This window comes from Verrucomicrobiia bacterium (genome assembly GCA_035946615.1).
Lineage (GTDB): Bacteria > Verrucomicrobiota > Verrucomicrobiia > Limisphaerales > UBA8199 > DASYZB01.
The window spans coordinates 1-57671 of record DASYZB010000034.1 but is presented as its reverse complement, the minus strand read 5'-3'; the positions used below and the strand labels follow the sequence as shown (position 1 = coordinate 57671).

General features: G+C 58.6%; 48 protein-coding genes and 2 pseudogenes (1 of these 50 running past the window's edge). 27 read left to right on the top strand and 23 right to left on the bottom strand.

Features of this window, described 5'->3' with window-relative positions:
• From VG146_05455 to VG146_05440, 4 genes are all read left to right on the top strand, one after another.
• Nucleotides 1-90 carry the 3' portion of a Rieske 2Fe-2S domain-containing protein gene (locus VG146_05455; GenBank protein ID HEV2391794.1) on the top strand. It extends 384 nt beyond the left edge of the window, so 90 of the gene's 474 nt are visible here — the last part of the coding sequence; its start codon lies off the left edge, out of view; its stop codon occupies nt 88-90.
• Nucleotides 87-1121, top strand: coding sequence for a cytochrome bc complex cytochrome b subunit (locus VG146_05450; GenBank protein ID HEV2391793.1), 1035 nt, complete (start codon nt 87-89; stop codon nt 1119-1121). The genes VG146_05455 and VG146_05450 overlap by 4 nt, the downstream gene beginning before the upstream one ends.
• Nucleotides 1122-1127: 6 nt before the next feature.
• Complete coding sequence (locus VG146_05445) at nt 1128-1613, top strand: cytochrome c (protein ID HEV2391792.1); 486 nt, start codon at nt 1128-1130, stop codon at nt 1611-1613.
• A gap of 478 nt (nt 1614-2091) precedes the next feature.
• On the top strand, nt 2092-2394 hold the full coding sequence (locus VG146_05440; GenBank protein HEV2391791.1) for a response regulator: 303 nt from the start codon (nt 2092-2094) through the stop codon (nt 2392-2394).
• Nucleotides 2395-2645: 251 nt separating this feature from the next.
• Here the strand turns inward: VG146_05440 and VG146_05435 are convergent, their stop codons facing one another.
• Complete coding sequence (locus tag VG146_05435) at nt 2646-3197, bottom strand: response regulator (protein HEV2391790.1); 552 nt, start codon at nt 3195-3197, stop codon at nt 2646-2648.
• A 288-nt stretch (nt 3198-3485) separates the two neighbouring features.
• On the opposite strand from VG146_05435, the gene VG146_05430 reads away from it, so the two are divergent.
• The gene (locus tag VG146_05430; protein ID HEV2391789.1) at nt 3486-4346 is read left to right on the top strand and encodes a PAS domain S-box protein; all 861 of its coding nucleotides are present in this window, start codon (nt 3486-3488) and stop codon (nt 4344-4346) included.
• A 106-nt stretch (nt 4347-4452) separates the two neighbouring features.
• Nucleotides 4453-4854 (top strand): response regulator, encoded by a 402-nt coding sequence (locus VG146_05425; GenBank protein HEV2391788.1) that lies wholly within the window; start codon nt 4453-4455, stop codon nt 4852-4854.
• 502 nt (nt 4855-5356) lie between these two features.
• Here VG146_05425 and VG146_05420 read toward each other — a convergent pair.
• Genes VG146_05420 through VG146_05410 form a run of 3 tightly spaced genes read right to left on the bottom strand, consistent with a single transcriptional unit; the run spans nt 5357 to nt 8298 of the window.
• A complete protein-coding gene (locus VG146_05420) occupies nt 5357-7657 on the bottom strand; it encodes a DNA methyltransferase (protein HEV2391787.1) in 2301 nt (766 codons plus the stop codon).
• Nucleotides 7650-7835, bottom strand: a complete 186-nt coding sequence (locus VG146_05415) for a hypothetical protein (GenBank protein ID HEV2391786.1) — start codon at nt 7833-7835, stop codon at nt 7650-7652. The genes VG146_05420 and VG146_05415 overlap by 8 nt, the downstream gene beginning before the upstream one ends.
• A gap of 10 nt (nt 7836-7845) precedes the next feature.
• On the bottom strand, nt 7846-8298 hold the full coding sequence (locus VG146_05410) for a hypothetical protein (protein HEV2391785.1): 453 nt from the start codon (nt 8296-8298) through the stop codon (nt 7846-7848).
• Between the two features lie 46 nt (nt 8299-8344).
• Here VG146_05410 and VG146_05405 point away from each other — a divergent pair, with 46 nt between their 5' ends.
• The 3 genes from VG146_05405 to VG146_05395 all read left to right on the top strand — a co-directional run bounded on the left by VG146_05405 (nt 8345) and on the right by VG146_05395 (nt 10855).
• On the top strand, nt 8345-8467 hold the full coding sequence (locus VG146_05405) for a hypothetical protein (protein HEV2391784.1): 123 nt from the start codon (nt 8345-8347) through the stop codon (nt 8465-8467).
• A gap of 300 nt (nt 8468-8767) precedes the next feature.
• The gene (locus tag VG146_05400) at nt 8768-10318 is read left to right on the top strand and encodes a hypothetical protein (GenBank protein HEV2391783.1); all 1551 of its coding nucleotides are present in this window, start codon (nt 8768-8770) and stop codon (nt 10316-10318) included.
• A gap of 228 nt (nt 10319-10546) precedes the next feature.
• Entirely contained in the window at nt 10547-10855 is a 309-nt protein-coding gene (locus VG146_05395; protein ID HEV2391782.1) for a hypothetical protein, read from the top strand.
• A 14-nt stretch (nt 10856-10869) separates the two neighbouring features.
• Here VG146_05395 and VG146_05390 read toward each other — a convergent pair whose 3' ends face one another.
• The 3 genes from VG146_05390 to VG146_05380 are packed head-to-tail and all read right to left on the bottom strand — an operon-like array spanning nt 10870 to nt 13653.
• Nucleotides 10870-11346, bottom strand: coding sequence for a hypothetical protein (locus VG146_05390; protein HEV2391781.1), 477 nt, complete (start codon nt 11344-11346; stop codon nt 10870-10872).
• 3 nt (nt 11347-11349) lie between these two features.
• Nucleotides 11350-12555, bottom strand: a complete 1206-nt coding sequence (locus VG146_05385) for a PilT/PilU family type 4a pilus ATPase (protein ID HEV2391780.1) — start codon at nt 12553-12555, stop codon at nt 11350-11352.
• Between the two features lie 3 nt (nt 12556-12558).
• Nucleotides 12559-13653, bottom strand: a complete 1095-nt coding sequence (locus tag VG146_05380) for a type IV pilus twitching motility protein PilT (GenBank protein ID HEV2391779.1) — start codon at nt 13651-13653, stop codon at nt 12559-12561.
• A gap of 52 nt (nt 13654-13705) precedes the next feature.
• Here VG146_05380 and VG146_05375 point away from each other — a divergent pair, with 52 nt between their 5' ends.
• Nucleotides 13706-15004 carry an SAM-dependent methyltransferase gene (locus VG146_05375; protein ID HEV2391778.1) on the top strand — a complete coding sequence of 433 codons (1299 nt, stop codon included), beginning with the start codon at nt 13706-13708 and terminating at the stop codon, nt 15002-15004.
• Nucleotides 15005-15352: 348 nt separating this feature from the next.
• Nucleotides 15353-15628: a hypothetical protein gene (locus VG146_05370; GenBank protein HEV2391777.1), complete on the top strand. Its 276-nt coding sequence runs from the start codon at nt 15353-15355 to the stop codon at nt 15626-15628.
• A gap of 270 nt (nt 15629-15898) precedes the next feature.
• Here the strand turns inward: VG146_05370 and VG146_05365 are convergent.
• The 5 genes and pseudogenes from VG146_05365 to prfB all read right to left on the bottom strand — a co-directional run bounded on the left by VG146_05365 (nt 15899) and on the right by prfB (nt 22365).
• Nucleotides 15899-16311, bottom strand: a pseudogene (locus VG146_05365) (Clp protease N-terminal domain-containing protein).
• A gap of 132 nt (nt 16312-16443) precedes the next feature.
• Nucleotides 16444-17184, bottom strand: coding sequence for a sigma-70 family RNA polymerase sigma factor (locus VG146_05360; GenBank protein ID HEV2391776.1), 741 nt, complete (start codon nt 17182-17184; stop codon nt 16444-16446).
• Nucleotides 17185-17188: 4 nt separating this feature from the next.
• On the bottom strand, nt 17189-20284 hold the full coding sequence (locus VG146_05355; GenBank protein HEV2391775.1) for a protein kinase: 3096 nt from the start codon (nt 20282-20284) through the stop codon (nt 17189-17191).
• A 105-nt stretch (nt 20285-20389) separates the two neighbouring features.
• Nucleotides 20390-21196, bottom strand: a complete 807-nt coding sequence (gene trpC, locus VG146_05350; protein HEV2391774.1) for an indole-3-glycerol phosphate synthase TrpC — start codon at nt 21194-21196, stop codon at nt 20390-20392.
• A 22-nt stretch (nt 21197-21218) separates the two neighbouring features.
• Nucleotides 21219-22365, bottom strand: a protein-coding gene (prfB, locus tag VG146_05345; protein ID HEV2391773.1) for a peptide chain release factor 2 whose coding sequence is annotated in 2 segments (ribosomal slippage) — nt 21219-22295 and nt 22297-22365 — 1146 coding nt in all. Because the reading frame shifts where the segments join, the coding sequence is not laid out codon by codon here.
• 239 nt (nt 22366-22604) lie between these two features.
• Between prfB and VG146_05340 the strand changes: the two genes are divergently transcribed.
• The gene (locus VG146_05340) at nt 22605-23438 is read left to right on the top strand and encodes a sugar phosphate isomerase/epimerase family protein (protein HEV2391772.1); all 834 of its coding nucleotides are present in this window, start codon (nt 22605-22607) and stop codon (nt 23436-23438) included.
• An 8-nt stretch (nt 23439-23446) separates the two neighbouring features.
• Entirely contained in the window at nt 23447-24190 is a 744-nt protein-coding gene (gene ubiE / locus VG146_05335; GenBank protein HEV2391771.1) for a bifunctional demethylmenaquinone methyltransferase/2-methoxy-6-polyprenyl-1,4-benzoquinol methylase UbiE, read from the top strand.
• On the opposite strand, the gene VG146_05330 is transcribed toward ubiE, so the two are convergent.
• A complete protein-coding gene (locus VG146_05330; GenBank protein ID HEV2391770.1) occupies nt 24184-25137 on the bottom strand; it encodes a hypothetical protein in 954 nt (317 codons plus the stop codon). The genes ubiE and VG146_05330 overlap by 7 nt on opposite strands.
• 249 nt (nt 25138-25386) lie before the next feature.
• On the opposite strand from VG146_05330, the gene VG146_05325 reads away from it, so the two are divergent.
• Nucleotides 25387-26031, top strand: coding sequence for a phosphoesterase (locus VG146_05325; GenBank protein HEV2391769.1), 645 nt, complete (start codon nt 25387-25389; stop codon nt 26029-26031).
• A gap of 42 nt (nt 26032-26073) precedes the next feature.
• Here VG146_05325 and VG146_05320 read toward each other — a convergent pair whose 3' ends face one another.
• The gene (locus VG146_05320) at nt 26074-27228 is read right to left on the bottom strand and encodes a formylglycine-generating enzyme family protein (protein HEV2391768.1); all 1155 of its coding nucleotides are present in this window, start codon (nt 27226-27228) and stop codon (nt 26074-26076) included.
• 241 nt (nt 27229-27469) lie between these two features.
• On the opposite strand from VG146_05320, the gene purN reads away from it, so the two are divergent.
• The 4 genes from purN (at nt 27470) to VG146_05300 (ending at nt 34535) form a co-directional block, all read left to right on the top strand.
• Nucleotides 27470-28096: a phosphoribosylglycinamide formyltransferase gene (purN, locus tag VG146_05315; GenBank protein HEV2391767.1), complete on the top strand. Its 627-nt coding sequence runs from the start codon at nt 27470-27472 to the stop codon at nt 28094-28096.
• Between the two features lie 517 nt (nt 28097-28613).
• On the top strand, nt 28614-30788 hold the full coding sequence (locus tag VG146_05310; protein ID HEV2391766.1) for a tetratricopeptide repeat protein: 2175 nt from the start codon (nt 28614-28616) through the stop codon (nt 30786-30788).
• Nucleotides 30789-32606, top strand: coding sequence for a tetratricopeptide repeat protein (locus VG146_05305; GenBank protein ID HEV2391765.1), 1818 nt, complete (start codon nt 30789-30791; stop codon nt 32604-32606).
• 15 nt (nt 32607-32621) lie between these two features.
• Nucleotides 32622-34535 (top strand): tetratricopeptide repeat protein, encoded by a 1914-nt coding sequence (locus tag VG146_05300; GenBank protein ID HEV2391764.1) that lies wholly within the window; start codon nt 32622-32624, stop codon nt 34533-34535.
• A 129-nt stretch (nt 34536-34664) separates the two neighbouring features.
• Here the strand turns inward: VG146_05300 and VG146_05295 are convergent, their stop codons facing one another.
• The 3 genes from VG146_05295 to VG146_05285 all read right to left on the bottom strand — a co-directional run bounded on the left by VG146_05295 (nt 34665) and on the right by VG146_05285 (nt 38465).
• Nucleotides 34665-35822 (bottom strand): sulfite oxidase, encoded by a 1158-nt coding sequence (locus VG146_05295; GenBank protein ID HEV2391763.1) that lies wholly within the window; start codon nt 35820-35822, stop codon nt 34665-34667.
• A gap of 143 nt (nt 35823-35965) precedes the next feature.
• Nucleotides 35966-36616, bottom strand: coding sequence for a gluconate 2-dehydrogenase subunit 3 family protein (locus VG146_05290; protein ID HEV2391762.1), 651 nt, complete (start codon nt 36614-36616; stop codon nt 35966-35968).
• A 1-nt stretch (nt 36617) separates the two neighbouring features.
• Nucleotides 36618-38465: a GMC family oxidoreductase gene (locus VG146_05285; protein ID HEV2391761.1), complete on the bottom strand. Its 1848-nt coding sequence runs from the start codon at nt 38463-38465 to the stop codon at nt 36618-36620.
• A 271-nt stretch (nt 38466-38736) separates the two neighbouring features.
• On the opposite strand from VG146_05285, the gene VG146_05280 reads away from it, so the two are divergent.
• The 4 genes and pseudogenes from VG146_05280 to carB all read left to right on the top strand — a co-directional run bounded on the left by VG146_05280 (nt 38737) and on the right by carB (nt 43749).
• Nucleotides 38737-39534 carry a DUF2092 domain-containing protein gene (locus VG146_05280; GenBank protein ID HEV2391760.1) on the top strand — a complete coding sequence of 266 codons (798 nt, stop codon included), beginning with the start codon at nt 38737-38739 and terminating at the stop codon, nt 39532-39534.
• A gap of 9 nt (nt 39535-39543) precedes the next feature.
• Nucleotides 39544-40416, top strand: coding sequence for a DUF6515 family protein (locus tag VG146_05275; protein ID HEV2391759.1), 873 nt, complete (start codon nt 39544-39546; stop codon nt 40414-40416).
• Nucleotides 40417-40657: 241 nt separating this feature from the next.
• On the top strand, nt 40658-42196 hold the full coding sequence (gene cobA / locus VG146_05270; protein ID HEV2391758.1) for a uroporphyrinogen-III C-methyltransferase: 1539 nt from the start codon (nt 40658-40660) through the stop codon (nt 42194-42196).
• A 65-nt stretch (nt 42197-42261) separates the two neighbouring features.
• Nucleotides 42262-43749 (top strand): annotated as a pseudogene (gene carB, locus VG146_05265) (carbamoyl-phosphate synthase large subunit).
• A gap of 573 nt (nt 43750-44322) precedes the next feature.
• On the opposite strand, the gene dxs reads toward carB, so the two are convergent.
• Complete coding sequence (dxs, locus tag VG146_05260) at nt 44323-46305, bottom strand: 1-deoxy-D-xylulose-5-phosphate synthase (GenBank protein ID HEV2391757.1); 1983 nt, start codon at nt 46303-46305, stop codon at nt 44323-44325.
• Between the two features lie 3 nt (nt 46306-46308).
• On the bottom strand, nt 46309-46587 hold the full coding sequence (xseB, locus tag VG146_05255; protein ID HEV2391756.1) for an exodeoxyribonuclease VII small subunit: 279 nt from the start codon (nt 46585-46587) through the stop codon (nt 46309-46311).
• Between the two features lie 171 nt (nt 46588-46758).
• Between xseB and VG146_05250 the strand changes: the two genes are divergently transcribed.
• Complete coding sequence (locus VG146_05250; GenBank protein ID HEV2391755.1) at nt 46759-47391, top strand: hypothetical protein; 633 nt, start codon at nt 46759-46761, stop codon at nt 47389-47391.
• Between the two features lie 30 nt (nt 47392-47421).
• On the opposite strand, the gene VG146_05245 is transcribed toward VG146_05250, so the two are convergent.
• The gene (locus VG146_05245) at nt 47422-47790 is read right to left on the bottom strand and encodes a hypothetical protein (GenBank protein ID HEV2391754.1); all 369 of its coding nucleotides are present in this window, start codon (nt 47788-47790) and stop codon (nt 47422-47424) included.
• A 162-nt stretch (nt 47791-47952) separates the two neighbouring features.
• On the bottom strand, nt 47953-49641 hold the full coding sequence (locus VG146_05240) for a hypothetical protein (protein ID HEV2391753.1): 1689 nt from the start codon (nt 49639-49641) through the stop codon (nt 47953-47955).
• Nucleotides 49642-49779: 138 nt separating this feature from the next.
• Here VG146_05240 and VG146_05235 point away from each other — a divergent pair, with 138 nt between their 5' ends.
• A complete protein-coding gene (locus VG146_05235) occupies nt 49780-50472 on the top strand; it encodes a hypothetical protein (protein ID HEV2391752.1) in 693 nt (230 codons plus the stop codon).
• On the opposite strand, the gene VG146_05230 is transcribed toward VG146_05235, so the two are convergent.
• The gene (locus tag VG146_05230; GenBank protein ID HEV2391751.1) at nt 50451-53123 is read right to left on the bottom strand and encodes a NosD domain-containing protein; all 2673 of its coding nucleotides are present in this window, start codon (nt 53121-53123) and stop codon (nt 50451-50453) included. The genes VG146_05235 and VG146_05230 overlap by 22 nt on opposite strands.
• A gap of 101 nt (nt 53124-53224) precedes the next feature.
• The gene (locus VG146_05225) at nt 53225-54001 is read right to left on the bottom strand and encodes a hypothetical protein (GenBank protein HEV2391750.1); all 777 of its coding nucleotides are present in this window, start codon (nt 53999-54001) and stop codon (nt 53225-53227) included.
• 154 nt (nt 54002-54155) lie between these two features.
• Between VG146_05225 and VG146_05220 the strand changes: the two genes are divergently transcribed.
• The 3 genes from VG146_05220 to VG146_05210 form a co-directional block, all read left to right on the top strand.
• Entirely contained in the window at nt 54156-54434 is a 279-nt protein-coding gene (locus tag VG146_05220; protein ID HEV2391749.1) for a hypothetical protein, read from the top strand.
• A 185-nt stretch (nt 54435-54619) separates the two neighbouring features.
• Complete coding sequence (gene glpK / locus VG146_05215; GenBank protein HEV2391748.1) at nt 54620-56125, top strand: glycerol kinase GlpK; 1506 nt, start codon at nt 54620-54622, stop codon at nt 56123-56125.
• The coding region (locus tag VG146_05210) for an FAD-dependent oxidoreductase (protein HEV2391747.1) at nt 56122-57671 on the top strand (1550 nt) is incomplete at its 3' end. The genes glpK and VG146_05210, both read left to right, overlap by 4 nt.

Below are 57671 nucleotides of genomic sequence, written 5' to 3'. Positions count from 1 at the left end.
CCGCCGCGCCCGCTGGAAAAGCTCGAAGTAAAGCTCAAGGATGACGAGGTCTTTGTAGTAATGAAATCGCTGAAGGAGGAACAAGTATGAGCCAGGCGGGGCATTGGCTTCACGAGCGGGTGCCTGTGGACCCGGAAGTCCTGCGCAAACCCCTGCGCGAGCCGCTCCCTGTTCACATGAAAGCATGGCTCTTTTGCCTCGGCGGGACCCCCTTGATGCTCTTTTGCATCCTGGCGGTTACTCGAATCCTGTTGACCTTCTATTATGTGCCATACCCTGCGCAAGCCTTCGCCAGTGTGAGCAACATCACCTTCAAAGTCCGCATGGGCTGGTTCATTCGAGGCATACACCAAGGGGCGGCCCAATTGATGATTGTCACCGTCCTGCTGCACATGATCCGGGTCTTCTTTACCCGCGCCTACCGCAAACCGAGGGAGCTCAACTGGGTCCTGGGCGTGGCCCTGTTTATGTTGACCCTAACATTTGCGTTCACGGGTTATTCGCTCGTTTACGATCAGCTCTCTTACTGGGCAACCACCATCGGCACCAACATGATTGCCGCACTGCCTCTGCTCGGTAAACCTTTGCTCTACTTGTTGCGTGGCGGACCGAATGTCAATCCCAATACATTGAGCCGCTTTTACGATTTTCACATCGGCGTGCTGCCCACCTTGATGACGTTGACCGTGGGCGCCCATCTCGTTCTCGTGCGCTTGCACAGTGTTGCGCCACTCGAAGGCGAGCCGCACCCCAAAACGTATCCGTTCTTTCCAGACCACATGTTGCGTGAGGCTATCGTTGGCCTTCTCATCCTCATTGGGCTTGTCAATTATGTGATTTTCTTTCCACCTACTGTCGGAGCCCTGGCGACTCCTGGCAATACACCGGGACATATCCGGCCCGAATGGTACTTCTTTCCCACTTATCGCTGGCTCAAGCTCACGACCCTCACGGTCGGCATTTGGGGCAGCATTGTTTATGTGCTTGGTTTATTTTTCTGGCCCTTTATTGATGCCGCCCTTGAAAAAATTGCGCCCCGCAAACATCTCTGGCTGATTGTCGGGACCGCATTTTTTTTAATGACCATTGTTTTCATGCTTTGGGAGGCGATTGTAGGCTGAACCCTCATGAGCGTTACCGCGCAAAAATATCTCGTCGGCTTTCTGGGCCTGATTCTGACCGGCTCGGTCATCGCCACCGGCTACCTCGACACCCAACGCCGAAAAAAGGAAAACGCGCAGCAGACGAGCGCTTCCGCCGCCGCTCCCGCCAAGCCGCTCAGTCCTGAATTGGAACGCGGCCTCAAGGTTTACAACGAGTTCAGTTGCCAGGCTTGTCACGGACCGCAGGGCAAAGGGGGTGTGCACAACTACAATGCGCAGACTGCCCAGGAGGTCCCGGCGCTCATTCACGTGGCGGACGGTTACAAAAAGGATGAGCTGATCGCCAAAATTCAGAATGGGGTCCCCATCGAGCCAAAATTAGACCCCAATGGCCCGACTCCACCTCTCCACATGCCTGGATTCAAAGACCTCATCAACCAGCAACAAATGGAGGACTTGGTCGCCTACCTCATTAGCCTTAAGCCAAAGGGCGAAGACCTTGGCTTTTAGCAGGCGCGATTCGGGCGGCCTCGCTTCATTGCGCTTCTTGCGCGAATTGTTTTGTACGCTGCGCGGGTGAGCTTCGGATTGGATGAACAGGTTCATCAAGGCTGGCCAGTTGCTTAGTTGTTGCGACAAGATTGAATGGGGGCGCCAGACAGAGTGCAGGCAATTGTATTCTCATTTAAGGCTGCTGAGCAGCTCCTCAAGCTTCTGTCGGCGTGGAGCCAGTTGCTTCCTGACGGCCCGCTGGTTTAGCCAGCAAAGCAGCAGCGATGCCACGCCCCTTGTTTTGCGCCGCCCAAGGCAAGGAACAAGCGTTTCCAGGGCGAAAACAGCCATTGCCATGCCCGGCGTGTCCATCCTGCAAACAACGAGCTGCCTCCGCCCTCTGTCGTCAATTGCCCATGCTGCTAAAAAGTGCTCGGGGTGATCTACATTTCACGAGCACACCGGAGGGGCGAACAAACCCTCAAAATATGACGACATCAAGCTGCCCGGCTTGAGCGGATTTGATGTGCTCAAGTGGATACGCATTCAGCCGGAATTGGCCACGCTCCGCGTCGTGATACTGACCTCATCGGATGAAACGCGCGATGTAAGCGCGGCCTACCAACTCGGGGCGAATTCCTTTCTGATCAAGCCTCTCGATTTTGAGCGCTTTGTAGAATTCAGCCAGGCAATGGGCGGTTATTGGCTCTGGTCGAACGAAGTGCCTGAATCGTCCCAGGCGCCAGAGAAAAATTTGCTTTCAGAGGTCGAAATTCGGCGGAGGCCATCGCGGTTTTAACCCGGACTTCTGGTTGAGGTTTGCAAAGCCCGTTGGAAGTTAAAGCCCGCCGGTCCCCATGCTCCTCGTGCCCATAAACAGTTTCTACCGCCTTCGAAGGTCTGGGAGATGTTCAATTCGCTGGCAAAACCCACCCCGCCTCCGGGGGTCCGCATCGTGGGGCCGACTTGATCGTTTCCTCCGTGTCGATGAGGTGAAGTTGGCAGCGAAATAACCGTTGGCGCCGCCGAAGGGATTATTTCCGGCCTTGCTCACAACAAATTTCCTGCCGAGTTGCTTTTGGACGACGGGTCGCCCAAGGGTTCCAGTCCAATCCTTCGGAGAATCTCAGTGTCACTGACGGCCTTGGTTTCGGGTTGGCGCGACGCTTCGGGCGCTTGGTCCAGCCACAACCAGTAACCGCTGAGGGCTTGGGTGATTTCCGCGAACCGCTCAAAATCCAGGGGTTTCACCAGGAACGAGTTTGCTCCCAGTTGGTAGGCCCTGTTCACATCTCGGATTTCACCAGAGGATGCCAGCATCACAACGCGCAAACCGGGGAAAGGGGACTCGCGCCGAATCCATCGCAACAGTTCAAAGCCATCCATGCCTGGCATGTTTATATCCAGCAGCACCAGCGATGGCAGCGGAAATTCAGCACGGTTAGCGAAGGGGCCTGTTCCGTTTAAATAAGCGATGGCTTGTTCACCATTTCCGACCACCTGAATCGGGTTGAGAACCCCGGACTTGGTAAATGCCCGACGTATTAAAAGGGCATCATTCTCCTGGTCTTCAACCATCAAGATAAGTGCTTTGTGAGCCATGAACCTCTCTTCAGCGATAAGGCCGCACTGCCGTCCCCGCTACAAGGAATTTCCTAGGATTACGGAAACCCAAAAACGCTGGGATAAGGTCCGCAAGTCCCAGCAGCGGTAGTTTGCTGCGAGCAATTGAAGAAAGGGATTATTGAAGGCTCTATCCAGGGCCGCGGACTCCGGTTCGGCCCGCGCCTGGCTTGACGAACGGTGAGCTAATTTGACCATTTTGCAGAACTGAATAATATTGCCATACTCAGGATTGACGTTGCGGAGGGCCGACTAGAAGAACCATGTATGAACGTCCAGTATCAAGCCTTGGTCGTCGAGGATTCCATCGACGATGCGTTTTTCATTGTCCGCGAACTGCAACGGGGCGGACTTAACGTGGAGTTCGAGCGAGTCGATACGGCGGCTGGGGTTCAGGCAGCGTTAAAGAGGAAGACCTGGGACTTTATTATCTGTGACTTTGGTCTGCGGGGGATTGACGGATTAGCGGTGCTGACTCTGTATCGCCGGACGGGCTTGGACATCCCGTTCATAATGGTCTCGGGGAGACTGGGCGAGGAGCACGCCGTCGAGATGCTTAAAGCCGGGGCTCACGAATATGTGATAAAAGAGAATTTGGCTCGCCTGGTGCCAGCGGTGAACCGCGAACTGGGCGCAGCTCAGGAACGTCGAATCCGCAGCCAGACAGACGCCACGACGGCCTATCTGGCTTCGGTGGTGGAATCCTGCGATGACGCCGTCATTGGCACAATGCTGGATGGAAGGGTCTTGACTTGGAATGCCAGCGCGGAACGGCTTTTTGGTTATTCGGCTTCGGAAATGATTGGCCGCTCAGTTTCGGTTCTGATTCCTTCCTATCGCCCGGACAACCCGCATGAGACGTTGAAAAAGCTGAGCCAAGGCGAACGGTGTCAGGCTTTTGAAACGCTGCGCATTCGCAAGGATGGCTCAGTGGTGGAAGTATCGCTAACCATTTCTCCAATTAAAGATGCGAGCGGGCGCTTCATCGGGACTTCAACAGTGGCGCGTGACATCACCCGCCGCAAGCAGGAGGAGAAGGAACGGTTGAGCCTCATTCAGGATTTGACGGCGGCTCTGGCGGCCAAGCAGGACCAATTGGAGCCAACGAAGACACATCCGGAGTCGTAGACGGCGTGCGTGACTCCCCCTCGGACGAATCGATCCCCCCGATCCCATCCCCGGTTCAACTTGCCAACCTTCGCGGGTTTTGTTTTGTTGGGGGCCACCCTGGAACGTGAACAACCCGGCCACCACGACGCGTCGGAAGATTCTGGTCGTTGATGACGACCCTTTGGTCTGCGATTCCATCAAGCGGCTTCTTGAGGTTGATGGGCACATCGCGGAGACGGCGACCAGCGGCCAGGAGGCTCTGGCCTTGTTCAATAGCGGCACCTTCGATTTGGTCATCATCGATTATGCAATGCCAGACATGAAAGGCGACGAGCTGGCGCTGAGGATCAAAGCCCTGGCCCCGAACCAGCCCATTCTGATGATCACGGCCCACGTTGAGGAGTTGTTGTCCTCGGGCAATCCGCTTGCCGGTGTGGATTTGGTCGTGGGCAAGCCATTCGATTCCAAGGGCCTCCGCAAGGCGCTCTCTAATCTCATTAAATCACACAACAAATCCGCTATTTGATGAAGCTGCCAGGCAAAGATGGGTTTGAGGTCTTGTGCTCACTTCCTCCAGCGAGATTCGGGATGTGAATCGAGCCTACCAATTGGGAGCCAATTCGTTCCTAATGAAGCCATTGGACTTTGAGAATATCGAAGCGTTCACCTCTACCCTGAAATATCGGCGGCTCTGGACGACTGACTTGGCCGAAGCGGCACCGCTCGAATCAATTTGATCCGGGAGGGTTTAAGCAACTAAGGCGGGCAAGCCCGCTCGCCCACCGACCGCTTTTGTGGTCTTCGGTAAGATCACCGATGCCGCCGGGAAGCCGATGGAGGGAGCGCAAGTGCTTGCCCACTGCGGCATCGGCTCACTGTTCTGCACGGGAACGGCCGAAACCGGGGCCAATGGCGAATATCGCCTTTCCTTCGGTCCCGGCGTGCTGATAGATAGGAGCTGCCTTCGGCGTTGTGGGCCCATTTGGGGTGGGCTTCCAGGCCGCCACCATCTCCGCCCGCAAGCCTGGTTATTTCCGGCCCCGGGCGGGTTCAGGAATTGATTTCGCCAAACTTGGGCGTTCGGCGCGTTGCCGGCGCGGCCGTCTAGCCGGCGCATCGCCTGCTATGGGTTTTTCAAAAAGCGCGAGTTGTATCTCCGGCCGTTTTGTCCCTTTTTCTTTGGCACCTGCGTCCTCCTCCAGCGGCGCACACGCCGCCACGTCCAGCTCGCTCAGATTGGCAGAGAGGAGATCAGATAGTTCCCCTACGGAACGTCCGGCGCACGCCGCCACCAGAAACTCGCTGATGAGTATGATCCGTCGGTCGTTAACGGATAGCTTTAGCCCGCATCCGTTCAAACGCCGCGCCTTGGCTGCAGCGCGGTCGGTCGCCCGGCGGAGCGCTGCCCGGTCCTCCGCCTTGCCCCGGGCGTCAGTGGCCCGTTTGCGGCAGACGAGCACCACGTCTAATTGAATCGGCTCCTTGGCCTGCGATTTGGGCGTAGCCACTGACATTTCGGCCTTAAGTGGATGAGCATTCACCACCGCAAACCCAGCTCCGAGTACTGCTTCCGCCAATGACATCCAGCCCTCCGCACGCGAATGATGGTACGTGAACACCAGCAAACCGTCATTCCGCAGCACTCGATGACATTCGCGAAAAACAGCTCTCAGCTTGGTCGCAAAATCATCCGCTCTGGCATCCTGCACCTCCTCAGCATGCCGCGTCGAGGGGCGCTGCGCGCCAAATTGGGAGGGCCCCAGGCACTGCCAGGCAAAGAAGAAATCCGCCAACTCCGAATAATGCACATTGTCGAAAAACGGTGGGTCCGTCACGACCAGGTCCACGCTGCCATCCAGAAGCCCGGTTGCTGCTGAACTGCCGCAAGACAGGTAAATGGCGCGCGGGTATAGCGCATACGGTGGCCACTCAGTTTCGATGCGCCCGCTAAAGGCATTGCTGGCTCGGAACACCCGTCTGCCTTCGCTCGTGCCATTACTCGCACCGGCTATCTCAAAGGGCGCCATGCGATATTCAATCGCTCGCAGCAATCGCGACTTGAACAACGTCGAGAAGGACCCTGAACTCTTCGAGGTACCCCAGACATTCCCCTCGATCGGGACCCGTTCCGGCTTTAGAATGTGATGAGCGAACATATGCCGGACCGCGCCGGTTCCCTCACCCTTGTAAGATGCGAACATATTGTTGAACTCCAGCACGCCAGAAAACACATTCAGGAGCGCTGCGCGAACCGCTTCGTCCGCCAAACCCGCGACGGCTTCGTGCAACCAGCCCAGAGCCAGCAGTTGCCGCTCGTTGAAGAATTCCCGCCATGCGCTGTAGCCGTAATTGATAGCTTGCTTCGTGTTGTACCCCTTCTCGAGTTTAAGATTGGGGAGCAAAACCCCGGCGCGCGCCAATTCCTGCGAGGCCCGATCATACGCAGCCCTATCCTCCTCACCAATTGGCAAATATAGCTTGTCCTGCGAACTCGTCAGTACCAATTTAGCAAACAGACGGTGCGAGGGAGGATGCCCCGCGGCCCTAATCGTTTTAGCGATCGGGAAAGATTGGCGACAGGTTGGACACGTCGCGGCTGCCCCATGAGCTGGGCCGGTGTGAGGATCGAAGCGTTGGCCGCAATGAGGACATGACGCCTGGGCGTCATTCACGTTTCCCCGGAACACGCCCGCGCAGGCTGGGCAATACACCTGCACTCCCGGCTTCCGGTCCTGGTAAGCGTTCCTGGCAAAGATGTACGATGAAAACAAATCTACCGCGCAGGAACACGCGGGACAAGGCAGCGTCTTTACCCAAAAAAAATACAGTGCGTCACATTCATGTCCAGCCGCGTCGGTCGTCCGATACAGCCGCCGGATGCGTTCCCCGACCCCGCCGGAAAGCTGCCCAAATGCTGCAACTAGCGCGTCTCGGTCCATCCTGCCCAAAGCCACTCGCACCGATTCACACGCGACCGGGTTGATGTCTCGACCCAGCGCTGTGAGCCCAAGCTTGTGCGCCTCGCCAATCGTCGTCCCGCTCCCCATGAACGGGTCAAAGACAGACACCCCTGAAAAATTGTGTAACCTGTAGAAGGCATCCGACAGGCGTTCCCGCTCTGGGAGCACGCACCCGAGCAACACAGCCCGAAACACCGAGCCGAGCCGCTTCGCCCACCATTTATGGATATGATAAATCGGCCGATAGACCTCCTTCCGCCAACTCTCCATCTCTGCTAACTCCGAAACGAACTCGAATGGGAAAGCGTCCGACTCGATCAGTCTTCGCGCTGGGGGCGCCTGCTTTTCATCAACTTCACTTTTAATCATCTGCCGGTTCATTTTCACCCTCGACCGCGACCGTTGCAACGGTCAGCCGCATCGAAACGGTTTCGTCCTTTGCCCCTTTAAATCTGTACGCTCGGAAAACGTGGTCTTTACCGGCCGATAGGTTATCCACCAGTTCGGGTGTGAGGAAGTTCGTCTTTAAATTAAAAGTGTAGGCCACGATCACCTTGTTAGCCGTGCCGCACCAACCGGCCGACCTCGAAAAACCGGTCATCAACCGAAGTTCCTGAGGGCACGATTAGCGTCTGGTTGTGTGCCGCCCCACTCGTCAGCCCGAACGGCGTCGGCGCAACGTACATTTTTCTGTCGCGGATCATGATATCCCCGTAACTGCCGAACCCTTTCACACTTTTGTTCTTGTGCACGTAGGTGCGGTCTGCGTTCAGGAAGTCCCCGTGGCAGACCACCAGGTCCAGAAGCGGGTAAGTGTCGCCGTCGGGCTCCGCCGGATAGCGTCCGAATACATAATAAATCGTGCGGCCGTTGTGGTTTCCCGAAGGCACTTGGCTGTTGCAATCGTAATTGGCCTCGCGCCCTGGATATGCCAAGCCCTTGACCTCGAACCCAACCGGCGGCTCCACCAGGCGGAAATCGGGATAAGCGTTGCGACCCCCCCACCTCAAAGTTCATCGCGGTCTCGGCAATGCGAGCCTTGAACCAATTCTGAAAATGAAATTCCTTGTCCTGACGGCTCTCCCGGTGGATGAGTTTGCCGGCCCTGACTGCGTTCGCACACCGCACAAACACGTCCAGAACTGGTTGCACGCGCCTGCTTCGGTCCATCAATTCTAATTCCATTGCCGCCGGAGTTGTGCGCTATTTTTAGTCGCCGAGCGAGCATTTTCAGCGGTGCTCGTTCGGAACGGGAATGCATTCGGCATCCATGCCACCACCCAATTGGTCCCCGATATGGCTTGGCTGCAAAGCACCTACACCATCCGACTCACTCAATCACCGCCACCCGCTCATCGGTCTCGCGTCCTTGACGGGCTGCTTCCCGAGGTATAAACCGCTTGTAACAGTTCAATAGAACGCAGTGCCGCCAGGTGTCCCATCACGCCTCAACATGCCCGCCGCCGCCTCTCTCGGTTTATGAGTGAGGGCAGCTCCAACCCGGCCAAAACCGGCGTCCGGCCCAAGCGCCCGCACAGGCTTAGGCGTTACTGTGCCTGGGGTTGCGGCCTATTGGTCCTGATGCTTGTTGGAGTCATCGCCCTTGCCCTCCTGCTCTTGAACAGGGTACCCAAAACCTATCCTCCCGTTACCGACCCAATCCGCGCGCCAAATGTGAACAGCAAGCTGGGCGGCGGCCTCGATGGCTTCGCCTCGCCTTACCTGGGTCACACCGGAAGCTGGGATGGAAAAGGAGGCGGGATATTTGGAACTTCCAAGATTCCCGACCTCGAAGTCGAGCGCGCCATGGGACTGCGCTGGACCTTTATGCCGGTCCATTGGAGGGCCATGGAACCCGATGGCCCGGTAAACCTGGCCCGGGACACTCCTGCGGCCTGGCGGGCCCTGGACGCCTTTGTCATCGCCGCTCACGAACGCGGCCTCAACATCCTGATGCAAGCCCCCGTTGTCGGCGGCAATGCGGGTGGCCCGCCCAAATGGGCCTCGCGACGCGAGCCGGGCAAATCGGCCTCGGCGAACATGGAAGCTGCAGCGGACTTTGCTGCCAAACTGGCCTCCCGCTACAGCCCCCGAGGCACGCTCGCCAGGAACCAAGGCTGGACCGGCTATGGGGTGCGAGCCTGGGAATTGGACAACGAACCGGAAAGCTACCGCACAAGCTGGAAGGGCCAGGCCGGTGATTACGCGGAGTTCGTTACCAAGGCTGCCGCGCGCATCAAGCAGGTCGATCCGCAGGTCCTCATCCTGACGCCCGCCATCGCCGGTGGCGGGCACGCCTTAAAATGGGTCGCAAAGGCGCTCGACGCGCAGGGCCTGGCCGGTTCCCCCGCTTTCCGGCACAATGGAGTCCCCTACTCGATTGGGAGACCCACCGATGTGGTGAGTTTCCATTGTTACGAGGGCCTCGAAACAGCCTTCTCAAAGGATGGCTGGACGATCGAGAGGGATTTTGACGATCTCCGCTCGGTTTTCCAGAAATGGGAGAAGCAATCACCCCAATTCAGCTACGACCGCAAAGAGGAGTACTGGCAGACTGAAGGTAACTATGATTTTCTCGGCGTGCTCTCCAAAGAGCGCCGTGCCGCCTGGCGCTTCCAATTCTTCACGCGCGCCTTTGCGGCGGGCATTCGCAAGGTCATGGTCATGGACGCCTCTAAACCCGAGCAATCGGCCGTTCGCGCCTATGTTCGGGTTTTGCCCAACCCCTTTCCGATGCTCCTTGCCACCAAAGAAATCTCTATTGCACACGGTCAGGCTGTGGCTTTCATCCATGCGGATAGCACAGAGTCGAATGCGAGGCGGGTGTGGATTGTCTGGGCGCTGGCGGGCACAGGCGATGCAATCGTGGATATACCCGCACGGGCAGAGAGCGCGCAAATCGTTTTTCTGGACGGGCACAGCGAGAAGGTGGATGCAACCTCCCAAAGAATACGCCTCAAGCTCAAAGGCGACCTCAAGATGCCTCCGCCGGTTTTGGTCGTTGAGACCCCAGCCAGCCGGGGAAGATAGTTTCTCAGGGGCTAAGCCTTTGTAGGAGACGACGTAAGGAGCCTCTGGCCGCGTTTGGTTCATCCGGAAGTTGCTGATCAGAGACTCCTTGCGTCGTCTCCTACACTCAGGAATGGCGGCTCGTTGCTTCGACTCTGTCATTAGCCCCGGGATGTTCTGCAACCCGGGTCAACACCCCACTGTGCATGTCGCCCCGCGTTTGGTATCAATGACGGACCATGGAGTTTTATGAAGACACTTTTAAGGAACCGAATTACAGGGTTTTATTTTCAAGGCGTCAACGACTGGACGGCCCAGGCTCAGAGGGCGTTCGATTTCAAATGCCCGGAGCGTGTGGTCAGGTTTGTCCGCGCGGCAGGCTTGGACACGCGCGAAGTGGAACTGGTGTTTGCGTTCGAGGATGCCCGATATGACATTCGACTGCCAATGGACGAACGCTTCGGCTTAACGCCCAAGACAGAACGCCGGGTGACCTCCCCTGCCCTTTCGACGCCGCAATCGCTGCAAGCATGGCGCGCGATCGAGGCTCGGGCATGAGCGCCTGTTGACTATTAATCTTCTTTGTCGGCTTTGGCGTAAGCGCGGGTTTGAGCTTCGCGGAAATTTTGGAGGAAGAGCGTATTGTCGGCGACGGCTTTTTCGATGAGTTGCTTGAGCAGGAACAGTTCGGAGCTGTTGATGACGGCATGAACGCTGTGCTCGAAGGCCTGCATGGGAGTAAATGTTTGGAATGATTCTCCGAAGAGAATGACGGTCGCGTGGCGCCGCTGGTTCATCGGCATCGCGTGGAGCGACTGCAAAGTGAGGTTTTCCTTCACGCTGTTCGCCGCAAAGAGTTCCTCGATGATCACCACCTGGTAATGGACCTGGCTGAAGCGGATCAGAAAATCGCTGTGCGTCGCCGCGGTATGAACCTTATAACCCAGCTCGGTGAGGGCGCTTTTAGCCGCATCCAGCCATTCGGGGCTGGAGAAGGCCAGAAGTGCCGGTTTGTCTGTGGCGCTGACGAAATCGAATTTGCTAGGCATGGTTTATTTAAGTTTGAGGGTGGCAGGGATGGGTGGCGGGGCGCCGGCTCGAGTCTCCTGACCGCTCCTCATCCGGAGCGAGTTCATGTTATGGGTCGATTCGCCGCGGGATTTCTTTAGGTTATCGATGCCGCGCATGACTGGCCCGCGCTTGGTGCAGTAGAGCAAGGCGGTTTCCTCAGTAATTTTGCCCTGCTCGTATGCCTCGAGGGCTGAGAAATCGAACGTTCGCCATCCGAACGGCTGGCTGGCTTCGATAATCTCGTAAAAGCTTTTGCCTTCGCTCTCACCGAGGCGGATGGTTTCCTGCGTGCGCAGGTTCGACCCCATAATTTCGAGCATGGCGTAGCGCCCGCCGTCGGCCTTGGGCACCAATCGCTGGCTCAGCACCCAGCGCAGCGTATCCGCCAGGCGCGCCCGAATCTGTTCCTGCTCCTCGGGCTCGAACAGACCCAGGATACGATTAATCGTCTGGCCTGCGTCGATGGTGTGGAGGGTGCTCAACACCAGGTGGCCCGTTTCTGCCGCGCTCAGCGCAATTTTGACCGTCTCCCGGTCGCGCATTTCGCCCACCAGAATCACCTTGGGCGCCTGGCGCAATGCGGCCCGCAGCCCGTTCGAGAAGGTGTCAAAATCAGTCCCCAATTCACGTTGATTAAACGTGGCGCGGTCGTGGACATGGACGAACTCGACCGGGTCTTCGAGGGTAACAATATGGACGGCCTTGGTGTGGTTGATTTCGTTGAGAACCGCAGCCAGCGTGGTCGATTTGCCCGAGCCGGTCGCGCCCGTTACCAGCACCAGGCCGGTCTTCTCGCGCGGAATTTCCCGGATTATCTCGGGAAATTTGAGCCATTCCAGCGTCGGAATGACTGTGTTGAGTTTGCGCAGAACGATCGAGTAATTGTTGCGTTGCGAAAAGATGTTGATACGGAAGCGGGCCTTATCCGCGAGGGTATAAGCCGTATCGCAGGACCCGCGGCGGATGAGGTCAATCAGGTGCCATTGATTGTCGCCCACCAGATTGAGGGCCACCATTTCCGTTTGGAACGGGCTGAGCTTTTCGATCGGCGAATCCATTGTGACCGGCTTGAGTTCGCCGAAGGATTCCACTTGCAGCGGTTTATCGACGGTGAACAGCAGGTCGGAGACCTCGGGCTGCGAGTCGAGCATCGAGCCGAGGATGTAGTCCAGTTCAGGGCGGCGCATATATCAGGTTTCCTCTTCGTCCGGCGGATGAGGCAGGAACGTCCGGAATTTCTTTTTATCGATGGCTTTGTCGTAGGCCTCTTCGGGCGAAATCCGTTTCATTCGCAGGTGTTCCATGATGGCGTCGTCCAGCGGTTGATTGCCCAGCTTCTTGCCGACCTGGATCATACCCGGGATTTGGTGGGTCTTGCCCTCGCGCACCAGGTTGGCGATTGCCGTGGTGAACACCAGGATTTCCAAAGCGGCCACGCGGCCCTTTTTGTCAATCCGTTTGAAGAGGTTTTGCGCCACAACCCCCTTGAGGGCTTCCGAGAGGGTCGCGCGAATCTTGTTTTGCTGGTCTGCAGGAAACACGTCGATGATGCGGTCCACCGTTTTGGCGGCGCTGGGGGTGTGAAGTGTGCCCAGGACCAAGTGCCCTGTGCTGGCCGCCACCAGCGCCAACTCGATGGTCTCCAGGTCGCGCAGCTCGCCTACCAGGATGATGTCCGGGTCCTCACGCAGCGCCCCGCGCAATGCGGCGGCAAATGATTTGGTGTGAACGCCCGTCTCGCGGTGGTTGACCAGGCAATTCTTGCTCTCATGGACGAACTCGATGGGGTCTTCGACGGTGATGATATGGTCGCGGCGGTTCTTGTTCGCGTAATCCACCATGGCCGCCAGCGTCGTGGATTTGCCTGAGCCCGTCGGTCCGGTCACCACCACCAGCCCGCGATGCAGCATGGTGAATTTCTTTAAGACTGCAGGCAGCGGGGCGTCGAACTTCTCAAAATCCTCGAATGACAAGACTTTGCTGGGGATCTGGCGGAATACGGCAGCAATCCCGTACTTTTGGTTGAAGAAATTGGCGCGAAACCTGGATATATTGGGAATCTCGTAGCCGAAATCGACATCGCCGGTTTCTTCGAATATCTTGATTTTGTATTCGGGGGCGATTTCGTAGAGCATCTTTTTGAGCTCGTCATTCTCCAGCGCCGGGTGATCGACCCGCTGGAGTTCGCCGTTGATGCGCAGCATGGGGTTATTGCCCGAGGAAAGGTGGAGGTCGGATGCCTTTTGCTCGAACATCAAATTGAAGAATGCGTCGATCTTCGCCATATATTTTGTATAACCGGGGCTCTTATAGCTAAATCCGCACCACTCTGAGCGCTTGAACCAAGTCACTGAAAAAATTGCCGCTGAAATACGAAACCAAGGGGCAATCTCCTTTGCACGGTTTATGGAACTGGCCCTTTATTGTCCCGTTTATGGATATTATGAAAAGGAAAGAGACACCATTGGGCGCCACGGCGATTTTTTCACCAGCGTCAGCGCCGGCCCATTGTTTGGGCAATTGTTAGCCTGCCAATTCGCCGGCTGGTTCCAGGCTGGAGAGTGTCAAGGTTCCTCAACCGAGTGTCATGGGGAAAGACAACAACCCGGACCATCGCGCCAGCAAGTTCTGCAAATCATCGAGGCTGGCGCCCATTGGGGCGAGTTGGCGCGGGACATCCTGCTTTGGATGCGCCGGGAGCGTCCGGGGCTTTTCGAGCATCTCGAGTATTGGATTATCGAGCCGTCATTGGGGCGTCGGCGGCGGCAGCAGAACACCCTTTCCGAATTCAGCCCCAAAGTGATTTGGGCGGAGCATTTACTGGGAGCACCGTGCTTTTCCCTCTCCCCTTCCGAAGGGGAGAGGGGTAGCTTTATGTGTAGTCCGTCCCATCGGCAGATTAAAAATGTGGTCCATGTTAGGGGCTCCGCAATAACCGCTGCGCCGGGTTTGGCCGCCCCCTCTGGTGCGCAGCGAATCATTTTTGCCAACGAACTGCTCGATGCCCTGCCGGTGCATCGGCTGGGCTGGGATGCAGGCGCGCGAATATGGTTTGAATGGGGGGTGGCACTGGAAAAAGAGCGGTTTGTCTGGAGCCGCTTGAACGGGCCAAGTCTATCGCAGAAGGGTCCAATGCCTGAGGCGCCTGGATGCCCACGCGAACTGCTCGATGTGCTGCCAGATGGATTCGTTCTTGAGATTTGCCCCGCCGCCACTCAGTGGTGGCGCGAGGCCAGTCGCGTGGTGGCGTCCGGCAAGCTCCTCGTATTCGATTATGGACTTACCGAAGAGGGATTCTGGTTGCCTGAACGGGGCCGGGGCACCCTGCGCGCGTACCGCTGCCATCGGGCCTTTGAGGATGTTTTAGCCGAGCCTGGCGAGCAGGACATCACAGCCCATGTCAATTTCACTGGCCTCCAGGCGGCTGGCCACCTGGCCGGCTTACAAACCGAGTTCTTCGGCACACAAACTCAGTTTCTTACGCGCATTGCCGAGCGTATTTGGATTGGGGAAATGCAGTTTGGCAACTGGAAAGGCGCGCTCAATCGCCAGTTCCAAACCCTCACACACCCCGAGCATCTCGGACGCGCCTTCCGCGTGCTGGTTCAGAGCAGAGGGGAAAGCTTCAGAAAATGACGATCGAATCCTGGCCTCAGTTCTTCCACACTTGCGTTTGCAGGCTATGCGCTTAAAATGGGCTTATGCTGACACTTACACCAACCAAAGCGAGGGGGAAACTGGGCAGTTTAATTAAACGGGCGGTCCACGGCGAAGACATTGGAATCCTGGATTCTTCCTCTGGCCGGATCGTCGCGTTGCGGCCCCAGTGGAAGTGTATAGCGAAGATTACGCTTTCACCGAATACGGCATCGCAGAACCGGAAATGGAACGGATAGCGAGAAAGCTGTTGGCTAAACATGAGGCATCGATGCGCAGGATCAGAGCCGGGAAACTCAAACCCTGGAAGCCGGCGTCGGCCAAGACGTGACGATCTACCCTGAAAATGCATTCCTTCGCGCGTTCAAAAAGCTTGCGGACCTGGATCAGAAGGAGGTGGACGCGGCAATTGCCCGGCTGCCAGCAGTTGTCGGCAAGCCGCACGAACATCGCGGCGCCAGTGTGCGCCGGCTCAAACCGGGTATCTTCGAGGTGCGCGCGGGGTTGCGCTTGCGAGTGGTGTTCACACTCTCCAAGGACGTGGCGGTGTTAATAGACTGTCGAAGACCACGACCATGTCCATCCCTGGTTGAGAAACCTTAAATAACGCAGAGTCTAATTGAGCCTTATACAGGAGACGAGCATCAGCGCCACCAGGATGCCAAGGACCATCAGCATTCCGATTAGCGTGAAGGCCCTCCATTTCATAACTCTTGAGGCCCCTGTTTTCGTCCATTGCGGGCTGCGGTGGGTGCAAGGCACTTCGGTTCCGTTGTTAGCTGGATTCAATTCCATGGCATAAATCTTATGGCGCTCTGCTGGTTTTGCGAGGAAATATGCGAAGGCGCGAGTCTTCAAGGCTTCGGAGTCCCAGAGCTCATGCCGCGTTCGCTCAAGGTCCACCCCGAGATTTTTCAATACGCGGCCCGCAACACCATCCCCCTCTCGAAGCAAACCGAGGAGGATGTGTTCGGTTCCTACGTAAGCATGATTGAGGGCTTTGGCTTCTCTCACCGCCAAAGCCAGGACCTTTTTCACACGCGGGTGTAGGGAATTGCCCCTGACCACTTTTGGTCCGGTCCCTGTCCCACCTGCTTTTCCACTTCCAGCCTCGCGGTTTCGAGGTCAACGCCCAGCTTTCCAAGAACGGTCACTGCGGTGCCTTGCCCAAGCCGTATCAAGCCAAGTATCAGGTGCTCGGGGCCCACGAAGTTATGGTGGAATCGGTCGGCTTCGCGACGTGCCAGTGACAACACTTGCTGAGCTCGGGGGGTGAAGCTGCACAAATCCTCGACAACAGCGGGCTCTCTGCGTGTTTGCGGCGTCGTGAACCTTTTCCAAAATGATCTGAACCAGTTCATGGAAATGCTTGTTAAAGCTGCGGAACCTGAGGACGGCAACTCAAACCCAAAGGCTTGTCACAGCAGCGCCTCCATGAGGCAATGCAACTCTGCATCGACCTGGGCGGGATCACTCACCGTCCGGCCAATTTCGTTTTTGATGAATTCACGAAAGCGGCGGCGGAGGCGGTGAATGGCGACCTTGACGGCCCCCTCGTTTATCCGCAGGGCATCGGCTGCATCAGCTTGCGAGAGGTTCTCGGTATCGCCAGTCAGCCAGGGCTTGAGCGCCTCGAACTGGGCGGCCTTTCCAGAGGTTTGCTGTTCCTGGGCGAGGGCGGCAAGGGCGCGATCCAGCAGCGTCAGTGCCCATTTGCGATCGAATTCGCGGTCCGGGCTGGGCGCGTTACGGTCGGCCACTTGCAGGCCGAGCGACGTATCGGCCTCGGATTCGATTGGCACAAGAACCTGGCCTGCGCCGCGTTTGAGTCGGCGATCCCGGTCACGCGTGTCGGCCAGGAAATGTTTGACGGCCCCTAAGAGAAAGGAACGGAACCGGCCTCGTTGCGGATCGACCTGGTCGATGCCATGACGAGCCAGCAGGCGGGCGAAAAACTCCTGGGTGAGGTCGCGTGCGGTGTCTTCGCCCAGGGCGTTGCGGCGTACAAAGGCAAAGACTGGCGCGTAATAGGCAGCGCACAAATCGCTCAACGCCGCTTTGGCTTCCGGAGAGTCGCCTCGCGCCTCGAGGACTCGCGTCCATTGCGTCGTCACGAAGGCGGCGGGCGAGCCGGTTGGCGGGGATGGCAGTTCGGACATTGGATCATTTGTGGAGCTTTTGCTCCGCATCAGATTCACTGCGCTGAATGAGCTGGGGTTCTATCAGGCTATAGCATTGCTGGGCGAGGGCTTTGTCGTGCGCGACGAGGCCCTTGAAAACGGCGACGGTGGCTTCCTCCTGGCCGAGGTACCGATTGATGGCAGCCAGTTCCATGAATAAGTCGAAATAACCGCGGCCCTGGGAGAATTCGCCGGCATCGGCGTCACGAATCTCGATGAGCGCCTGCCTGGCTTTGGGATAGCGGCGGCCTAGTTCGACCCAATCGGACAGAGCGAATGAATTGCGCACGCCAACCTGGCTTGGATCGGATTTCGAGTGATTGTGATACCAGATGTAGCGTTGCATCGCTTCCTCGTATTGACCTTGGGACATCTTTTGCTTGGCCTCATTCAGAATTTTCTGTAAATCCGGCGCGCTTCCGGGCACCACCGCTGGCGACCAGGTTTCTGCTGATGCTTGGTTCGTTGCGCTTTGCGAGGGCACCTGCTGCTCGAGTGGCAGCGATTTTATAGACTTCAGCGCCTGCTCCATTGATTCTGGTAACCCGGTGCCGGCAATGTAATTCGTTCGCTCAATCTTGTGTGGAGCTGTCTTGATTGGAGGCGACGTGAGGGGTTCCAGCAGAATGCGCAGCTCAATCCCGGAGAGGCCATGATTTCCGTTACCTCCCGGTGGCTGCTCAAAATCTACCAGGCGAATCGCTCGCTGATAACCGGCGCGCACGCTCTGTGGGAGAACCATTTCGACCCAGCGATAAGGCGGCGTGGATAACCATTTGCTCGAGGTAAACCCAAGGCCCCAGTTGACATTCCACTGAACGACTTTGCTTAATTCATTTGACCGCGCCTTGGTAATACCCCAAGTGGATAAAGTCTGGCGATCGACTACGTTGGTCATGCTGGCAAGCTGCGCTTGGGAAATCGGATCGCACGATATAGCGCAAAATGGAACATCGACGACGCCGGCTGGGCCAACCTTGAAATACGCGCTGAGCCCCGGATCGATGGTGGGCACACCATTGTCCCAGCGCACAAATAAAATGCTCGCGAGGTGGTTTGCCGGCACAAAACAATCGAATCCCCAACCGGGCGCAGATTGAGCAAAGCGCAGCGTGGGCGAAAAACTGATGACGAGGTCACCTTCGGCTTTGGAAGCCGCTGCATTGCCAGGGGCCTCCAGCCCCGGCCCATGCCCTCCTCTCTGGCGCGCGAGCATGAACTTCGGCACGGCGATCCCAAGCACAATTCCCACAATCGCAACGCCGATCGGAATGATGATGAGGGCCATGACAACAACGGCAACCCATCTCCAGAACCGGTCAGGTCTTGGCGCAGGCGAACTGGCAGCCCGCGAACCAGGCGGGCGGGCTCGCAACACGGAAAGCAGCCCCACTGACAGGCCCACGAAAAACCCCGCTGCAACCCCCACCAACATGCCTAGGGCAATATTCAACGGCTTGTTGGGGCGGGCGGGGAGCAGGGGCGGCACAGCGCGATCAAGAATTTCGACGCGCACCAGGCGAGCCAGGATCGCGGACGCGCCGCGGCTTTGTGCTGCATGGATCCTTTCTGAACAATAGGCCGAGTAATTCTCCGCGATATCATTCGCCATTTCGGCCGCTTCCTGGGGTTGTTCGCTGAAGGCTTGAACTTCGATTAGCATGGTGTTGCGAACAGGGCGAAGTTCCAACCGACTAATTAGCAACTGGAGGGCTTCGGTGGGGGAGAGCCCTGGCAGGCCGTAGCTTTGCGCCCAACGCGACTGGAGCTTGAGGTGCTGGATGACCGGATCAAGGACAGGCCTGGACCTGATCGTCTCAAGTTCGCTCTGGAGCAGGTACGGGTTGAATCCCCACTCTGCCGATTGCAGTGGCACCGCGGCCTCCAATCTGATGCGCGCGGTGGCCCGGTAGGACTCGGGCATCAGAAAGGTGATCAGTGTAGCGCCAAATGTAATCAGAAAAAACACTACCAACGCCGCTATGGCGCCGCGGACCAGGTGCCGGGCCGCTCCGGGCCGCTCTGGGAGGGGAGCCGGGCCGCCGCGAAATTCGGCGCCACCACTTCCTTTCGCAGCGATGGTTTCAACCTGCGTCTTGACTTCCTCGGCGCTCTTTTGCCGCAGCTCACGTTCCTTCTGCAAGGCGCGCAGGACGATATCATCCACGCGCTCATCCACCGCCGATTTTTCCGATGGCGGCGCAAAGCGGCCAATTGGCAATTCTCCCGTTAGCATTTCGTAGAACACAACACCCAGCGAGTAGATGTCTGCTCGTTGGTCCACATCCTCTGGATGTTCGATTTGCTCTGGCGCCATGTAGTGTGGGGTGCCGAGAGTTTTGCTCGTTTCGGTAAGCGTGATCGGAGGCGGCGCTCCTTGTGCCGGTAGGTAAACGCCGGCCTGGGCTTTGAGCGGACCTGATGCCGCGAGGACTTGGGTTTCGATGGCGACGAGCTTGGCGATGCCGAAATCGGCAATCTTCACACGACCTTTGGCGTCGAGCAGGATATTCTCCGGCTTGATGTCGCGGTGAAGTATTCCTTCGTTGTGGGCGAATTGGAGCGCCTCACAGATTTTGGGAACCACCGCCAGGGCTTGTTGCGGCGTGAACCGCCCAACCCTCATTGCCTCACGCAAATTCACACCATCCACGAATTCCATCAGCAGGTAAAATAAGCCGTTGGCCTGGCCGAAGTCGTGGATGGTGACGATGTTGGGGTGGTTAAGTTTTGCCAACATCCGTCCTTCCCGGGCAAAGCGTTCGGCGAATGCAGGGTCGGCCGCGAGGGATTGAGGCAGAATCTTCAATGCCACAAACCGGTCGAGTTTGGGCTGGCGCGCCTTGAAGACGTAACCCATGCCGCCTTGCCCGATGAGTTGCAGGATTTCGAGTTGCGGAAAAGCCGCCGCCAACTCCTCAGGCGTTGGCGGGACAGATTTGACCGATCCCCCCTGCCCTGCCTCGGTGGAGACGCTGGCTTGTTGCAGAAGGCACTTGGGACAAAGCCCCTGCGGCGCCTCGGGAGGAATCGGCCCGCCGCATTTTGGACAGCATTTCGATTGAGATGTTACGCTCATGCCTGTTCCTGAGGCCACTGCAGACAAAGGTTACAGGGGATTCGTTAAAGCTGAAATCGCAAAGAAAGCGCAAGGGACAGAATGCTAAAGGACAGAATCAGTCAGTCAGGCCACACCTGCTTCTCCGATCAACTCGCGTACCTTGGCGCCAATATCCTTGCCGCGCATGAGCGATTCGCCAACTAGAATGGCGCGCGCGCCGCAGGCGGCCGCACGCATCATGTCCGCCCGGGAATGGATGCCGCTCTCGGAAACCAGCACGGGCGCTTCACCAGCGGCCCTCGAAGAGCCGAGCGCGCGCGAGGCCAGCCGCTCGGTGGTGCTCAAATCCACCTTGAAGCTTTTCAAATCGCGGTTGTTCACCCCGACCAGTTCAGGCCGGATGGACAAAGCACGCTCCAACTCAGCCTCGTCATGAACCTCAACCAGGACCGCCAAACCCGCTTCTCGCGCGAGTTGGTGCAAATCCCTCAGTTGTGAGTCAATCAGGATAGCCACAATCAGGAGGATGGCGTCCGCGCCCCACTGAATGCTTTCGAGAATCTGCCGCTCATTAATGATGAAATCCTTCCGCAACAGCGGCAGGCGAACCGCTGCCCGGATGTCCTTCAAATACTGGAGCGAACCTTGGAAGAATTTCTCGTCCGTCAGCACCGAGAGGCAGCTTGCGCCGGCGGCCTCGTATTGGCGCGCAATCATCACCGGATCGAAATCCGGGCAAATCACGCCTGCAGAAGGCGAGGCCTTTTTCACCTCGGCGATGAGCGCGACAGCCCCCTTGGCAGTCCGGCGCAGGGCGGCCAGAAAATCTCGCGAATCGCCGCGGGCGCGCAGGGCCTCTTTCAAAGCGGCTCCCGAAAGCGCCTTTGGCGGCAACCGTGCCACCTCGCCCTTTTTCGCCTCAACAATCATGTCGAGAATTGAGGCCCGAGGATTATTCCTCTTCATCCTTAATGCCCTGCATTCGTTTGGCCGGACAACCCGCGCGCAACCAACCGTTCACGAAAGGGTCCAACTCGCCGTCCATGACCGCCTGCACGTTGCTCGTTTCAACGCCGGTGCGCAGGTCTTTGACCATGCGATAGGGCTGGAAGACGTAGCTCCGGATTTGGTTGCCCCAAGAGATGCTCCCCTTCTCTCCGTAAAAGCGTTCCATCTCGGCTTTTTGCTCGTCTTGCCGTTGGGCAAATAATTTGGACAGCAACAGCTTCATGGCTGTGGCGCGATTCTGATGTTGCGAGCGCTGGCTTTGCGAAGCCGCCACCGTGCCGGTAGGCAGATGGGTGATTCGGACGGCGGTCTCGACTTTGTTCACGTTCTGTCCGCCTTTTCCCCCTGAGCGGTAGGTGTCCACCTTCAGTTCGACGGGTGGGATAACGATGTCGCTGTTGGTCTCCTCGATTTCGGCAATGACATCCACGCTGGCAAAGCTGGTATGGCGCCGTTTATTGGAGTCAAAAGGCGAGATACGCACCAGGCGGTGCACGCCTCGCTCGGCTTTGGCAAAGCCATAGGCATTCTCGCCCTCGAATACCAAGGTGGCGCTCTTGATGCCGGCGGCCTCACCGGCCAGAGCATCTTCGAGTTCGACTTTCCAGCCGCGCGCTTCGCCCCAGCGCTGATACATCCGCATCAGCATGTTCGCCCAATCGCACGATTCCGTTCCGCCCGCTCCGGCGTTGATGCTCAGAATGCAGTTGCTCCGATCATGAGGGCCGCTGAGGAAAACCTTCAATTCGAGCGCGTCCAATTCCTTGAAAAACCGGGAAAGGTCTCCTTCGAGTTCCTGTTGGATTTTTCCTTGCGCTGCTTCGGGCTCCGCCTCGCCCAATTCGACCATCACGCGGAAATCTTCCACTTCCTTCTCCGCTTTGAGCAATGGCTCGGTTTTTGCCCGGAGTAAATTGGCCTCTTCTATCAGCTTCTGGGCGCTCTCACGATTGTTCCAGAAGTTTTCCGCCGCCATCAAGGCGTTGAGTTCGCCCAGGCGTTTCTGCGCGCCGGGCACGTCAAAGAAACCTCCGCAGATGAGCAAGTTTATCGGCGGCGGTCGTCAATTCAGCTCGAATGGTATCAAACATCCGGCGGAATGTAGGTTGCGGGCACAACGGTTGCAAGTGCCCTTTGGAGGCGAAATCCCCGCATGTAAGAGACGACGTAAGGAGTCTCTGATCAGCCACTTCCCAGTCAAGCAAAAGCAGGCAATTGACAATTTCGATTAAGACTCCTTACGTCGTCTCCTACAAAGGCTTGGAACTGGCCTCGGCGAACTGAAATGCCGGCTTGAAGTTCCTCCTCGAACTCCCGACTCTCACCCGCGATGAAATTCGCCATTTGCAACGAGATTTTTCAGGGCTGGAAAATCGAGGAGGTTTTTGCCCACGCCGCCCAGTTGGGCTATGAAGGCCTCGAAATCGCCCCATTTACTCTGGCGAACTCGGTGACTGAAATAACATCCGGCCAAAGGAAATCGATTCGGGAGGCCTCAGCGCGCAACGGCATAGCCGTCGTTGGAATCCATTGGATTTTGGTCAAACCCGAAGGACTTTACCTCAACCATTCAGACCCTGGCGTCCGCAGGCGGACCTCCGAATATTTGCGAGCGCTGGTGGATTTTTGCGCCGACATCGGTGGTGACTGCATGGTGGCCGGCTCGCCCCGGCAGCGCAATGTTTTGCCGGGTGTCTCGCGCGAGCAGGCGCGCGATTGGGCTCTTGAGACCTTTCGCAGCGCAGCCGATGCCGCAGCGCAACGGCAAGTGACCATCTGTTTTGAGCCTTTGGCTCCGGCAGAAACTAATTTCATCAACACAGCCGCCGAGGCCATCGAGTTCGTCCAAGCCCTGGCCTCGCCCAGCGTCCAAATCATTCTCGATGTAAAGGCGATGTGCTCGGAGTCCAAACCCATCCCGCGCATCATCCGCGAATCCTGGCCCCACTTTGCGCATTTCCACGCCAATGATAAGAACCTGAAAGGACCGGGATTTGGCAAAGTGGATTTCAGACCTATTGCCTCAGCTCTAAGGGAGGTGGGCTACAGCCGCTACGTTTCTGTTGAGGTGTTCGATTTCAGCGACGGGGCGGAGGTCATCGCCCGGAAAAGCATCGATTACTTGAAGGAAACCTTCGCTCAAGCGGCGGGTCCAGTGCCTTGAGTTGAGTTATGCCGAATCCCTTTTTCGACCCTGGCCGGGGACGCGCAGCGCAGGTAAGGGCTCTTTTTGGCCGAATCGCGTTGCGTTACGATCTGATTAACGATCTCCAGAGCCTGGGCCTGCACAGGCGTTGGAAAAAACGCGTCATCGAGCTGGCCCAGCCCCAACCTGGGCAGTCTGCCCTGGACCTCTGCTGCGGGACCGGCGACCTGGCTTTGGGATTGTGCCGGCGCGGCTTGAGGGTAATTGGATTGGATTTTAGCGAACAGATGCTCGCCGTGGCTGAGAGCAGGAAAAGCCGGATGCGCAGCGCAGCCACAATCCCAGCAGACGGCCTGTATCTGGTGCGCGGGGATGCGCAGAATCTGCCATTCCGTGAGAATAGTTTCGATATTGTGACGGTCGGCTACGGGTTGCGCAACCTCTCGAATTGGGAGACCGGCCTGTGTGAAATGCGGCGGGTGGCGAAACCAGGTGGTCGCCTGCTGGTATTGGATTTTGGCAAACCTCGAAATCCAGTCTGGAGCGCCTTCTACATGGGGTATTTGCGCGCGTTTGTGCCTTGCCTGGGCCGGCTCTTTTGCGGCAATGCCGCTGCTTACGCCTATATCCTTGAATCGCTGAGGCACTACCCGGCTCAAGAAGGCGTGGCAGCCAAAATGCGCCAACTGCGTCTGGAACAGGTCGGCGTAGTCAACCTGCTCGGCGGAGCCATGAGCATCAACTACGGCCAGAAATGCACCGATTACTGAGCCGGCGCGCTGGCCGGCGATGCCGGAATCCCAAGGTCCATGTTCCCCTGCTGCTGCAGGTCCAAAAAAATCATCTTTTCTTCGGGCGTAAGGTCATTTGGCAAACCGGTAAGGGAAAGCGCATCTGTAGTGGGCGCCGGTTCGGTTGCTGCCGCAACACCGGAATCGGAAGGCGTGCTCAGGGAGGGCGGAGAAATCGCAGCAGCTTGCGGCAGTGGAGCCGGGTTGGCAGCCGGGGATTGAGCCAGGTCGGCGGGAGGGCTCGGTTGAGGGGCCGAGCCAGACGCAGCGGAGGATTCGGTTGGCGCAGCTTGAGGAGGTGTCACTGGGGCTGAGGGCGCGGGAAAAGCCATCCGACCGGTCGGAGTCAAGCCGCCCGCCGGACCAGGAGGAACACGCCCGGGAACTCGATACTGCGGCAGGCCAAGCACGCCCCGATTCGGACTTTGAGTGCCGGGAGGCAGATAGGTTGGGGTGGGAACCATCCCTGGAGCGCCGGGGCGCATCGGCATCGGCATTGGCGTATTCGGCAGCTTGAGCCCATCCTTCTCGAATGTAAGGGTCATTATCTGTCCCGAATGATTCACCATCACGCTGCCGGCTTTCTCATCAATTTGTAGCACCTCAACGTCTCCCTGGCGCTGGCCTTCTGTTAAAATCAAAGACTCCTCTTTGGGCCGGTCGGCGGGCTTGTTGGCCGGGGGCGCCTCAAGCATTAAGGCGCGTTTATTGCCCAGAATTGTTGTAATGCCCGTGAGTATGAGCTTTGGCAGTTGGGGTGGTGCTGAGGTGACATTTATTTGCGGTGGCGACTTGAGCCCGAAGGCGTTGCGTTCCGGAATGCTCGCATACCGATCCGGTGAGGGATTCCGGGCCACCGCCCCCGCATTCCCAACCAATATCAGCCCAAGGGCCAAACCTATACAGATTGTGAGACTTTGCCTCATTTAACCCTATTATACACTTTTCCTTAATGAACACCACCCGGTAGTTTTGGTTGCGCCCCGAAAAAGCGGAGGTGTGCGAATCAGCCGCAAAAGAACGCAGAGAACGCAGAAACTGAGGAAGCTTCAAGGGAAAGTCGGTTGTTAATAACCTTTCAATAAGCGGTTAATAACGGCCAACAGGTTTTGCTCGTCGCGCAGCCTGGGCGCAACCAGTATTGAAAGCCGGAAAACCGAAACGAAATTCAACCCATGGCTGCGGAAGAAAGAGTGCTATGTTTTAAGCGGAAGGTTCTGGAAGAGCTAGGAGTGTTCCAGGGGCTGAGCCTTGATGTGGAGAAATATCTGCCGGTTGTGACCGATGCGTCGCAGCTCGCGTACCGGAACCGGAGCGAGGCCGAGCAGGACCGAAACTACAAGCAGCTTATCCCTTATGTGCTGCTGGTCTGTAATGGCAGCATCTTGCGCTATCGCCGAGGCAAAGGCGGCCAGGAAACCCGCTTGCATGGACTCTTTTCAGTGGGGGTCGGGGGCCACATCGCGGAAGAAGACCATGGGCTTTTTTCATCCGGCATCGGCTATCACGATGCCATGCTGCGCGAGATACGCGAGGAGGTGGCCCTTAATGAATCAAAAGAGGCCCCTGTAGCGCTCATCAATGACGACAGTACTGATGTCGGATACGTGCACTTTGGGGTTGTGCATGTCATGCCAGTGGCCAGCCGTACGATTACTGGCCGGTGCAAGGGGATTGTGGCGCCGGAATTCATCCCGATTCCCGAAGCTGCAAAAGAAGCGACGGCTTACGAATCCTGGTCCCGGTTTTGTCTGGAAAATATCGGCCAGCTTCTGTCCAAAGCGGCCCAGTTGGGCGTCAAAACCGCTAATCTTCGCTAATCGATTATCAGCGTAGATTAGCGTTTCAATCTGCCGCGAGGCCTATTGCGCCGGCAGGGCAGACCGGAATCCGATATTGGTCGCGCTATAATCCGGCGAGTTTCCATAACGATAGGAGTTGCGGCAGTGCTCCGCGTAATAATTCCAATTGCCGCCCCGGCCGACGCGAGTTGAGCCGGTGTCCGGGCCGCGCGGATCGGTTTGCGGGGCGCTTGGGTAGGCGCCCGCCCAATCCCAGCACCATTCCCAAACGTTGCCGGCCATGTCGTATAGGCCGTAACCGTTGGGGGCAAACGAACCCACCGGGCTGGTATAAGGCATGACCCCATCGACGAATGGCGGGTCATACTGCCGGGTCGGGCTGATATCGTAAGGAAAGCTGCTGTCGCTGTAATAGTTGGCCTGGCTGTGAGTGATGGTATCTACGTCTGCCCACGGAAATCGATGACCGCTGGCCCCGCCCCGCGCCGCTTTTTCCCATTCCGACTCGGTTGGCAAGCGGTATCCAGCATACCAGTTCACATAAGGGGCGACCTGTCCCATTTTATAAACTTGGGTGAGTCGGGCATCGGTGTAATATGCAGGCGTCCGCCCCTCCATCTCCGAGCGCGCGTTGCACCACTTCACCATGTCGTACCAATCAATGCTCTGGACCGGATGATTGGTCCCCTTCCCCGAACCGGGATTGTCATAGGTGTAGCCGTTGCCGCCATTCCATCCTTTTACCTGGTCCCACAGCGCTTTAGTGACTTCATATTTATCCATATAAAAGCCGCTCACATAAACAGTGTGGACGGGCAGTTCGTAGGATTCTCCTTCGTTGAAGGTGTCTCCCATCTGAAAGCTGCCGGCAGGAATCAGGACCATGCCAGGAGGGATGGGATTATTGGTTTGGCTCAGGCCCACAACCCGATAAAAGCGCTGGGAACCGGTGACCGTCATCGAGTCCACAAATGAATACGGGCTTTGGGACACAAGCAGGTTCGTCAGCGTCACCCAGTTTCCCTGGCCTATATCGCTCGTTGTTTGGATTTGATTGGTGATGCCGAGATCGCTCGAGATATTCAGTTCCAGCCCCCCCTCGGTGAGGATGATACTGGCAATGGCCGGCGGAGCCGCCCTGCTTGTGAGGGTGAGCGAAAAGAGAATCCCTAAGGCCATTAGGCGATTACCATACAAACAGAATTTCTGCGTCATTTGCACCTCTAGATTTGGCGCAACCTAGCCCCTTTTTGCCCCCGAATGGATGGAGACTTTACCCCAACGTCGTGGGGTGCGGCGGCAAGCGAAGCGCGACGCCGCTTTGGAGGGTTCACCGGCGCCGCAGCGTCCAAAAGCGCCGTTGTTGCTGCGCTTTGCCGGCGCACTCCAAAAGCCATCAAACGCCGCCTCCCATTTTTGCTTGTGAGGTGCGCCCTTGTGCAGGTAAGAGACTGCGGTGAGCCACGAGCAAAAGTTCCGGATTGGGGTGTTGGGCTCGGGCAGAGGCTCGAATTTCGCCGCCATTGCCGATGCCTGCACGGCAGGCACAGTGCCGGCGCAAGTGGCCCTCGTGCTCAGCGATGTCGCTGAGGCTGGTATTCTGCAATTGGCACAACAACGGAACATCCCGGCACGTTTCATTGCGCCTGGGAAATTTCGCACCAAACTAGATGAGGACGCGGAGCGGGCTTATGTGGAGGCGCTGCTCGAGGCGAAAGTCGATTTGATCGCCCTGGCAGGCTTCATGCGAGTCTTAAAAGGAGAGTTTCTGGCCCGATTCGACGGGCGCATCGTCAACATTCACCCGTCTCTGCTGCCGTCGTTTCCCGGGCTTGAGGCCTGGAAACAGGCGCTCGAATATGGCGTAAAGGTTACTGGCTGCAGCGTGCATTTTGTCGAAGCCGGCGTCGATTCGGGGCCGATTATTGGCCAGCAGACTGTGCCCGTGCTGGATGACGACACCCCCGAGAGTCTGCATCAACGAATCCATGCCGCCGAACACGAGTTATACCCCCGCTGCATCGCTGCTATCGCGCTTGGCAAAGTCCAGGTGCGCGGAAGACAGGTGATCTGGAAAAGGTAAGAGCCGCAGAATTAATCGTCGCAAAAGAACACAGGGAACGCAAAGAGCGAAGAATCCCTCTGTGTTTTGTACCGCATTTCTTTGCGTTCCTTCGCGGCTATATGTCGTCGTGTGATACTTTTCGGGGCCAAAAATGGGACAGGCGCAGTTTGCGTAAGGCAATGGTAGCGGCGGTAAAATGGGAACTGTTTCGGATTGTGGCGCCCACCACCTAACCGGGTGCCCGGCGGGAGCCTTTAATGGGCGATCAAAACCCTCGCAACAGCCACAACCAGAGCCACTAATGACATGAACATGAGGACATCCACCACACCGAAGTTCCTATCATTCTTGTGATTGATTGGGGCGATGGATGTTCGAATCCAACCACCTTTTGCAGATTGTACTTTGAACGCAGCACGCTTCATAGTTTCGGTGACAGCAAGTAATGGGCCAGAGTAAAAGAGAGAAAGTTCTCGGTTCATTCTCTTGCTCATGTATTGAACTGATAAGCCACCCTCGATAACATGGTCGCTCGATGAAAAGGCGACGAGGTGGCCGGGCCAGGTCTGGCGGAGCGACCGATGCTGGCCAGGACAGCTCGGGTTCGCGGAGGAAGGCGGCACAAGAGTCCATATCCCGCACTACGATCAACTCTCCATCCGCAGCCTCCACCAGGTCCTCGATGCCGGCTATGCTGGCGGCTGCCCGGCCAACCGAGCACCTTATCAGCCAGCCTCTGGTGCGGCCTTCCCAGCAGCCGCCCTTTTGGCGCCATCCTCGGTTTTTGGGGTTGCTGTTGGTTTGGGCCACGATTCTGGCCTACCAACCGGTCTGGCATGGCGGGTTTATCTGGGATGACGATGTTTATGTCATAAAAAACAAACTGCTTACCGCCCCTGATGGGCTGCGGCGTATTTGGTTTTCCGAGGATTCCCCTTCGCAGTACTTTCCGTTGGTTTATTCGATGTTCCGGGTTGAATACGCCCTGTGGGGCCTCAATCCGGCTGGCTATCATTGGGTCAACATCCTCTTTCAAGCGGCCAACGCCTTGCTGGTCTGGAGGCTCTTAAAGCGCTTGGAACTCCCGGGCGCCTGGCTCGCAGCGGCCCTGTTCGCCCTGCACCCGGTGCAGGTCGAATCCGTTGCCTGGATTACTGAACGCAAGAATCTCCTCTCACTGTTCTTCGTCCTGTGGTCTTTATTGGCTTGGCTCGCGTTTATCGAGGAACGACCGAAGCGATGGGGATTTTATACGGGCGCTCTTGTCTTGTACCTACTGGCATTGTTCAGCAAAACCACGGCCTGCACCGTGCCTGCCGCACTGGTTGTGAGTCTCTGGCTCAAAAGGAAGCCAATCACCCGGTGGCGTTGGGCGCAAATCGCGCCGTTCGTGGCCATGGGCTTGGGGATGGGCCTATTGACGATGTGGTGGGAGCGCCACCATATTGGGACAAACGGGGGAGTTTTCGCCATCGGCCCGCTGGAACGAGTGCTCATCGCCAGCCGCGGCGTGTGGTTTTATGCCTGGAAACTTCTATGGCCCGTCAACCTGACTTTTAGCTACCCGCGTTGGGTGATTCACACAACCGACCCTCTCGCGTATGCCTGGCTAGCCCTGGGAGTTCTATTTTGTGGGCTGCTGCTTTTTGCGCGGCGATATGCTGGACGCGGTCCGCTATTGGCCGCCGCATATTATGTGGCAACACTGGCGCCGACCCTGGGGTTCATCATGCTGTTTACCTTTCGCTACAGCTTCGTCGCCGATCACTATCAGTATATGGCCTGTATCGGGCCTTTTGCCCTGGTTGCGGCCGGGCTTGCGGTTGTGGCGAAGCGTTTGCGCCAACAGCGGCCATGGCTGGAGCCGGTCTTTTGCGGGCTGCTGGTGCTTGGCCTGGGGAGTTTGACCTGGCGCCAGGCGCAGGCCTACAAGGATGTCGAAACCCTCTGGCGTGATACCGTCAGGAAGAACCCTGATTCCTGGCTGGCGCGCTATAATCTAAGCCGCGATTTGCTGCATCGCGGCCAATTCGACGAGGCGCTTGAAGAATATCGCCAGGCCCTCCGGACCGGTCCAAACACGGTCGATGGGCTTGTCAGCGTTGGAAACGCTCTATTTGCCAAGGGCCGGCAGGATGAAGCCATGGAGTTTTACGAAAGGGCCCTGCAGGTCAATCCGGATAATCCCGAGGCGCATGTGAATCTGGCGGTCATTCTGGCCAACCGCGGCCAGATCGAAGAAGCGATGGAACACGATCGCAAGGCCATTCAGGTGAACCCAAAACATATCACGGCGCATGTTAATTTGGCGGTTGCCCTGGCATCGCAGGGCCGATTCAAAGAGGCCCTCGAACATTATGCCAAGGCGCTGGAGGTCAACCCCGACCAACCGATGACTCACATTAATCTGGCAATCGCCCTCAATGCCCTCGGCCAGACAAATCAGGCTCAGGCGCATTTTCGCAAAGCGGCTGAAGTCGTAAATGCCCACGCAGCCGGGCTGGCGACCCAGGGCCGGCTGGACGAGGCTGTGGCCCAATATCGTGAAGGGATTCGGCTCATTCCCAATAACCCGGAAGCCCACTGCGGTTTGGGATTGGTCCTGCTGCGCCAGGGCAACGCCGGCGAGGCGCGCGAGGAGTTTAGCCGGGCGCTCGAACTCAGGCCAGGCTACCAAGAAGCGCAACGGCAGTTGAATGAGCTGCATTGAATGGCAACGCACCTCTCAAAAGACAAGCCTCGCCTTAATCGTGCTGGCATGACCGGGCCTCTGCCGATTGAGCGCAACCCGTTCTCCTCGATACTGCTCCTTTGTTTATGCCTGGGCGCGCTGATCGCCTGGTCTTTTGCCCCGCTCCTGCGGGCTGGTTTCATCGACCTCGACGATGACCTGTACGTAACGGCCAACGACCATGTGCGCGCCGGGCTTGCCTGGCCTTCCGTCAAATGGGCCTTTTCGAGCACCGAAGCAACTAATTGGCATCCGTTGACCTGGCTGGCGCACAGCCTCGATTGCCAGCTCTTTGGGCTTCAGCCCTGGGGACATCATTTAATGAGTCTCTTGATCCATGGCCTTAATGCCTGGCTTGTTTTCCTGCTCTTCACCCGCATGACCGGGGCGCTTTGGCGCAGCTTTTTTGTTGCGGCGCTCTTTGCGATTCATCCGCTGCATGTCGAGTCGGTTGCCTGGATAGCTGAACGGAAAGATGTCCTGAGCACCTTGTTCTTTCTACTGACCCTTTGGGCCTACTGCCGCTTTGTGGAAAAGCGCCGGACGGCTGAAGGCGGCTGGCTCTGGTACGGCAGCGCGTTGCTCTGTTTCGTTCTTGGATTGATGAGCAAACCGATGTTGGTGACTCTCCCGTTTGTGCTGCTGTTGCTGGATTATTGGCCGTTCCAGCGCGGCGCTGTTCGCCAAACCCAATCTGAAAGACCACCTGGCTCTAAACTCAGCGCTCAAAGCCAAACCTGGGCGTGGGGACGACTGGTCCTCGAAAAGCTCCCGTTCTTTTTCCTCTCTGCCATTTCCCGCGTCGTTACTTTCCTGGTTCAGCAGAAGGGCGGCGCCGTAGCCCATGTTATCCAGCTCCCGGTTAGCCTGCGACTCGAAAACGCCTTGGTGTCTTACGCACGGTACCTGGGTAAAACGGTCTGGCCTGCGGACCTGGCCATTTTTTATCCACACCCGGGCCGTTGGTCTGCCTGGAGCGTGGTCTTCGCTGCAGCGCCGGTATTTGGGCTGACCCTGCTGGCATGGCGCAGCAGAGGCCGGCGCCCCTATGCGTGGGTAGGCTGGCTTTGGTTCTTGGGGACGCTCGTTCCGGTCATTGGTTTGGTCCAGGTTGGCCGCCAGGCGATGGCAGACCGTTATACTTACATCCCACTGCTCGGGGTATTCGTGATCGTTGCCTGGAGCGCCCAGGAATTGTTGGGGACATGGCATTATCGCAGCGTGGCCTGGTGGGCTGCGGGCGGCGCGCTCATCGGGTTGTGTGCCATTTCAACTCGGCGCCAGGCTGGCTACTGGCGCGACAATGAAACCTTGTGGACTCACGCGGCAGCCGTTACCCGGAATAATTTTCTGGCTTATAACAACCTCGGCCTGGTTTATGAAAAACAGGGGCGGCTCGATGAAGCAGCCCTTGAATTCCAGGAAGTGGTCAGACTGAGGCCGGAGGATGCTGAAACCCGCGGCAACCTGGCGAACGTCTATTGCAGGCAGGGCCGTATTGAGCGTGGGTTGGCCGAATACGAAGAAGCGGCCCGCCTGAAACCTGAGTCGGCGGAAGTCCATCACAATCTGGGTGTAACGCTATGCATTGCTGGCCGCTACGAAGAAGGCATTACTCATTTCAAACAGGTGGTGAAATTGCGCCCGCAGTCGGCCTCGGCGCAGCTTGACCTCGCTATGGCCTGGCTCCAGAAAGGCAGCCGGCCCGAGGCGATAGTTCATCTGAGAAAAGCTTTAGAGCTCCAACCCGATTACCATCCGGCCCAGGAGCAGCTTCAGGCCCTTACAAGGCAATAGGGACGTTTTGTAAACATGGAGAGCGCAAAGCGACAATTCAAAGAGACCCTCGACCTTTTGGAGTGCGGCGGCAATTGGGTCGCCTGTCTCCTGCTGTTTTTGGCCGTCCTGGCAGCCTTTGTTCCCGCACTGAATAACGACTTTATCAGCTTCGATGACGGGACGTACGTGACGCAAAACCAGCATGTGCAGACCGGCTTGAGCTGGCGAGGAGTGCGCTGGGCGTTTACCACCTCGCACGGGAGCAACTGGCATCCGCTAACCTGGCTGTCGCACATGCTGGACTACCAGGTTTACGGTCTCAGGCCATGGGGACATCACTTGACCAGCATTTTTTTTCACGGGGCAAATAGCGTGCTCGTATTCCTGCTGCTAATGAAGATGACCAATTCATCCTGGCGCAGCCTGTTTGTGGCCGGCATTTGGGCCTTGCACCCGCTGAGAGTCGAATCGGTGGCGTGGGTTGCCGAGCGCAAGGATGTGCTGAGCGCTTTGTTCTTCCTGCTCACCCTTTGGGCTTATACGACTTACGCTCAGCGAAAACCAGCCGCGTGGCGCTACTATATCCTGGCTCTGGCTTTCTTTGCTTGCGGGCTTATGAGTAAACCAATGCTGGTGACCCTTCCATTTGTGTTGTTGTTACTGGATTTCTGGCCTCTGCGGCGGCTCTCCTCCTCTCCGTTAGGACTTCTCCTGCTTGAAAAGCTCCCTTTCCTTGTTCTGGCGCTTCTTTCGAGTCTTGTGACTTTCCTGGTCCAGAACAATGCCGGGGCCACGCTGTTGCTGGGCCGCTTGTCCTTTGGCGATCGTCTTGCCAACGCTGTGGTTTCCTATTGCCGGTATCTCGGTGACATCTTTTGGCCGGCGAATTTGGCCATCTTCTACCCGCATCCAGGCAATTGGCCTGCGGGCTCCGTTCTAGCGGCTTCAGTCCTGCTCGTGGCCATCACCGTCATTGTATTTTTGACACGGCGCGAGCGGCCTTATCTGCTGATGGGTTGGCTTTGGTTTTTAGGGACACTGGTCCCGGTGATTGGCTTCGTGCAGGTTGGCCGCCAAGCCATGGCAGACCGTTATACCTATCTCCCATCGCTTGGCGTGCTGGTTGCCTTAACCTGGTTGGTTCCAAGCCCCCAAGCAGCGCGCTCCCGGGCAACGGTTTTCTCGGCAGTTGGGCTCGCGCTGGCGCTGCTATGCGGCGCGATCACTTTTCATCAAACCGGCTTTTGGAAAGATAGCGAGACGCTGTTCCGTCATGCCATCGCCGTCGTTCCGGATAATTATCTCGCGCACGGCAATCTGGGAAACGCCTTGGAAAAGCAGGGACGCCTCGCTGAAGCCCTGCGGGAGTATGAAGAGGTGCTGCGCCTGAAACCGGATGATGTGAACACGCGCAACGGGCTGGGCAGTTTGTTCCTGGAGTTGGGCCGCACCGACAATGCCATCGCTCAGTTCGATGAGGCACTCAGACGTTTACCAACTTTTGCGGAGGCGCGCAGCAACCTCGGCTATCTTTATCAACGCCAAGGCCGCCTCGAGCAGGCTGCGCTCGAATACCGCGAGGCCTTGAAGTTGGACCCGAAAGATTTTCGCATCCATCTCAACCTGGCCGGTGTGCTGGTGGCGCAGGGGCACAGCCAGGAAGCGGTTGCAGAACTCAGCCAGGCGGTCGAGTTGAATCCAGACGATTCGTCCACGCGCAATGATTTGGGAAGCGTGTTGTTCAATTTGGGCCGTCTCGATGAAGCGCTCGGTGAGTTCGAGCAAGCGGCACGGCTGGACTCCAACTCCCCTGAAGCCCACTTCAATCTTGGTGCGGCGCTGGCCGCGGCTGGCCGGCGTGAGGAAGCAATCATACAATTAAAGCTGGCACTTAAGCTGCGCCCCAATTACCCGGAAGCCACGCAACGCCTGAACGAGCTTTTCTAAGAGCCACTTTTGAAAATGTAGCAGCCGACGTACCTGAACAAGGTTTTTCAAACGCCCTCCAAGAGCGTGTTTTTTAAAATAGCTGGCCGTCCCCTCGTCCTCGAAGCCCGCAACAGACGCAAGCAGTTTTCATATGGTGTAACTCTCTGCCGAGCGGCCCGGCACTTTCCTAACCTCAATTTCGATGGGTTGGATATGGCTAATCATGTAAGTCCCACGATGGGAATCCCGCTCGGATGGCTGCGTGCGCCCCCGGCCATCCGTGGCGCGGGCCATGAGAGTGCAGTGGCCGGGTTGGGCAGGCGTGTGCCAATGATGTTCCCATAAACGCCAGCCGTAGCCGTTGGGCGGCCCTAATAACTGCGCCGGCAGCCAGATAATCCCGCCATCGGCGCTCACTTCCACTTTTGTCACCTCCGACTCCCCGGTCCAGGCCGCTCCATGAATCCTGTAAATCGAACTGGCCGGCACCACCTCGTGCAGCGCAGGACGCGCAATTTGGGCTTTGACCTCCAGTTCCCCGACCGGCAGCAATTGAATCGGCAGGCCGTCGCGCCGCTCCCAAAAGGTGTAATCTGCCGTTTGAAAATAGCCGCGGAAAACCCGCTCCGTCACCAGAATACGGCTGAGCCATTTAACCGAGGCCATGCCATACCACCCGCTGACCACCGCTCGCACGGGGTAGCCATGAGCCAAAGACAACCTCTCGCCATTCATCTGGTAGGCCAAAATCACATCCGAACTCAGTGCCTTGGCCAGGGGCAGGCTGCGGGCATAAGTTATCTTGCCGGGCGACAGCGGCTCTTTCTTGATCTCACCGCTGTCCGCGCCTTCGAGCACAATCTCCCGCGCCCCGGGCTTGAGTCCGGCCTGATGCAAGACCTCCGCTAAGGGCACACCGGTCCATTCCGCGTTGCCCACCGCTCCCAATTCCCATTGCAGCCCGCTGACTTTTGGTGAAAGAAATATCCGGCTATTGCCTGCGCATTCCATCACCATGGCCACCGTCTTTGCCGGCATTTGGGTTAATTGAGCATAGGTCAACTCCAGTGGCCGTTCCAACTGCCCCTCGATCTTCAGACGCCAGCTCGCGAGATCAATCTGAGGAACGGGGAAATGGCTGCGAACGAAAAACTGCTCGTTAGGAGTCACTGCGCTGTTAAGCCCCGAAAAGACGAACTCAAGGTTTTCAGGTTCACGCTCGCGGATGATCAATCCGCGAAAGGCGTCTTGTTCGCGCAATGAAGGCGCCGCTGGGGGTTCCGGCACTGTCAGAGGGTCTCTCATAATTCACATAATCGCCCGGGCTGTTTCCACCGCGTGGACAATCTGCGCCGAATTGGCGCTCGGAGCAAGTTTTCGCAACCCAAGTTGGCGCACTCCGACTTGGCATCTATTGACATTTAATTGCTGCTAAGGTGTAGGGAATCTCAAGTTCTGTGAGGTGGTACTCCTTCGAGTCTCAAGAACGCCAATACCTCTGGAGGTGGTCCATCGAACTTCAGCAGCGGAACATTACCGAGGTATTGCAGGTCCTTCATCCCTTCGGGCGTGGTGTAAAACCCGCTCATCGCCAGGTTCCGAAAGGTCCGGAAGAAACCAGCCGCCTTTTTGAATCCGGGCCGGGCCTTTTGCAGGGAGCAAATATCGTCGCAGATGCGCTGCTTCTGCGCATCGGCCAAATCAGCAAACCCGCAACGGAATCGTTTCTTCGATTCGGTTTCCAACCAGGCCAGGCCCGCCAGCAACTCTTTACGGTCCCGCTGCTGGCGCTCGTAGGGCGCGCTGATCCATTCGTCAATGAAATCCGGCACCTTGAGCTGGCTGGCGCTGGGCGACCGGTCGTCTGCCGGCAGGATGACATCGCACAGCGCGGACACGGCCCGGTGCTGCTCAGCAGTAAAGGTCAGCGGCCAGAAGTCACCCGGCTTATAGACCTCCATCAAATTGGGGTCCCGGCCATAACCGGACAGGGCGCGCGTCGCGCCAAAACTGCGGGCGTCCAGCATTGAAACAGTGGCAGTCGCGGCGAGCATCCATTTGATTGCCTCGCGCCTATCCATGCGTTTTGGATCAGTCATATTAGAGATTTCCTTTTTTGGCCTGGTCGAGCAGGTAGTCACAAGCCCGCCACGCATTGGCCATGATCGTCAACGTCGGGTTTTTGTCTGCATTCGAGACAAACGGCCCGCCATCGGTCACAAACAGGTTTTTGACATCCCACGCCTGGCAGTATTGGTTAAGGACCGAGTGCTTCGGTTCGGCGCCCATGCACGTTGTGCCGACTTCATGAATGATCGAGCCGCCGACGTCGATGGCCTTTTTGCCGTCGAGTTCCGGCCCACCGACAACCCGCCCGCCCATCGCCTCGATTATCTCGGCAAAGGTCTTCTGCATGTGGGCAGCTTGTTTTTCTTCGTGCGCGGACCATTTGAAATGAAAACGCAGGACGGGAATCCCAAACGCATCTTTCCTGTCCGGATCAACTTCGCAATAGCTGTCCTCATTGGGGATCATTTCGCCTCGTCCAGCAAAGCCGACGAATGTGCCGTAGTAGCGCCGGGCGTCTTGCTTGAGCTTGCGGCCATAGCTGCCGGCGGTAAAATCGTCCAGCCCGTCAAAGATTCCCGCTGTAGGCATCTCGCGCCCGCCACCCAGTTCGATGTGGTAACCTCGCGGGAAATCGAGCCGCCGCGCCTGCTGCTCCTGGTACAACCACCAAGGCATGTACAGGTGCATCCCGGAGGCCCCATCCTCATTGTAAGCCGGGCAATTCTCGAGGGCGGGGATTTGCCCAAGCAGATCACTGCCCACGGAGTCCATTAAGTACCGCCCCACCTTGCCGCTGCTATTGGCAAGCCCGTTGGGAAACGATGCGTTCTTGGAATTCAGAAGAATTCGAGCTGACTCGCACCCGCTCGCCGCCAGCACAACGACCCGGCCCGCGGCATGCCCATCCTGTCCGGTCTTTTTGTCAATATAATTGACCCCAGTTGCCTTGCCGTCAGTGCCGAGGGTTACTTCGCGCGCCATCGCGTCGGTCAGGATATCCAAATTGCCGGAAGCCAGCGCGGGCGGCAGGTGCACTGTTGTCGATTGGTAGTTCGCCTTAATGGAACAGCCGCGCCCGCAGGGGGTGGCATAGAAGCAAGGCAACCGTGCTCCCATAGCGTCTGCCAAAAGTCCCCTCGCCCGCGCATCCTCTGGATGCAGCATGGCCGGGACCTTTTTCACGTCCTGCCTCTGGGTAAGAATTGCGCGGTGCGCCGGGATGACCGGGATTTTGAGCCGAGTGCAGGCTCTTTTGATAAGCAGCTCATACGCGCGCGGTTTAGGCGGAGGCAAAAGAACTTCCGGGGAAGAGTTGGGGGTGTTTTCGAGACCTTCGTTGCTGCCAAAAACACCGATGAGGGCTTCCACTTTGTCATAATAGGGGGCAAGGTCCTTGTAATCCAACGGCCAATCGATTCCCAGACCATCCCGCTCACGCGGTTTGAAATCATAAGGCCCCATCCGCAAAGCAATCCGGCCCCAATGATTGGTCCGCCCGCCCAGCATGCGCGGACGCCACCACATGAAATTCTGGTCCGTGCAGCCCACTTCCGAGTCGGTGGCTTCGTGCCAGCCGGGGCCTCGCCGGCTGCGTTTCACCAGGTACGGCTCCTTTGGCACCGTCCAACCCCCGCCCACGGTCGCATCGTAGAACCCGAACGGTTTGTCGGGCGTTCCGGCCTCCCCAAGCGGAGCCTGGTGGGAAGTGTTGAACATCGGCGTTTCCATGACCGGGTCGTACTTGCGGCCCGCTTCGAGCATCAACACCTTCAGCCCAGCCATTGCCAGCACATAGGCGCTCTGACCGCCGGCAGCACCGGAGCCGACCACAATGACATCATAGGAAGGTTTGGTTTTACTGCTTGTGATAAAAGCCATAAGGATAATTAAGTCGCTCTGCCTTGCGCGGTCAACCGGGGTCTGCTCCGCGCGCAGACCCCTTGGAGTTTGGACATTTAGCATGCGCCTTTTGCCTTCCTTTGTCGGAAACCTTGTCGGAGACTTCGCTGGCCCTGGCCGGTTTCCGACAAAGGAAGATGAGGCGCGCCCTGGGGCAATCACCCTCGCTGCAAATAACTGATTCCCTTTGTATGGTAAGCAGGAGGTCTCAGGAACATTGAGGCTCAGCCGAATCTCGGGCGATAATCGAATGAAAACTTTATTCTGGATCAGCGTCGGCCTCCTGTGTGGAATGAGTGGCGCAAAAGCGCAGGATCAAACCAATATTGCCCCACGGGCTGAGGAGGTCCTTCGGGCCGCCTGCCAATACATGGCCCAAGCCCCCTATTTCGGCCTGACAGCCGAGGTCTGGCGCGAACACATCAATCCCGAAGGCGAAAAGCTCCAATTCACCCGCCAGGTGGAACTTCAAGTCAAACGACCCAATGGGCTGCACATGAATATCCACTCATCCTACGTCCAGCGGCAATTCTGGTATGACGGCAAGTCTCTCACGGTGCTGGATGGGAAGCGAAATTTTTACAGCACCGCGCCGATGCCCCCCAGTTTGGACGCCGCTCTGGACACCATCCACGATGAGTATGGGATTGACCTGCCGTTAATGGACCTGGCACTGAGCGACCCCTACGCCAACGCCATCGCCAAGGTGCGCAAAGGAATGTACTTCGGCTTGTCCGCTGCCATGGGCTTTAGTTGCCATCACCTGGCCTTTGTCCAGGATAACATTGATTGGCAGGTTTGGATTCAGGACGGACCCCAACCGCTGATTCGCAAATTCGTTATCACGCAGAAAAATGAGCCCGGCCAGCCTGAATTCACGGCTTTGATTACCCAATGGGATATGTCGGACCGCATTTCTGACGCCGCATTTGCGTTTGAGGCGCCTGAAGGCGCGCTGAAAATCCCAATGCGAAAAGACGTCGCCCAGCAACAAGCCGCAGCGACTGGCACGCAGCAGGAGTCATCAGCCGGAGCGCAAACAAAATAACGCATATTTATGAATGCCGTTAAAAGCAATCCAACGAACCCGCGCGTTGCTTCGCTGCCGGCGGCGAGGAAATCGAGCCGGCGTTTAATCGCGTTCTGGCTCAGGACGCTGGTAATCCTGCTTGCGATGGCGCAGGCGCAGGCGCAGTGGGGCAGCATTCGCGGCAATAACCGCAGCGCTCCGCAACGTTCCGCCCCCGCCAGCCGCGCTCCGGGTAGGGCGCCCGCCGCGCGCGCGCCGAGTTCGCGCCCGGCTTTCAATCGTCAGGAAGAGCGCGGGCGCAGCCCTGTTGTCCCAGAAGGGCGCAGGCCCGCCATCGCCGAAGGCCGGCGGCCCGAGCCTGAGAGGAGACCCGAAGAGGAGCGCCATTTCGAAGGAGGCGGCGCGGTCGCCCGAGGGCCTGAAGTTGAGGGAGGATACGAGCCGCGTATCCGGGATTTCGACGAGGAGCGCCGGCACGGCTATTATTGGAACAATTATTCGCTCGGAGCCGTGCTGGGAGCGGTCCCCGCCGGCTACGTCCCGCTTTACGTCGGCGGGAACCCTTATGATTATTATCAGGGCGTTTATTATCAACCCTCCTCCTCCGGGTACATCGTCGTAACTCCACCCCTCGGGGCGGTCGTTCCCCAACCACCCCCGGGGGCCGAAGCCATTCCGGTCGGACCAACGGTGTATTATTACGCGGCGGGTGCTTTTTACTTGCAGGAGCCCCAGGGCTTCGTCGTAGTGGCGCCGCCCCCGGGGATTATTATCACCTACCTGCCTCCGGGCGCGGTGCCCGTCAACATTAACGGGGCCATTTATTATCAGGCTGACGGAGCGTACTTCCTGGCTGTGATGCAGAACGGCGTGACCGTGTACGAAACCGTCCAGCCCTGAGCACTGGGCAAATGGCAGAGTCGAAGCATCGAGCCGCCATTCCTGAGTGTAGGAGACGAGCGTAAGGAGTCTCTGATCAGCAACTTCCGGGTGAACCAAAAGCGGCCATCTGACAATCTTGATCAGAGACTCCTTACGTCGTCTCCTACAACCCCGGCGCCGGTGCGCGCGAAGCGTCGTGTGAAGTTTGCTCTCCCTGCCGCATTGCGGCTCCCACTTTTCCCGCATACAGTGTCCCGGCTTGAAATCAAACGCCATGGTTTATCTGGTTGGCGCTGGACCCGGTGACGCCGGCCTGCTGACGCTGCGCGGAGCCGAGTTGCTCGGGCGGGCCGACGTCGTCGTGTACGACGCTTTGGTTAATGCGGAGCTGCTCGCCCTGGCCCCGGCGTCCGCCGAAATCATTTACGGCGGCAAACGCGCCCGCGACCATGCGATCCCACAGCCGCAACTCAATCAGTTGCTCATCGATAAGGCGCGCCAGGGCAAAACTGTCGTGCGCCTCAAGGGCGGGGACCCCTACGTTTTTGGACGCGGCGGCGAAGAAGCCGAACAACTGGCCGATGCGGGCGTTCCTTTTGAAGTTGTGCCCGGGGTGTCTTCCTTTGTTGCTGTGCCCAATTATGCCGGGGTCCCCCTCACTCACCGGGATTTTTGTTCGAAGTTGACCCTGATCACCGGCCACGAAGACCCGGCCAAGGAGGCCTCCCATATCGATTGGGCGCAGGTTGCAAGGACCCCGGGCACAAAGGTCATCATGATGGGGACAGACCGGATAGGCCAAATTGCCGAAACTCTCGTTGGGCATGGGATGAACGCCGCGACGCCCGTGGCCATGGTGCGCTGGGGCACTACTGGCCGGCAGCAGTCTATTGAGGGGACGCTGGGCACCATCGCCCAGGTCGCCGCCAACACCAAGATCGGCCCCCCGACCGTCGCGGTAATCGGCGAGGTGGTCAAACTGCGCTCCAAACTCAACTGGTTCGAGCAGCGCCCTCTCTTTGGGCGGCGCGTGGTGGTGACGCGCTCGAAGGAACAGGCCCCTCAACTCTCGCGCCGGCTCCAGGAACTGGGCGCGGAGACACTCGAAATCCCCACTATTAAAATCGAGCCGCCTTCCAAGCCGCAGGGTTTGGTCGATGCCCTTCTCGAACTGAACTCTTACGACTGGCTGGTTTTCACAAGCCCCAACGGGGTCACAAGGTTTTTTGATTATTTTTTCAGGCACTTTCATGATATGCGCGACATCGGCGGGGCGCGCATTGCGGCCATTGGCCCAGCCACCGCCGGCAAGCTCAAAGAGTTGCATCTCCAGGTGGACTTGATGCCGGACGATGCGCTGGCCTCCTCGATTGCGGAAGCCTTTGCCGAATACGAGAGCGTCGAGAATCTCAAAATCTGCCTGCTGCGCGCTGAGGTCGCCAACCGCGAACTGCCCGCAGCGCTCGAAGCCATGGGTGCTATAGTGGATGACATCGCCATTTATCGCACGGCGCCCGATACGGCGGATCCTGGAGGCGCCGCTGCCCGGCTGCTGGAAAGCGGCGCTGACTGGATTACCTTCACCAGCGCCTCAACCGTTGAACATTTTCACGCCCGGTTCGAGTTGCCGCAATTGCTGAAGAAGTTTCCCCAGTTAAAAGTGGCCTCCATCGGTCCGGAAACCTCGGCGGCCCTGGCGGCCCTGGGCCTCAAGCCTGCCGTCGAAGCCAAGTCCCACACCATCCCGGGCCTGGTGGACTGCCTGGTTGCTTTGTGTAAAGCGAAACGGTCCATTTGAGAGTTCTTGGCTGTCCGCGCCGGCCTTGCCAAAGGGGGGGCGATACTGTTAATTCTGGGCGCCCAATGCCCAAACGCGCGGACATCCATTCGGTTCTGATAATCGGCGCCGGTCCAATCATCATCGGGCAGGCCTGCGAGTTCGATTACTCCGGCACCCAGGCCTGCAAAGCCCTGAGGGAAGAGGGCTACCGCGTTATCCTCGTCAACTCGAATCCGGCCACCATCATGACCGACCCGGAGTTCGCGGATCGCACCTATATCGAGCCCATCACTCCCGAGTGCGTGCAAAAAATCATCGCGAGAGAAGCCGAAGAGATGCGCCGGGACGGAGCCAAAGGCAAGCTGGTGCTGCTCCCCACGCTGGGCGGGCAAACGGCCCTCAACACCGCCATGGAGTTGTTTCGCAATGGCACGCTGGACAAGTTTGGCATCGAGATGATTGGGGCCAATGCCGCAGCGATCGAACGCGGCGAAGACCGCCAGGTATTCAAGGACCTGATGATTTCCATCGGCCTGGACGTGCCCATCAGCGGCACGGCCCATTCGCTGGCCCAGGCGCGAGAGATAGCCGAAGAGATAGGGCGCTTGCCCCTTATTATTCGGCCCGCCTTCACCCTCGGGGGCACCGGGGGCGGCATCGCCTACAATCGCGAGGAGTTCGATGGCATCGCCAAACGGGGGCTGGAATTCTCCCCTGTCTCGGAAATCCTCATCGAAGAATCGTTGCTGGGCTGGAAGGAATTCGAGATGGAGGTCATGCGCGACCGCAAGGACAACTGCGTGATCGTCTGTTCGATTGAGAATTTCGATCCGATGGGCGTGCACACCGGCGATTCCATCACCGTGGCCCCCATCCAGACCCTTACCGACAAAGAGTACCAGGTCATGCGCGACGCCTCGTTTGCCGTGATTCGGGCCGTTGGTGTGGAGACGGGCGGCTCGAACATCCAGTTCGCCGTCAATCCGGCCAATGGGAGAATGGTCATCATCGAGATGAACCCGCGCGTGTCGCGCTCGTCGGCCTTGGCGTCGAAGGCGACTGGGTTTCCCATAGCCAAAATCGCGGCCAAACTGGCCGTGGGCTATCTGCTCGATGAGATACGCAACGACATCACGCGGGTCACTCCGGCCAGTTTCGAGCCGACCATTGATTACGTCGTTACCAAGGCGCCGCGCTTCGCATTCGAGAAATTCGCCCAGGCCGACCCGACGCTGAACACGCAGATGAAGAGCGTGGGCGAGGCGATGGCCATCGGACGCACCTTCAAGGAATCGCTGCAGAAAGCGCTGCGTTCGCTGGAAATTGGGCGCTCTGGCCTGGGGGGCGACGGAAAGCCCTGGCGGGTAGGGGAAACTCTTTATGGGGACCGCGACATCCTGCCGCGGGAGCTGATTGTGCAGAGGCTGAGCGCGCCCAATGCCGAGCGCGTTTTCTTCCTGAGACACGCGCTGCGCGCCGGCTTCAGCATCGAAGAGATGTTTCAATTGACAAAGATCGACCCCTGGTTCCTGACCCAAATCAAAGAAATTGTGGATTTTGAGGAGGAACTGGCCGCAACAAAGGGGATGTAGGGAAGCCGAAGGGCGACCGTAATGAATATATCCTGACGCAGCATCGGGGTTCTTGCAAAAATCGGCGGGCTTTGCGCAATGCAGGCTGCTTTCGAGGGAGAGCCGAGCCGATGAATTGTCAAATGTTGGGATCCGGTTCTTATTCTTCATTTCTGGAAAACGTAAGCAATGGGCGCGCGCATTGAATGGGACCCCTCTCCCCCGGCCCTCTTCCCTTCGGAAGGGGAGAGGGAGAAGCATCGGGGTTCTTGCAAAAATCGGCGGGCTTTTCGCAATGCAGGCTCCTTTCGAGGGAGAGCCGAGCCGATGAATTGTCGAATGTTGTGATCTGGTTCTTCTTCACCGGAAGGGAAAAAAGAGAAAATCATTTTGGCGCCCCGACCCAGGGCGGCGCTTCGCTTGCCCTGGGCTATTCTCATATCGTCCCTGCGGGACTTCAGTTTGGCTCGCGGCGGTCGCATAAACAGTGAGCTATGACGGTTCAGGCGCAAAAGAGCGCAAAAGAGCGCAAAGAACGGAAAGAACGAAAAGGCTTTGACTTTGCATAGCTCCCTAGGCCACGACGCTTTCGCGGACGGGGGCGCCGTTGGCGAATTCGGCGCGGACTTTGTCGGCGGCGGACTCGGCGGTGAGGCCGTATTTGCGGCGGAGGTCTTCGACGGTGGAGGCGTGTTCGATGAATTGGTCGGGCCAGCCGATTTGAACGACGGGCAGGGAGATGCGTTTTTGGTTGAGGAATTCCAACACGGCGCTTCCATAGCCGCCCATGAGGACGTGGTCTTCGAAGGTGACGAGGACGTCGGCGGAGCGGGCAAAGAACTCGGTGGCTCCGGCGTCGAGGGGTTTGGCGAAACGCGGGTTGACGAGCGCGACGTCGTAGCCCTCGGCGGCGAGGATGGAGGCGGTCTGGCGTCCGAGGCGCATCATGTTGCCCAGTGGGAAGAGGGCGACTTTGCGGCCGCCGTTGTTTTGGAAGCCGTGGATGAGTTCGGCTTTGCCGATTTGGAGGATTTGGGGGAGTTCCTTGATGGGTACGCCTTCGGCCGGGCCGCGGGGGTAGCGGATGAAGGCGGGATGGGGCTGTTGAGTGGCGGTGAACATCATGTCGGCCAGTTCATCTTCATCTTTAGGGGCCATGAGGATGCAGTTAGGGACATGGCGGAGGTAGGCGATGTCGAACAGGCCGTGGTGGGTGGGGCCGTCCTGAGCGGAGAGGCCGGCGCGGTCCATGCAGAAGGTGACGGGGAGGTCCTGGAGGGCGGCATCGTGGACGATGCAATCGTAGGCGCGCTGGAGGAAGGTGGAGTAGATGGCGCAGACGGGGTGGAAGCCCATGGCGGCCATGCCGCAGGCGAAGAGGACGGCGTGTTCTTCGGCGATGCCGACATCGTAATAGCGGTTGGGCATGGCCTTTTCGAGGAGCTTGAGGCTGGTGCCGCTGGGCATGGCGGCGGTGATGCCAACGACGCGGTCATTTTTTTGGCAAAGGCGGACCATGGTTTGGCCGAAGACATCCTGCCAGTTGGGTGGGGCGCCGGGTTTGGCGGGCAAGGTAGCGCCGGTGGCGACGTCGTAGGGGCCGAGGCCGTGGAATTTCTCGGGGTTTTTGAGGGCGGCGTCGAAGCCTTTGCCCTTTTTGGTCAGGACATGGATGACGATGGGCTGCTCGCAGGTTTTGGCGAATTCGAGGGTGGAGATGACCAGAGGGAGGTTGTGTCCGTCGATAGGTCCTAAATAGCGGATGCCCATTTCCTCGAAGATGAGGCTGCTGCCGTAGCCGCCGCGGCCGTCGGATTCCATGACGGCAGGGTTGGGCTGGAGGGCGACTTCGGTGAGGGCGCTTTTGAAGCCTTCCTCGGCCTTGTGTGCGAGTTTGAGGGCGACCTCGCCTTTGGGGAGGCGGCGGAGGAAGCGTTCGAAGTCTTTGGCCAATTTGGTGTAGGAGGGGTGTGTGATGAGCTTGTTGAGGTAGCTTGAGATGGCGCCGACGTTTTTGGCGATGCTCCATTCGTTATCGTTGAGGATGCCGATGAAGCGTTTGGTGGTATGGGCGATATTATTGAGGGCTTCAAAGGAGATGCCATTGGTGAGAGCGGCGTCGCCGAAGATAGCGACGACGTGTTCAGAGGAGGCGCGCTGGTCGCGGGCGGCGCAGAAGCCGAGGGCGGCGGAGAGGGCGGTGCCGGCGTGTGCGGCGCCGTAGCAATCGTGTTCGCTTTCGGAGCGGAGTGCAAAGCCGCAGAGGCCGCCGGTGCTGCGAATGGAGGGGAAGCGGGCGCGGCGACCGGTGAGGAGTTTATGGACGTAGGCCTGGTGGCTGACATCCCAGATGAACTTGTCTTTGGGGGTGGAGAAGACGCAGTGGAGGGCCAGGGTGAGTTCGACGACGCCGAGGTTAGGGCCCAGGTGGCCGCCGTTGCGGGCCAGTGTGGCGATGAGTTCCTGGCGGATTTCCTCGGCCAGTTTCAGCAACTGGTCGAGGGACAGTTTTTTGACCTGCGCCGGGTTATCGAGCGTTTGCAGGAATTGGCCCATAGATTAATCGCCCTTGGGGCCTGGGAAAGGTTTGAGTTGTGGTGGGCCGGGTTCTTTTTTCTCGAGCACCTGGATTTTGACCTCGGCCTCGGCGAGTTTGTTTTGGCAGATCTTGGCTAAGAGCGTGCCTTCCTGGTAACGTGCCAGGAGGGTATCGAGGGGCAATTCATTGGTTTCCATGTCTTCGACGATGGCCTCGAGTTTCTTGAGGGCCTGTTCGAAAGGCAGGTTCTCAGTTTGTGCGGGGTTGTTGGGACCCGCGTTCTTAGGAGCACTGGACACAACAATGGAACCTAAGACAAAAGGCCGGGCGCGTCCAGCCCGTAGTCGTGGCATTCGGAATCGGTTATTGGCGGGGGGCGCTGGCGCCTGAAGGCGGCGTTCCGCGCGTCCGGAACGGCGGCTCCAGCCGGCCGCGCTTTGCTCTTTGAAAGGCGACCTCGAGTTTTTACAGTGTTGGCGATGATACCGGCCGACTGCCGCGTGCGGCGCGCCACGCTGGATGACCTGCCCCAACTGATGGGGATTTGGGGGGCGATGCAGTTCCCGCTCGATGAGCTGTCGCGGCGTGTGACGGAGTTCCAGGTGGCGACCGGCCCGGCCGAGGAGGTGTTGGGGGCGATTGGGTTGCAGATTGCGGAACGGCAGGGGATGATTCACAGCGAAGGGTTCGCCGATTTCGCAATGGCCGAGGGGCTGCGCCCGATGTTCTGGGAGCGTCTTCATTCGGTGGCCACCAATCATGGCCTGGTGCGGTTGTGGACGCAGGAGGAGGCGCCGTTCTGGAGCCATTGCGGGCTGGGCAAGGCGGGGCCCGAGGCGCTGGAAAAGCTGCCGGCGGCGTGGCGGGGCCTGGGCGGGGGCTGGCTGACGTTGAAGCTGAAGGAGGACATCGAGGAAGTGATTTCAGCCGACAGAGAGTTTGCGTTGTTCATGGAAGCGGAGCGGCAGCGCACGGCGCGCACCTTTGGCCATGCGCGGGCGTTGAAGCTGCTGGCGACGCTGCTGGCGCTGGGGTTGCTCCTATTTGTCATCTTGGGGGCGATTATGTTGTTGCGCAAAAACCCGCAACTGCTGCACCCCTGAGCCTTTCGGCTTTCTGGTTTCTGGTTTTCTTCATTGCGGTTTGAGATAATTGCCCAGCGGCTTGAGGACGCCGAATTTGAGCAACAGGAGGATCAGGATGGTGTAAGCCAGCGAGATGACCACATCCTTGGCCAGCTCGCGCCGAGAGTACTTGACCGGCTTATCCGACAGGACCTGCCCGGCGCCTTTGTGCATCAGAACGAACCCCAGCACGTTGGTCAGCCAATACCCCACCACCACCGCCGGCGCAAACGCCGGTTTATACAACGCGCTGACCACCCACGCAAACGCGAGCGCCAGGGGCACATTGACGAACAGGTCGTTCCACCAGGAGAGCGGCGACAGCATGTAGCCTACCCACACCACTATCCCTCCGGTGATTTTACGTTTCCAGGCCATACCCTGCGCCGATGCCTCACCCCCTCCTGCCTCCTCCTCCTCGTCCTCGATCCTTCAGCGGCCTATGCAACGGTTCCATCCGCCCAAAATGTCCACTCCCCCCCAACTCGACAAGACCGAAAAATCCGGCCCAAAACCACGTATTCCGCGGTTCAAAAAAATTCATCTGCGGTTTCTCCTCGCCTCCTTCACCAACTCCTCTTCTTCCGGCAATAACCTCCCCTGCCGCCCCCGTTCGAGGTACGCCGCGGCTTTATTCGTCTGCCCATCCGCATTCAACAGCAACCCGTAATAAAGCGCCACCCCGGGTGCCTCCAACCTCTCCGGCGGCAGCCCTTCCACCACCGCCAATGCCTCCCGGGTTCGCCCCTGCAAGTGCAGCCCCCACGCATACGTCGTCGCAAACACCGCCTCGCCACCATGCTCCCCATACACCTCCCCGGCCAGCCGATACGCACCCACGCTCTCCACCCCAAGCAACATCGACGTCGCCGCCAAATTGTTCCGCGCCACCGCATCCTTCGGATCGCCCCTTACCATCGCCCCATACAACTTGTGCAGGCCTCGCGTATTGCCCCGCGCCGCATATCCCCTTTCCAGCTCACCCCACGCCCAACCTTGCCCTGCGAATCTCTCCGCTATTTGCCACAGCACAGCCTCCTTTGCCTCCGACGCTGCCACTGATTCTGACGCCCACCGCCCCGCCAGCTCCTGCAGGCTCACCAGCCCTTCCAGCCGCGCCCCCGCCTCGCGCAGCGCCAATCCCCACTGGGCTCGGGCGCTCACCAAATTCTTTTCACCACCTGCCGCCACTGCCCCCAACCCGAGTCGAAGAAATTCCAGCTCACCCCACCGTTGCCCCTCCAGAAAATCCTGCGCCCCCCCGAAATCCCTTCGCGCAAGGTAACACTCCGCCTTTGCCAACCGCACCGCTCCTTCCCCCTGCTCTTCCTCAGGCAGCCCCGAAAGCCAGGCCCATGCGCGCCCCGCCATCTGACGACTCATGAGCCACGAGGCCACTCTATAAACATCTGGCGCATTGGTCGCCGCCCGCTCCTCAACCGTCTGCAGGTACCCCTCCCACTCCGTGCTCTGCGACGCCTCCAGAATTTCCACGTGCTTAAGGCTATCCGCAATGGTGACGCCCTTTTCCTCAAGCAAACGGCGTGACACTTGTTCCGCCCTTGGCAAATCTTTGCGCCTCAGAGCATCAGCAATCAGCCACCGCAACGACAGCAGCCCCACCCGGCTCTCGCCACTCAGCCCCTCAAGCACTGCCCGCGCCCGCGCCGCCTTTGCGCTATCAACCGACTCGAGCCGCAGCGCAGCCAGATTCAACTGGTGCAGCGGGTTATTGGGTTCAATCTCGCTCGCCTTCTCAAAGTGCGCCTCTGCCTCCTGCGCATCCCCCTTCTTGAGCGCCAACTCTGCCGATAAAACCTGAAACAACGCATTCGTTGCGCCGCACCCGGCCAGTTCCTCCAGCACCTGCCCCGCCATTGGCCAAGGCCGGCCCTGGACGCGCAGCCCGGCCTCGGCCAGCGCGAGTTTATTGCTCATATCGGGCTGAAGCTCAGCAATCCGCCCCCGCCACTCCAGCAACCCAGGCCCCCCGCCCGCCTCTGCCAACGCTCCCATCACCCGGCACGCCCCAATGCTCCTCCGGTTCAGCCCCAGCCCTCGGCGCGCGCTCAACGAGGCATTTTGGAAATCTCCTTTCGCGAAGTATTCCTCAGCCCTCTGAACAGCCTGCGCCTCCTTGTGCTGCCGGTAAATCGGCCGGGCCCAAAGCCAAATGGCCGCAGCACCAACAACCACCACCAGCAGAATAAACCTCATCGGGATTTTCATAGCGCGCCCTAAAGCCACAGCATTCAAGTGACAGATATAGCGAGAAGTCAATCGCAAAAAAGCTCATTGACTTTGTAAGTTCACTATTTATGCTCAGCTCCAATCGGAGTCGGTCTCAGACGAAGGGAAAACTTTGCAATGAAAACTTCAATATTCCGTTGCCTCGCGCTAGGTGTACTCGCGTTTGCTGTTAGTCTGCGGGCAGATGTAATCTATGACAACAGCAAGAGTGACTTGGAAACCCGTTTCGACCCGGGCATGATCGAAGTGGGTGATGAAATTCTCTTATCGGGTTCCGCCAGATTCCTGACAAACTTCTCTTTTGAATTTTGGGGGACCGCCCGCAACGGTTCGTTTGCGGCGCCCGTCGAGGCCAGAGTGCGCTTTTATCAAAACGATGGCGCTCTGGTGAGCGGTTATCATGCCCCGGGCACTCTCTTTTACGACAGCGATTGGGTTTCCATCGGTCAACCGACTTCGCGCAACACCCTGGTATTTGATCTCAGCCAGGACCCGAACGGCGGCGGCATTTTTTTGCCGGTCGTCTCAGATATGACCTGGAGCGTGCAGTTCCAGGGGTTTGGCGCCGGAGATGCCGCCGGTGTGGACCTGTATTCGCCCCCGGCTTCCGGGCAGGCTTATCCAGATTATTGGGAACTCAGTGGCAACGTTTGGGAATTGAAAACGAATACAATGCCGATGAATTTCGCGGCCAGGTTTGAAGCGAGCCCGGTCCCGGAGCCTGGCACATTCGCATGGGTTGCTTTGGGCGGTCTTGTTCTGCTGGCTCGATCTAGAATTGTCGTAGGTTACTTAAAATCCAGCGTGTAAAAGCAATTGTTGGGCTGCAGCGGCAACACCAGGATGAATTGGCCGACGGTGTCGGACCGGGAGTTAGTGACGCTGAGCCATTCAATGGGAGGGGCGAGGCTGGTGGCCTTCATGAGTTGAAAGTCCCTGGCGGTATTGGTCCAGGCCAGGCGCACGCGGCCATCGTCTAACAAGGCCAGCTCCAGGCTGGGCATCGGCTCGACGCGGATGCAAGGGGAGAACTCGGATGTATTCCCGTCCAGGTCGGTTGCCGTTGCCGTTAGCATGTAACCAATGGGAACTTGAGCAGACAAGGGCACGACAAAACTGGCTGCGCAATTTTGGTCTGTAAGCACCATCGCATCTCCCAGATAGACTTGGCCTTCTCCGTTCCCTAAGCCATCGCAAGTCTCACTGGCGTAAAACTCGATGAGCAAAGCACGATTGGGCGTGCTATTGAGAGTGCCGCGCACGACAGTGACTCGATCGGCCACAGCTCCCGACAAAAGGGGGAAATTCTGTAGTTGGTTGGCCCCGTTATCGAGATCACAAGGGTCATTGGCGTTTATCCCTGCCGGTCCGAGGTCAATTCCCAAACCGCCATTGTCGAAGATATAATTAGCACTGATCCGGTTATTGGCGCTGCCGTTGCGAATTCGCAACCCGGCAAAGATGCCTTGGGCGAATGCTATCCAATTGCCCGCCTCCGCCGCGCCACCGATGAGGTTGTTGCTCGAGCCGGATTCAATTTCGACATTATGGAAGGCATTGCCTAAGCCAGCAGTTCCATCGATTGTTGTCCCGATGAAATTTCCTTGGATGCTGGTCCAGGACGCGTTGACCAAATAAATGCCACGAGTATGGTTGGCCGAGATGACATTGCCGTCCCCGATTGAAGCTCCGCCGATAATCGTCTTCGATACGCCTTCAGCATAAATGCCCTCGAGCGCGTTACCCAGAGCCATTCCTCCTGTGGCATCGGTCCCGATTCGGTTTCCTTGCAGCTCATTGCCCACGGCATCACTGCCAATCAGGTAAATCCCCGCATCATGATTGGCTGAAACCAGATTGCCCGCGCCAGGGCTAGTCCCACCAATAAGATTCCCAGGCGCACCCGAAATGCCAATTCCGGCCCGCCCATTGCCCAGCGGGCTTGCCCCATCGGCGGCGGCGCCAATCCAATTTCCATCGAGCCGGTTGTGGGTGGCCCCTCGACCGATCAAAATGACTCCGTCCTGGCCGTTGCCCGAGATAATGTTTCCGGCTTGCGCGGCATCCCCACCGATCAAATTGTCAGACGATTCCAGGCGGATGCCGCAGAGGCCGTTGGAAACCCGCCGAAGCCCGCTCCAATCCGTCCCAATAAAGTTGCCTTGGACCGTCTCGCCTTTGTCGTCGGCAAGAAGTTGGACGCCGTAATTTGCATTGCCGGAAATTAGGTTGCCCAGGCCGGGGGCTGCTCCGCCAAGGTCGTTCGAGCCAGCCGCGGCGAACGTGACGCCATTATACAGATTCGGCACCGCGTTGGTCCCGGTCACATCAACCCCGATGAAATTGCCCGCAACGACATTCCCAGCACTGTTTGTGGCGAAAAAGATTCCGTCCTGCCGGTTCCCGGAGATGACATTCCGGGCGCCGGGTTCGGCGCCGCCTATCTGGTTGCCCGCTGCTTCCAGAGTTGAAATTCCGGCAAAATTGTTCGGCACTGGAGTTTTGCCTGTCGAATCGGTTCCGATAAAGTTGCCTTGGATAATGTTCGCGTTGCTACCGAACAGAAGGATGCCAGCCTGGCCGTTTCCTGAAATCAGGTTCCCTTCGCCTGAATGGGTGCCGCCGACCAGATTGCTCACTGCCTGGAAAATGGTGATTCCGTCAGCCGAATTGGCCGCAGGAAAGCCAGAATTGGCAGTCATGCCGATCTTATTCCCCTGCACCCTATTTCCCGCCGCTCCGGCTCCTATCAGGTAAACTCCACTGCCCCGGTTGCCCGCGATGGTGTTCCCAGCCCCGGCGGCGGGTCCACCAATGCAGTTGCTTGCCGAGTTATAAATCACAATGCCGTTATTCGCGTTTGCCAATGGCCCTGCACCGCCCCATGTTGTCCCGACCCAATTGCCCTGCACGCAGTTTCCGCTGCCGTTGAGCAGGTAGATTCCCGCATCGCGGTTGCCCGAAATGAGATTGCCTTGGGCGCTGTTGGTTCCGCCGATGAGATTGTCCGAGGAATTATCGAGCCAAATGCCTTCCAGCCCGTTGCTTTTGCTGGTGGTTCCAGAGGCCGCAGTCCCAATGTAATTCCCCTGGATGACATTGTTCCCGCAGGCCGCAACGTGTATCCCCCCTCCGGAGAATCCGTTGATTACCAACCCTCGAATAGTGCAGGTGCCGGCGCTAAGCCGCAGACCGGGACAATTACCGGCCAATGCGCCATTCAACTCGATGAGCAAGCCGCGACTCGATCCGGGCTGAGTCATGCCATCGAGCACTATCGCAGACGACAGCGCGGGCAGAGATGATGCCGGGCAAATGGTTTGCACACCTCGCCCGGCGATACTGAAGACAATGCTGTTGGGTCCACTGGTAGCATTGGCATCCAGAATTGCTTGCCGCAGCGAGCCTGGCCCAGCGTCATGGGTATTCGTCACTACCAATGTCGCTGCCAAACTGGTCATTCGCGCTGCAACGACAAATGTTGCCCCGCAGGCCCAGCCCCCGAGTCGCGGCAACCAATGCCTGGCGCTTGGCCGCTCTCGATAAGCGTTCAAATAAATGCCTACGCCCCGCGTTTCCACTGTGCCAGCCTCGAAAGGGTGCCGGCGCCGGCAACTATCCCCCCAAAGACCAACAGCGCCGCGTTCGAGGGCTCGGGGACCGGTTCGATGCCATATACGTTGTAATTGTTAAACACGAGCGTGTTGCCGTATCCGGCGGTGCCGGAGATTGATTCATAGCTTTCGAAGGTAGTGCGTCCTTGGTCGGTTATGTAGGCCGACTGGAAACGGAAGCCGTTGCCGGAGGCGGGCTGCTGGCCGATGTCAGACCAATAGAAGTTGAACGTGTAGCGGGCGCTGCCGGTGTCCCATTGTGGGTTGAAGTTGACGGAGCCGACGAGTTGGAGGGAGCCGGGGCCGCCGGCGGCGAGTTTGTAGAGTTCACCGCGACCATCATAGGGGCTGAGGGCGATGGCGTAATCGGCGAGGAAGCCCGGGGCGAAGAGGGCGGAGGAGCGTGAGCCGAAGTTGCTGCACATGGAGATGGCGGAGCGGGCGGGGGATTGGGAGTCGGCAAAGGAGGAGGTATTGGCAAAGCCGCCGGGGAGGGAATCGATATAGAGGACGACGTTGTAGTTGAAGGTGAGCGAGGTTTTGTTGAGGACAGCGGAGACGCGAGTGGAGTTGTCGCTGAGGGTGAGGGTGCCGCCGCTGACAACGTCGCCGCCCCCATTGCCATCGTAGAGGTTGCCGTAGTAGGTAACGGCGGCCAGGGCCGCGGTGTGGGTGAGGAGGATGGAGGTGAGAGCTGCCACGCAGGATGTGAATTGTTTTTTCATAGATAAACTAAATTTCCCTTCTGGGGTGGAATGTTTAGGCGAAATGGGACGGGAAGGCAAGTCTTTTGTAAAGAGATGTAGTGGGACTTTGTGGGTTGCCGGGGCGGTTTCTGGCGGATTGACGAAGGGGGGCGTGGGCTTTAGGATTTCGCGCATGGCGAATTCGAGCAAGAATCGCAGGCGCAAGGCAGTGATGGTTGGGCTTGGCCTGGATTCAGATGGGCATAAACGGCTCACGACGGGTCCCAATTTTCTGCTGGCAGGCGGCAGTGAGCAGACCCACGACGCGATGACGGAGAAGGTGGCAAAGATAAACGAGAAGCTGGCGGCAAGAGGCAAGCAGCTTGAAGAGGTCACGCGGGAGGAACTCGACGACATTGCGCAGTCGGTGGGATTGCGCGCGGGAGAGGGTCCGGGGGAGAGCAAGCCTTGAAAGCGGGATGTGGATGGGGGCCTGAGACAGGTTACCGCGGGGACGGCGGGAAGGCCAACACATAGGGGGCCCCCGCGCCCCGGCCCCTCGCGGCTTCGGAAGTGGAGAGGGAGAGGCAAGGGCAGATTAGAGAAGTAATTCATGTAACGGACGCGAAAGCAAGCCCCCGAAGAGCAGAGCGACCTATGGAGTTTATTCTTTCACTGGACCAGGGCACAACCAGCTCGAGGGCGCTTATCTTCGATCACCAGGGGGCAATACGGGCCTCGGCGCAAAAGGAATTTCCGCAGCACTTTCCGCAATCCGGCTGGGTGGAGCACGACCCCAACGCCATTTGGGACTCGCAACTGGCTGTGGCCCGCGCGGCCCTGGCCAAGGCGGGCTTGAGCGCGGGGGACATCGCCGCGGTGGGCATTACCAACCAACGCGAGACGGCCCTTATCTGGGAGCGCCGCACCGGCCAGCCCATTCACAACGCCATTGTCTGGCAAGACCGGCGCACGGCGGGCTTTTGCGATGAACTAAAGCGGTCCGGGGCAGCGGACCTGGTCCGGAGCAAGACCGGTCTGGTGATAGACGCCTATTTTTCGGGGAGCAAGGCGCGCTGGCTGCTGGACAACGTCCCCGGCGCGCGGCAATGGGCGGAGCGAGGGGAGCTGGCCTTTGGGACCGTCGATACCTGGCTGGTGTGGAAACTGACCGGAGGGGAGCAGCACATTACCGATGCGAGCAATGCCTCGCGCACGATGCTCTTCAATATCCACACCGGCGCATGGGACGAGGAACTGTTGAAGGCCCTCGATGTGCCGCGCGGCCTGTTGCCCGAAGTGCGTTCTTCGAGCGAGATGTACGGGCGAACAGCGGCGGATTTGCTCGGCGCTGCGGTCCCCATAGGGGGCATTGCGGGCGATCAGCAGGCGGCACTGTTCGGACAGAACTGCTTCAGCCATGGACTGGCCAAAAACACCTATGGCACGGGCTGTTTTATGCTGATGAACATCGGCTTCGAGCCAACGCCGTCGCGGCATCAACTTCTGACCACGGTTGCGTGGAGATGCGGCTCCAAAACGGAATACGCATTGGAAGGCAGCGTGTTCATTGGGGGGGCGGTCGTCCAGTGGCTGCGGGACGGCCTGGGATTAATCCATTCATCGGGCGAGGTGGAGCCCCTGGCCGCGAGCGTCCCGGATTCCGGGGGGGTGTACCTGGTGCCAGCGTTCGCCGGGTTGGGGGCGCCGCATTGGGACCAATACGCGCGAGGGTCAATCTCGGGCCTGACCAGAGGGACGACCGGCGCGCACCTAGCGCGGGCCGCTCTGGAAGGGATTGCCTTTCAAGTGGCCGACGTCCTGGATGTGATGAAAGAGGATTCCCAAATCGCCCTGGATGAACTGCGGGTCGATGGCGGCGCCTCGGCCAATAACCTGCTGATGCAATTCCAGGCGGACCTCCTGGGGGTGCCCGTCGCGCGCCCCAAGGTAGTGGAAACCACGGCTTTGGGGGCGGCTTACCTGGCGGGCCTGGCGGCCGGCTTCTGGAAGGACCGGGGAGAAGTCCAAAAGACCTGGCAAACCGAGCGCGTGTTCGAGCCGCGAATGAGCCGGGATGAAGCGGCCCACCGCCGGAGCCGTTGGGGTGAGGCGCTCAAGCGCTCGCGCGACTGGGAAGAACGGGCGTCGAGCGGCTCATGAATCGACAAGACACCCTGAGGCAAATCATCGGCAGCACCGCCCCCTGGGACCTGGCGGTCATCGGCGGGGGCGCCACGGGCGTGGGCATTGCCTTGGACGCCGCGGCGCGGGGTTACCGGGTCATGCTGGTCGAGCAGAGCGATTTTGGCAAAGGCACATCGAGCCGCTCGACCAAGCTGGTTCATGGCGGGGTGCGCTACCTCCAGCAGGGGAACCTTTCGCTGGTGATGGAGGCGCTCAAAGAACGGGGCATCCTCTTCCAAAACGCGCCGCACCTTGTCCACGACCTTTCCTTTGTCGTGCCTAATTACCAATGGTGGGAAGCCCCGTTCTACGGCCTTGGCCTCAAAATCTACGACATGCTGGCCGGCCAATACGGCTTTGGCCGCTCGCGCTTGCTCTCCCCGGACGAGGTCCTCGAGCGCATCCCCACCCTCGACCGGGACGGCCTGCGCGGCGGCGTTCTCTACCGCGACGGCCAGTTTGACGACTCGCGCCTGCTCATCAACCTGGCCCAAACCGCTGCCGGCCTGGGCGCGCCCCTGTTGAATTACGCACCCGTCCTCGCCTTGCTCAAAGACCGCGACGGGCTGGTCGAGGGCCTGCGCTTCCGCGACCAGGAAAGCGGCCAGGAACACGCCGTGGCGGCGCGCTGCGTTGTCAATGCGACCGGGCCGTTCTCAGACGGGGTGCGCCGGCTCGATGACCCGCGGGCCGAGCCCATGCTGGCCCCCAGCCAGGGCGTTCACCTGGTGCTCGACTCCTCCTTTCTGCCCGGTGACACCGCCATCATGGTCCCCCACACCCGCGATGGGCGTGTGATGTTTGCCATTCCCTGGCATGGCCACGCCCTGGTGGGCACCACCGATACTCCTATCTCCAACATCGCCATCGAACCGCGGCCGCAACCGGGAGAAATCGAGTTTATCCTCGAGACGGCGAGCGATTACCTGGCCAAACGCCCGCGGACCGAGGACATCCTGAGTGTCTTTACCGGCATCCGGCCACTGGTCAGCGCAGGAGGCGGGAGAAGGACGCCTCCCCCCGGCCCCCTCGCCTTGGGAAGGGGAGAGGGAGAGGGCTGGGCCAGAAACACGGCGAGCCTCTCGCGCGACCACACCATCGCCATTTCCAGCTCCGGCCTGCTCACCATCCTGGGAGGCAAGTGGACCACCTATCGAAAAATGGCCCAGGACGCCGTGGATCATGCGGTCGTCCTGGGGCGCCTGCCCGAGCGGCCATGCACTACTCGCGATTTGCGCATTCATGGATTTCACCCGGACACCCGGGACGCGCTGGGGGTTTATGGCTCGGACGCCGCGGCGATTCGGAGCCTCATGCAAGCCGACCCCGCCCTGGCCCAACCGTTGCATGCGGCCCTGGCCATTAACGGGGCGCAGGTGGGGTGGGCGGCGCGCGAGGAAATGGCCCGCACCCTCGACGATGTGCTGGCGCGACGCACCCGCGCATTATTCCTGAATGCCCGGGCGGCAATCGCAATGGCCCCAGCCGTGGCGCGGCTCATGGCGTCCGAGTTGGGCCAGGA

Coding starts and splice junctions, on each gene's coding strand:
- VG146_05285 (HEV2391761.1), bottom strand. CDS start 38,465: ATGGCTTTTATCACAAGCAGTAAAACCAAACCTTCCTATGATGTCATT.
- VG146_05435 (HEV2391790.1), bottom strand. CDS start 3,197: ATGGCTCACAAAGCACTTATCTTGATGGTTGAAGACCAGGAGAATGAT.
- VG146_05235 (HEV2391752.1), top strand. CDS start 49,780: ATGAAAACTTCAATATTCCGTTGCCTCGCGCTAGGTGTACTCGCGTTT.
- VG146_05280 (HEV2391760.1), top strand. CDS start 38,737: ATGAAAACTTTATTCTGGATCAGCGTCGGCCTCCTGTGTGGAATGAGT.
- VG146_05325 (HEV2391769.1), top strand. CDS start 25,387: ATGGCTGCGGAAGAAAGAGTGCTATGTTTTAAGCGGAAGGTTCTGGAA.
- glpK (HEV2391748.1), top strand. CDS start 54,620: ATGGAGTTTATTCTTTCACTGGACCAGGGCACAACCAGCTCGAGGGCG.
- VG146_05400 (HEV2391783.1), top strand. CDS start 8,768: ATGAGTGAGGGCAGCTCCAACCCGGCCAAAACCGGCGTCCGGCCCAAG.
- VG146_05305 (HEV2391765.1), top strand. CDS start 30,789: ATGGCAACGCACCTCTCAAAAGACAAGCCTCGCCTTAATCGTGCTGGC.
- trpC (HEV2391774.1), bottom strand. CDS start 21,196: ATGATTGTTGAGGCGAAAAAGGGCGAGGTGGCACGGTTGCCGCCAAAG.
- VG146_05395 (HEV2391782.1), top strand. CDS start 10,547: ATGAAGACACTTTTAAGGAACCGAATTACAGGGTTTTATTTTCAAGGC.
- VG146_05445 (HEV2391792.1), top strand. CDS start 1,128: ATGAGCGTTACCGCGCAAAAATATCTCGTCGGCTTTCTGGGCCTGATT.
- VG146_05360 (HEV2391776.1), bottom strand. CDS start 17,184: ATGTCCGAACTGCCATCCCCGCCAACCGGCTCGCCCGCCGCCTTCGTG.
- VG146_05240 (HEV2391753.1), bottom strand. CDS start 49,641: ATGAAAATCCCGATGAGGTTTATTCTGCTGGTGGTGGTTGTTGGTGCT.
- VG146_05295 (HEV2391763.1), bottom strand. CDS start 35,822: ATGAGAGACCCTCTGACAGTGCCGGAACCCCCAGCGGCGCCTTCATTG.
- VG146_05225 (HEV2391750.1), bottom strand. CDS start 54,001: ATGAAAAAACAATTCACATCCTGCGTGGCAGCTCTCACCTCCATCCTC.
- VG146_05320 (HEV2391768.1), bottom strand. CDS start 27,228: ATGACGCAGAAATTCTGTTTGTATGGTAATCGCCTAATGGCCTTAGGG.
- VG146_05275 (HEV2391759.1), top strand. CDS start 39,544: ATGAATGCCGTTAAAAGCAATCCAACGAACCCGCGCGTTGCTTCGCTG.
- VG146_05380 (HEV2391779.1), bottom strand. CDS start 13,653: ATGGCGAAGATCGACGCATTCTTCAATTTGATGTTCGAGCAAAAGGCA.
- VG146_05330 (HEV2391770.1), bottom strand. CDS start 25,137: ATGAGGCAAAGTCTCACAATCTGTATAGGTTTGGCCCTTGGGCTGATA.
- VG146_05355 (HEV2391775.1), bottom strand. CDS start 20,284: ATGAGCGTAACATCTCAATCGAAATGCTGTCCAAAATGCGGCGGGCCG.
- ubiE (HEV2391771.1), top strand. CDS start 23,447: ATGCCGAATCCCTTTTTCGACCCTGGCCGGGGACGCGCAGCGCAGGTA.
- VG146_05430 (HEV2391789.1), top strand. CDS start 3,486: ATGAACGTCCAGTATCAAGCCTTGGTCGTCGAGGATTCCATCGACGAT.
- VG146_05405 (HEV2391784.1), top strand. CDS start 8,345: ATGAAATTCCTTGTCCTGACGGCTCTCCCGGTGGATGAGTTTGCCGGC.
- VG146_05310 (HEV2391766.1), top strand. CDS start 28,614: ATGAAAAGGCGACGAGGTGGCCGGGCCAGGTCTGGCGGAGCGACCGAT.
- VG146_05290 (HEV2391762.1), bottom strand. CDS start 36,616: ATGACTGATCCAAAACGCATGGATAGGCGCGAGGCAATCAAATGGATG.
- VG146_05340 (HEV2391772.1), top strand. CDS start 22,605: ATGAAATTCGCCATTTGCAACGAGATTTTTCAGGGCTGGAAAATCGAG.
- VG146_05220 (HEV2391749.1), top strand. CDS start 54,156: ATGGCGAATTCGAGCAAGAATCGCAGGCGCAAGGCAGTGATGGTTGGG.
- VG146_05245 (HEV2391754.1), bottom strand. CDS start 47,790: ATGGCCTGGAAACGTAAAATCACCGGAGGGATAGTGGTGTGGGTAGGC.
- VG146_05420 (HEV2391787.1), bottom strand. CDS start 7,657: ATGATTAAAAGTGAAGTTGATGAAAAGCAGGCGCCCCCAGCGCGAAGA.
- VG146_05450 (HEV2391793.1), top strand. CDS start 87: ATGAGCCAGGCGGGGCATTGGCTTCACGAGCGGGTGCCTGTGGACCCG.
- VG146_05230 (HEV2391751.1), bottom strand. CDS start 53,123: ATGACCAGTTTGGCAGCGACATTGGTAGTGACGAATACCCATGACGCT.
- VG146_05385 (HEV2391780.1), bottom strand. CDS start 12,555: ATGCGCCGCCCTGAACTGGACTACATCCTCGGCTCGATGCTCGACTCG.
- VG146_05390 (HEV2391781.1), bottom strand. CDS start 11,346: ATGCCTAGCAAATTCGATTTCGTCAGCGCCACAGACAAACCGGCACTT.
- dxs (HEV2391757.1), bottom strand. CDS start 46,305: ATGGGCCAATTCCTGCAAACGCTCGATAACCCGGCGCAGGTCAAAAAA.
- VG146_05300 (HEV2391764.1), top strand. CDS start 32,622: ATGGAGAGCGCAAAGCGACAATTCAAAGAGACCCTCGACCTTTTGGAG.